This window comes from Stieleria mannarensis (genome assembly GCF_014154935.1).
Classification (GTDB): Bacteria; Planctomycetota; Planctomycetia; order Pirellulales; family Pirellulaceae; genus Stieleria; species Stieleria mannarensis.
Genome location: NZ_JACEHH010000043.1, coordinates 1 through 57671, shown reverse-complemented (window position 1 = coordinate 57671; position 57671 = coordinate 1). Strand labels below are relative to the sequence as shown.

Genomic DNA, 57671 nt, shown 5'->3' with positions numbered 1-57671 from the left:
TCCGCATGTCGGCGGCTGGGTCCAACGAGATTAGCGGTCCGTTCCCCTTTCCGCACCGATAGTCCAATCAGACAAGAACGGCTGGTGTAGATTGCCTTGCGAGAATTATCCAACTGTCGTACCGTCCGGGGTATGAGGCGTGGCGACAGTGAGAAACTCTCTAGCGGCGGAACGGTCGCGGCATACGGAGGCGCGTGTGTTGGCTTGGTGTTGGCGAGTGTCATCCGGTTGACGCCTCTTCATGGGCTCGAACCTGAAATCACCCTGATTCTTGTGGCAGTGGTAGCTGCTCTTCTCTGGCAGCTCTTGCGAAGGACGGGCCAGAGCGATTCGGCCGTGATGAACACGGCCCTTGCGCTGGCCCGTGATTCTGAGGTATTCGACGTTTACCAGGGCATCGGCAAACATCTTCAGAATGTCAGCTGGCGAAACGACCCAATCTTTCGGGAAGTGGCTCTTGGGCGGATCAGCAAGTTGTCCACTGAACTTGGTCAGATTTCCGAGGGTGTCATTTCGTTTCAAGGCACGGAGACGTGGCGACTCGTCTATGAAACCTTGCTGCGCAGCCGAGGACTGTTTCTCTACCGGTCGGTTTCGTGGATCAACACGGATCGATACTGGCAGGATGAACCGGGGCGGCAGAGCCTTCGGCTCAATCTGGAACTCCACGAGAGCGAACAGCTAAAGGTGGAGCGGATTGCCATCGTCGCGGACGAGTATTGGCCGGTTGATGAACCATTGCCGGCGTCCAGGATCCGACAATGGATTCATGAGCAACATGTTGCTGGAATCTGGATCAAGCTAGTTCGCCAGTCTCAGTTGGCTGGTGAAACTGACTTAGTTGCGGACATCGGCATATACGGGACCCGCGCGGTCGGTCATCAGACGCTTGACGATACGGGGCGCACGGTCAAGTTCAAGCTGAACTTCAACATGGACCAAATCTTGCAAGCTGAAGAGCGCTGGAAGCGTCTGGATGTTTATGCGACCGCTTACGGAGATCTACTGGATCAGTTCTCAATTGATGACTAAGATCCAGTTTGTACTTCCTGCCCACGAGTGGTCTTGCGTCAGCTCTACCTCGACACCGCTCGGCTGGGTCAAACTTCGCCGGGCGCACTACAAGCACAAATCGACTTCGCTCGCTTGACCGCGAGCCAACCATCGGGCCTGTACTTTGATCGATTCTTAACCGAAGGCATGAATGCGTGCCCGGGACGCTTGCGGCGAGAGTATCCGGGACTGGCATGTTGGGGTGGCGTTCCTGAATTGAAACAGACCATCAAAGGAGCGCTAGGCGCTCCGCCGGAACATCGCATTCTCATTGCAAACCGTTCGTCGGCACTGCTGCGATTTGCAGCTCGCAGAATGTTTCGGCTTTGCAATTACGTCCTGACAACTGATATGAGCTGGCCGGCTTATCAGCAGCAGGTCGAACGCGCAGCCCAACGCACCGGTGCCGCGATCACCAGCTTACCGATTCGTCGTGACATCTTCGGTGGCCGTTTCGCAGTCACTGAAGTTGTCGATCGCATCGTGAAGCGTTACATCGCGAATGACTGTGACGGACTATTCCTGCCGGCTGTGGACCACCTGGGAACGCGGATGCCAATTCGTGAAATCGTCCGGTCCATCCGATCCCGACGCGAGCTTCGATTCGTCGTGATCGATGGCGCACAGGCAGTCGGGCATCTCGATTGGCTTAGTTTTCACGATGACTATGACATGTTCATTGGCGGTGTCCACAAATGGTTGAGGGCATACATGCCAATGGGATTTGCGTTGTACGGGCGACGTCAGACCCGAGAGATGATTGATCGGGCCGCTGCAAAGCAAAGCGGCGTATCCGATCCGCTGTTGCGGTTTTCCCGCGAACTCGAGGGTCAACACTCTTCCGGGTTTCTGGAAACGACCAACATCTGTCCCATGTTTTCGGCTCGCGGTGCGTTAGTTGATGTTCCGGAATCCGACACGAAGCGTCGGGCAAGATTTCAACGACGGCTTTACAACGCCAGACAAACGCGAGCGATCGCTCAGTATGCAGGCTGGCGACCGGTTGGTCCCAAGGACTCGTCGCTGCAAACAGGGATTCTACTGCTCGAGCGTCCACGTGAAAAACGGCCGTCGAAACGGGACGCACTTCGATATCGGCTCGGCAAATGCGGTGTCACGGTGACCGCCTACGACGAATCGTTAATTCGCCTGTCGATGCCTCCCGAGCCCTTCGACGATCACAGCCGGCAAACGCTTCAGTTGGCCCTGACCCAAGTCAGGTGACCGTTTGCCTGGTATACCGACGAAGCTCGCTGGTGTTCCGTCATTGCCCGGTAAAGGTTGAGTGTTGCCCGCACGTCGGCAAGAGCATCATGTGCTTCCTCCGGACGCAACTGGATCCCGAAGTATTCACAGAGAGTGCCGAGCTTGTAGTCCGCCGGTGGAGTCAGCGCGCGATCCTCTTGGAACATCCACATTGCCCGCTGCTTGGTGCATAGGACCAGGTATCGGGCTGGACATCGGAAGCCGAGTTGTCGGTACCACTCATGGATGAATGGTCCGTCAAACAGCTCACCGTTATGGGCGACAAGCTGAGCAATTTGATAGGGATTGCCTTCACGCGAGACCATGTCATAAGTCGCATGCCGCTGAAGAAATTTCTTGAAGCCGTAGGCAGCCGTCTTCTTGTCGACCGCTTCGCCGTTCCAAACATCGGGGTCGTAGTGATTTCGATAAAGGGCGGCCGGATCGGCATCGTCTTCATTGAAGAGAATCTTCACTTCGTAAGATTCGAGCTCACATAGCGAGCTGTCAACGGCGATCGCTGCGATCTGCGTGATTGGCTGGGTCATGTCCCCACCGGCCGTTTCTAAATCAAAGAACACGATTTTTTCGAGAGCGTCGTTTTCCATTGCCCTGCCTCCAAATTGCTGCCATTTACATTTTCGTCCTCGGCGTAAACGGGCACGATGGTCCGTCTGAGGTTGAGTGCGGAATGAGGAATTGACTCATATCCGGTTCTAGACCGAGCCGCGTTCGCCGCCCGGAGGATGTTGAGAAGCTGACGTCTTATCGGCGCATACCGAGCGAAGTCGATCTTGCGAAACTCCTGGGCAAGCGATTCGGCTGAACGATGAGTGGCCAAACCGACGAGGTGGGCTCTCAGCTCGCTATAGGTCGTCGTATCGATCCTGACGTGAGCATGCCACTTCGGATCAGAACCTCCCTTGGGTGTCCGACCGCCACGGCGATAGCTGATTGAATATCCAGCAAACTTGATCGCTACACGGCGGCAATCCCGAATCGACTTTTTCTCTTCCTGCTTAAAAGCATGGTTGCCCTCGGTCGCCAGCAATATGAACCAGCGATCGTAACGAACGTAGTGCATGTTCGCGATGCCGCGTTCCTTTCTCCGCGCGCGTTCACGAGCCGTGAGTGCGATTTGGTACTTGTCAACTAGCTTTCTGTCGATTTCAGCGGGATCTTTCGAGCCTTTGATTCTTCCGGTCACATACCAGAAATAGCCGTGGCGCAAGTATGATGCCGCTAGCAATTGAACCAGTCCTTCCGGACTTGAAGCCACACATCGGTACTTCATGATGTCGACCGCACCCCGATTGATTCTTCCCAATGTTCGCTGGAGAACTCAGTCGCCCGAGCCATCTCTCAGCAAGTTACTGGGGATATGTCACGAACAAATTTGTTCGTTGCCCTCGTGTCCAAATGAGGATTCGCTCGTGATAGAACAAGAAAGTTGGTGGAGTTGATTGAGGCTCAACTCCACGAAAGCCGTAAGTCGCAAATCCTTTCTGACAACCGCTGGCGGGTGTCCGCTGTCATTCCAGACGAATGATCGTACGAGGACCACGCGTCGAAACAGCGGCTTGAATCGCCCACAGTGCAGTCACTCTCATTGCTTCGCAACACTGCATCCCTCAGTGTTGCTCACCAATTCATGGTGACTGCAATTTGAAAACCCCCGCCGTACATCCACATGTGCCAAGGCGCACGTGGAGCGTACGTCGACAATCCGCTGCCACAAGAAACGTGCCTTCCGGCACGCCACTTGTAGCCGCAGCGCTGGTAACCGACGGCGGCGAGCATTGCGACCAGGCGCAAAACTCGCCACCACATCTCTGATCAGGGTTTCTTCCGTTTCCGGAAACCCCTCAGCCCTTTCGTCGCCACTGACTCGGGTCATCACTCCCGGCTAAGTGGACGAGCCACGACGGCCAGCCGTGCACGCGTAAATCACAGAACAGCGATTGGCATGTGGGTACCTTCGCACCCAGCATCGCTCGGCCTTCCGGCCGACTTTCTACTCAGGCCACTCTCCCCCACTACGGCGTTTGAATCACCAGGCTGACTAGGCCTGGCACCGGGTTGCTAATCCGACAGCCGCAGCGGTTCCTGCGTTAGCGCCGGTCTTCGATTCTTCGGTCACGTCGGTAGAGTGTGTTACCACTCGACCGCCCTGGTATGTGCTGCCTTCCGGTCAGCCATACTTTCCTGACTCGCGCGCGAGCCAGATTTCCCCCTACGGATACAGAGGCTCGGGGTATCGCCCCAGGACGGTTGGTTCCAGTTTGGCACCGTCTCCGAAGAATCTTACTGGTAAGCCCTCCCATACCTATTCAGTTGGGCCTTTCGTGGTTGAGCTTTTCACCGGCCGGGTTTTTAGCCCGGTCCCCGACGGAGTCACCCGTCGGACGAATCCGTTGCCAGACCCGTGGCTCCCCACACCAGCCGCGTTAAAGGAACTCACAATGCATAAGTCCCACCGTGACCGCTGTCACGGTGATGGAGTCTCGCTCCATCAGTCCCGCGGACGGGATTTTCACCCGCTTTGTGCCTTCACAACAAAGTGTCGTGAGGACAGAAACGAGAGCAATTTGATCTCGTTTCACCGACGCGGCCTCGATTGTGCATTCACAAACGAGGTTTTTCCGCATCGCCCGAATCCACACACTGCGTGAATCGGATAGAACGCTGGGATTACTCTTCGGGCGTGCTTCTCGCTTACGAAGCGAGCGTGCACGCCGATGAAGGATTACTCCAACGAGCCTCCGTTGAACTGGGCGAGCACGTCTCCATGCACCCAGCTCGAAGGGAAGCGCGAGGGAAGTCAGCAAGACTTCCGACCCTTAGCCTGGTTGATGAGACCAGGTTTACCGGGTCCGCTTTCCCTGACCAGAGACGTCAGCTCACCGCTTTTCGCTCCCAGCAGGTATTCCGCTGAGTTTCAAGCGGTAACGTTGAACGTGAGTTGACGACAAGGTAACGGGCGGAGACCCGTCACCACGGGCCTATGTATGCGATCATTCCTCAGCGATGAAAAGTGATGGGAACCGTCGGATTCTCCCAATTCATGGTGTGATCGGTGGCGATGTGAATCGGTTATCGTGAATCGAAACAAGGTAAATCAAGTCTGTGGATAACTTGGACCGGGGAGAATCAGCAACGTGTCGATCGCGTCGCACTTTTTCCGTCGATCGCGTGTCGATCCCGTCGCACACTTGGACAGAACACGTGTCGAACCCGTCGCACTTTTCGGCAGTCGTGGTCGGAACGGCTGGATGCAAGCGGGTGGATTGACTCAGCATTTTTGGGTGGAAAGCGCGCCGGATCGCCCAGCCCCAAAGTACTGATCAAAGAAGTACGGAAGCAAAGGGCTGCTTTTTTAGTTGAGATCTTGAGATTGTTGACGAGTGCGTTGAAACCGCTTGGCATTCTTCTTTGCTATTTCGTCGGGTTGGCCGGCGGCTCGAAAATGGCGGAAGATGGAATCGTGAACATTGCCGATGCGCTCGAGACAGCTTTCTTCCGCGGAACTGCGTCTCTTACGTTTGCCTTCCTTGCGATTGGTGTGCTGGTCGGACGCCATCATTTCCGCATTGCGGATCTCGTGCCACCAGTCGGGAGGTGTCCGTCCACCTTTGGCTGCGTTCTTGAGATTATCGATCAAGTACGCGGCAGCATTCTTCGAAAAATGCCGTGAACCGAATCGCGATTTCGCTGCCAAGGTGATATCAACCCATTCGGCTACCATGCGATGGTCGTAGCGCCGCAGGATGCGATTCACGCCGGTGTTGTCTAATCCGATTTCCTGCAGCGGTTCGACAAGTGGAGATTCGAACTCAGGCAGCGCAGCACGAAGGGCAAATAACGAGCCGCGGTGGAGAACTGCGGCAAACTGTCCTTTGCCGAGTCTCGTGACGGTTCCGTCACGAACGATGCGATGCTCTCTCAGGATAGAAATGCATCGACGGAATTTCGCTACCTTGTCACGGAGGCTTACGGTTGATGCGACGCCGAGAACCTGCTCCGTGGTTTGCTGAACGTCTAGCCTTGGGGTGACGTCGCGCCGGTAGAAAAGCTTTGACAGGAACAGATAGAACCGGCGACTTGCAGCGTCCAGCTGAAGGTAGACGCCTAAATCGAATCGCATCGATCCGCCAGTGGCGCTCGCCAACTCGAAGAATACCGGATCCCAAGCGAACCTCCACGCCCGATTCGACTCCTCGTCCAAGGGGATGCTGTAGCTGAAAAACCCGAAGCTTACCTTGCGGTGCTCCGCTCGAATCGGATCGTAGAATCGGTCGCACTGGTACCGCACGCTAGACAGGCGTTCGATCGCACGCGAGAAATCCCGGTATTGCCGACCACCTCGTCGCGCCTGTGTATCGATCATGCCCAATCGCCGGAGCAGGTAGTGGCGTGTAGCGTGGAGCTGACCCTGCATCTGCGGATTCGACAGCGTGATCGATAGCAGCCCCCAGAGATAGAACTCGTCATTGGGCGATAGTCCGAGGGGGCAGAAGACTTGTGCGTGGCCAAGCTGGCGCCGGCGCTGCTTGTCGGAATAGGAGAAGGTTGCCTGGTGAACCAGGTTGCTGACTACCGACGCCCGGGCGTCGAGGGGGCAGAGCGCATGCTCGACCAAAGTCAATTGGCCGACACCACTGCGAATTTCCTTGCTGATTCGACGGTTCATGTGGTTTAAGTGCATTAAACGACTGAGACATATCACGTTGTGTGAATCAGCAACACAAGAAAACGGTGACATTGCTTGACCACCTGAATTCTCAGTCGCGACGATGGTTTAGCTGGAATTGCCACTGGCAATTCTCAATCGGAGCGTAAGATGACCAGAGTATTCTGCGTGATGAATCAGAAGGGCGGCGTTGGCAAAACGTCGTGCTGCTTCCATCTTGCCGGCGGTTTCGCTGCGATCGGTCTCAAGGTGCTCGCGATCGATGTTGACCCGCAGGGCTCGCTGAGCCAGGGATTTCTGGGGTCGTCGACGGTAGAGGGACTGTCGGCCGACGAGACGGTTGCCGCTCTCTTCGAGGAAACTTGGGGCTTCGCCGACTGGAAAAGGCTCATCCACCGTACTCCGTTCGAACGCATTGATCTTTGCCCGGCGAATCAAACACTTGCCATTTTCAACTCACCGCAACCCGAGGAATCTGGCCTCAGCCAGTATTCGCTACGGGAGTTCATTTCCGAGCAGGACGCCTACGACATTGTTTTGATCGACTGCCCTCCAAACCTATTTCGCTGTTCCTGGTCGGCGATGATTGCATCCCGATGGATCATTATTCCGGTGACACCCGAGGACTTTGGAACGCAGGGACTCAGAGCCGTTCATCAAGCGATCGATCACGCACGTTTGCTGAATACGGAACTGCAGCGACTCGGACATCTCGTGACCCGGTGTGATAGCCGGCTGATCGTACACAAGGTCTACGAGCAGAAACTGAGAAACTATTACGCGGGTGATGTGTTGATCAACCGCTTGCCGGAGCTGGTAGCCTTCAAGTTAGCGGTTGCCGAAAGAACGCCGGCGGCGCTCAATGGTCCCCAATCCCGCGCCGCAGATTTGACAGAAACTCTGTGTCGTGAGATTCTCGACCGTTCTGATGATAGAAACGCAGGACAACGAGTAGCTTAGGATGGCAACGACGCAGAGCAGGCTGAGTCAATTGAGTGGCAATCTCGATGAATCGATCGGTGTTCGCCGTCAGAACGGTGGACATCCTAAACTGAGTCCGGTTGCATCACTTAAGGACGCGGGGCGAAGGCCGCTACGCGGCGCTGCGTCCATCCGCATCGATCAAATCATTCCAGATCCGTCGCAACCACGTGAGGAGTTTTTGCCGGAGTCGATCGAACGACTTGCCGGAAGCATGCAAGAAAAGGGCCAACTTGCCCCCATCCGAGTCCGCTGGTCCGGGGGTGATAACAAGTGGATCATCATTTGTGGTGAGCGCCGATGGCGAGCAGCGCAACGCGCAAGACTGGAAACCGTCGAGTGCCTCTGCCACGAAGAGAAGCTTTCCGATGCGGAAGTACTCGAGCTTCAGATGATCGAGAATCTGCTCCGCGAGGAACTGAGCCCGATCGAACAAGCGCGGGGCTTCTCGTCGCTGATGGAGCTTCGCGGCTGGAATGGCAAGCAGCTTGCAGAGCAAATGCACGTGCCGGCATCCACAGTCAGTCGCGCGCTGGCGCTTCTTGATCTGCCACAAGAAATCCAACAACGTGTCGACAGTGGCCAGATTGCAGCCCGCTCGGCCTACGAGATCAGCAAGGTCAAGGACGACGACGCCAAGCATGCCATCGCCGAGAAGGTGGCCGCAGGGATGACACTCAAGCAAACCCAAGACGCGGTGCGCCAGCGAAAAAAGAAACCGCGTCCGTCCATCAGGAATAAGCGGCTCGAGTTTCAGACTGAGAGTGGCTGGAAGATCATCGCCGTTCCACCTTCCGATTCGACCCGTCGCACTTATGACTTGCTGATGGAAGCGATCGACCACATGACCGAAGATGTCCAGGCAAGGATTCAAAGCAACATCCGCATCGACTGAAGCTTTACTATGCGCTCGGAGTCATGGTACGAATGGACCATGCTTCAGTCATTCACAGGAACTTTCGACGCTGGCGGGCTGCGGTCACTTGAACCAGAATGTGACCACGGAAACCGGACGATTCCCGATGCATCGCTTCGCAAGTTTTGGGCGGTACTCGAGTCGCCGTCGCCGGTCGAACTGCGGATTCGAACGGCGTATCATGCCGGCGATCGAGCCCTCGCCCTGCGACTCATTTCCGATTACGCCATTTCCGCAGGCACGGTTCTGCCCCGCTAGGATCAATCAGTAGCCAATAAAATGAATCGATTGTCAGACTGTGCGTCACTTGTGATTCATGTCAGTCAATTTCAAGTTCTCGAAACGCCATCCATTCGGAAGCTCGATGGAACGAGAAATTCATCACCGGTGATTTCAGCCGCGATTCCATGGACAAACTGAGCAGGCGCGCATCCCAAGAACTCAGCGAGCAACCAGTTGTGTTGAAGTTCTAAGTGCCGTGCAAGTCGTTGAGGGTCATATCTACTCAGCTCGCTAAGCCGATGCATGCAAGCGAACATGATCGGTAGTGGAGAGTGGGAAACAACGTCAGCATTCTTAATGGCTTTCTTGAGGTACCACCGATTTTTTGTAGCATAGATCGGAAAAATTCGAGTACGCACCGCGCGATGATACCGGGCTAATGCCTCTAAGCTCGTCTTCAAATCTCTGCCGTTCCATTTGAATCGCTGTTTGCGTCGAAATACCCAGCGATCACTAATTCCATTGTCTACTTCAAAGCCTTTGGGAAGCGTCACTTCTGTTTTCCCCGTTATGTAACGCTTCGGAACGGATCCCCAGTACCAAGTTTCGGTCGAGTTCTTCTTCCGCGTAAATCCGTGTGATTCCACTGGCAGGAACAGCTCGGATGCAGATGAGTAGGTTTTTGTATACGCTCGATGGATAAACGGAAGATTCCAGAACAGCAGATTCATGTCGTAGGTTGACTCGGACTGGTAACCTTCGCCGAGCAGCCTACACAACGCCGGCAAGACGCCTCCCGTTTTGAATGTCACTCTCTCGTTAACAAGAGCGCAGTGTCCGCTTGAGACATCCCCAGCTACGCCATGATCTGGACTCGGAAGCTGCGAACGCGTCGACAAAAGCGCCTTTGTGGCGTTTAGAAAGCAGTAATAGGACGTCAACGGCGAAGCGGTATGCGGTAGCATGGTGCTCGCTCGATAGAATTGTCTCGCCTGATCCCAATAGAAGCGCGCGTCATCCTTGTGCTCGCGTTGAAGCCATAGGAGGACATAGTCCCAAGGATCCGGAGAAAGAACGGTTGAGGAAGAAAACTTTGGATTGAGAATCGCCGAGTGCAAAGTGACTGCTCTGCCACGGATTGAAATGCTCTCGCGTTTCATGTTTTCTACGCTCTCGGGTGGGTGATACCTTTCACCCAAGTGTTGCTTACTCTTATGTGGGCGCGGTGCACGAGTTGAAAGAGCATTCCCTACGACCATGATTATCGGATCAGGTCGCACGGTGATTGAAATCGCTGGACTTCGATTGCTCGAAGCGAATAAACGGCTGACGAGCGAGGGTTCATTCCGTGACCGCTATTAGGGGTCGAGAGCGTTGCCATCGAATTTGGTCAGGCCCCAAGCATCGGGATGAAACAAATGATTGCTATCTGTTGGTGCCACGACTAATTTTTGACTGCATTTTGAACTCAAACCGTCAGCAGCCCAATCGCCGACTTACGTGTCGTCGGAAGGAGGTGGCGATACCGGAGACGCATTTCCTCGGTTTGGTGGCCCATCCAGAGGTCGATGATTCGCTGATCGACGCCTTTCGAGGCGAGGTTGGAGGCGAAAGAGTGGCGGAGGACGTGGAAGCCTTTGACCTTCTGCCACTTGCTCTTCGCGAAGGTTCGGCGGAATTGGTCGCGTGCCTGGTCACAGGTTAATGCCTCGATTGATTCGTTGTCGAGTGAAGGCATGCAGAAAGCGTATTGGCCGCCGGGGTGATTCGCGAACCAGGGCTGGAGAACTTTGACGACTGGCTCCGCCATGTCGACTCGACGGAAGGTCGTGGCTTTGTCTTTACTGCGTTTCTTTTCACGTACCAGAACCATTCGCGATTCGAAGTCGAAGTCGTCGATTCTGGACCGCATCATCTCGCTACGACGCACGCCGGTGTAGGCGACTAATGTGAGCATAGGATGGACGAACGGGTAGCGTGCGTGCTCCTTGGCATGTTTGAGGAATTCCAGAATTTGTTCCATGGTTAGGTAGAGGCTCGCCCAATGATCGGCTTGTTCCTGTTCCGATAGACCGCCTCGAGCAATCCTGGTTTCGATCTCGTCCCAGGTCATGAAGGGCAGTTTCTCGTCTCGCTTACCAAAGGTGAGTCCGCTCGTTGGCGGAGGGCCTTCGACGTATTCACGCGTTGCCCAGTTCCAGATGCTACGAAAGGTGTCCATCTCTCGCTTGACGGTTTCGGGGCTGATGAACCTCTCGCCCCGCTTCTCCTTCAATCGCTTTTCGACGTAGTGCTGCAGGTCGGCCGAAGTGATCGAATTGGCGGATCGGCGTTTGGGGAGCAGCCGCAGCAGGTTGTTAATGTGCGTGGTCTCCATCTTGATGGTGGTCGGTTCCTTGGCACCGTTCGGCAAGCGTTTTTGGTAGGTCTCCAGCAGTTCCTTCAGCGCGATGTCCTTCTTGTGTTGCTTGTCGCCGTTGATCTTGCCGTCGCTGAGAATGAACTTGCCGGGTTCGGCTTTGGGTGGAATCTCTAGCCGACCTTGTTCGAGGAGCCTGAGTGTGTCTTCAACCCGACCGAGGATCGATTGGGCGACCTTCAGCTCAGTCGTCTTGAGGGAACGAAAGTAGCGACGACCGCCGTAACGGAAGCGGATGCGGAAGTTTTTCGACTGGGGATCTTGCTGGATGCTGGCCACGACTCGACTCTCTGGGAAGCTGGTCGAATCGTAGGTACGGGGGCATGGGCGAGCCAAGCGATACGAGTCCAATGCAAGTGCAACTTTGGACTAGATTTGGACTAGATTTCCCGATGAGGCCAAAAAAGAAACCGCGGTGAAATGCGTTTCACCGCGGTTTTTGCGAGTCGGGGCGACTAGATTCGAACTAGCGACCTCTACGTCCCGAACGTAGCGCTCTACCAGGCTGAGCCACGCCCCGATGTGGGTGGCGAGGGACGCTCATCCGCTGATGATCGCCTCTCGCGATGTCTTTCGATCGCGATCGCTCGGCATCCTTGTGCCGGCAATTTTTCGATCGAGGGCGTAATATAACCTCACCCCCGCCCGCTGCAAATACCTAACCGAAAACTCCGGCGATCCACGTTTTTCCTGGTTTCAGACCTTAAAAGCCGTCCCGACATTTTCTTGCCACCCATTTTCTTGTCTGCTTCCCCGGCCCTTCGATCCATTTTTCTGCCCCCCCATTTTTCTGTCGTTTGTCTCGGCGGTCGTGCTGCCCCTCGCTGACGCGTCGGGCTGGCATTGCTGGGTTGATTGTCACGCATTGAGTCAATCAACTGCTGAGTGCGAAACTCTTGGCGAGTTCCGCTACGGGGAGTCGGTGACTGGGGTGAGCAGGCCGGTTTGGGCGAAACGCTTGAGCTTTTGCTCGACGACCGCTCGGAGTTGCTCGTGCGACGGGGTGACCGATTGGACCTCTGCCCCGGGCGGGAATGCTTCGGAATCCGGCGATTCGGACTGCAGGGCGACGCCGTACTGGAGCAGGTCGGAGGTGATCTGGTCGATCGTCGCTTGGCCGTCCATCCGTTTGATGATCTCACGTTCGAAGTCGTCCAAATGAACCGATTCGTGCCGCAGGTTGGTCACCCGGCTGCCCGCCCTCGCTTGCCGGCGAACCAGCGCGGTTGTGCACGGCGTGGATTCGATTTCCAAGCTGCATCCGGCAGGGGTGGCGTGAAGCCCGACCAGGCTGGACGAGTAGAGTTCCAAAAACGTCTCATACAGTTCCTGCTTGCACTCCTGAACTCCCGGACGATGCTCGCCGGGGATGGCTTGGCGGGCGACTTCGGTCAACGCGTCGATTGAAATGTCGCTGGGCCAGACCGCGGCCAAGTGGCGCAGCGCTTCGGCCTGTACCGCGTTGCCGACGGTGAGCGTACGGCCCGATGCGTGTTCAAAGACACGGGCCGGCGGCTCGGTCGACGTGTCCTCCGGTTCCACCTCCGCCAACGGTGCGTTGACATACAAGCCCTCCAAACGCTCGGGCTGGATCGCCCGGTCGAGTTGGACTTCACGATGACACAACACCGATTGCCGAAACTTTCGGTTCCGCAGAAAGTCCAAGTACTGCTCCATCTGGACCAACCCCGGTGCGATCTTCGACAACGTCTGCCGAGTCTCTTCGGAGTATTCGCTGGGGATCATGCTGCCGAACTGAGCTTCGCACATGAATCGCAACTCACTCGCCTCGGCGCGGGACACGAATTGGTGAAAGAACAGCGGTTCGTTGTAGTCTTCCAAGTGCTCGTGGTAGATGTAGCTGTCTTCCGAACCGCGTACGACAGAAAGCTCTTCGTGCAACAGTTTTTCATAGGCGTCGTGATTCGGCTGGACGGCGGACACGAGAAAGTCGACCAACGCGCGAGACTGATTGATCTTGGTCTGTGTTTCGTCAAAGCCCGACGCGTGATAGCTCATCATCTCGCGGACCCCACGTCGCAGGTACCATCCCGGGTAAGTGTTGTAGCTGATGTAGGCCAGTCCATTTTCGCTGAGATGCTGGCGACAGACCGACAGGATCTTTGCTTGAACGGCTGGCGGCACCCAGGAATAAACGCCGTGGCAGAGGATGTAGTCGAACTCGCCTTCGGAGGCATCAAATTCCAAGATGTCCTGGTGGCGCAGGGTGATGTTGTCCAACGAAAGTGCATCGATGACGGGAATCCCCTCGTCGATTTGACGTTTCGATGCATCCAGCCCCAGGAATCGTGACTGGGGGTAGCGGGCGGCCATCGGGATCAAATTGCCGCCGGCGGCACAACCGATCTCCAGGACGCGACATCGCGAAACGTCCGCCGGTTTCATCCCGAACAGTTGTGCCAGAGCGGCCACGTTGCGTGGGTGACTGCTGGCGTAGGGATAGCTGGCGTAGGGGTATTCGTCGTAGCTGAAGGGTTGGGCGGATTCGGTTGACATTGAGGTGCTGACGAACGATTTGGGATGTTTCGGGGGATGGCAGAATGATACGGGGCAGAATGATGCGGGGCGACTAGGCTGGCTCCAGGACGCTGATGCTACCGTGAACGCGAGGAACGGAAACCGTCTACATCCTCGCCTGAACGACGGGATGAATGGACCGCGTCTGGGGGAGTGAGATTGGTGAGAAGATTTCGGGGCAAGAAAACGGTGAAATTCCTCCTCCATCCGGCATGTTCGTCAAGCTTTGACACGCTGCGGGGCGTCGCAAACCGATCTTTCGGCAAAAGCAAACTTGCTTGACGCGAGCGAGCGGACGACGTCCGGAATCGTCGAAAAGAAGATAGCGCAGTGCACCCGCGTCGCACCGGACGCACCGCGCGACGTGGCTTCATGCCACAACGGAAAACTCTTTGTTCCGCGGCACGATGCCTTTCGGAACGCCACTCATTGATTTGAGCAGAACGGATTAACATGCAACCAGATCAGCAACCGTCGTGGCGGACAGCCGCGAAGAAGCGGGGTCACGCACGACTCGCACGCGACCTACGCCGCGCGGCGATCGTGATCGGGCTGTTGGCCCTGACGGTCGTGCTGATTCTTCTGTTGTTCCCCCCGTTCTTTGCACCTCAAACGCACTTGGTGCTGATCGGATCACGCGGCAACGACGCGTTCAACACGCCCCCGATTCCCTTTGTCGCCGAAGACCTGGAGGCGATCGCGTCGATCCGCGAAGCCAAGGTTCGCGATCAGAGTGAAACGCTTCGTTCGGCGCAATCGGCCAAGAATCTGGCCGGCCGTTTGGCGGAGACAAAGGTCAATGCACGTGACAATTTGATCCTGTACATCAACGCGCATGGTGTCACGGACAACGCGACAGCCTACCTGTTGTGCGATAACTTCGACCTGCGCCAACCCGATCTCGGTCGCATCTCCGTCGAAACGCTGCTCGACCAGGTTCGCCAGTCCCCGGCGGCAACGAAATTGATTGTGATCAACGCGGGCACGATCGACTATGACCCGGGACTGGGGGTGGTCGGCAACGAGTTTCCGCGGCTGTTGGAAAACGCGGTTCGTCAAACCCGCGACCCCTCGCTTTGGGTCTATTGTTCTCATTCGTCGCTGCAGTACTCGCACGTTTCACGCGCCGCCCGCCGCAGTGTTTTCGGGATGTTCGTCGGCGAGGGGTTGAAAGGGGCCGCGGACCTGGACCACGATCGAACGATCAAACTGAGTGAATTGGTCGGATTCACGTCGGCCAACGTCGCAAAGTGGGTCGCCCAGAGCACCGACCGTGGCGCACAACAGTCTCCTCAGCTGATTTGGGGCGGCGGCCAACCGGGGAAACCCGATCCCGAATTGCTGACTTTGTTCGAGCGTGACCCGACGAAGCAACTGACCGCTGCGTCTCTGATCGTGCCGCTGGATGAAGACGACGGCGTCAGCGGATCGTCGTCGCGTTCGGGAAGGATTCGGGGTTTGTTGCGGCGGCAGCAGGTCACCTTGGCTTCCAATCGCATCCCGTCGGGCGGCACCACGATGGGGTCCGTCGGCGCCGCAGGCAACGATGCCGGTGAACCGTCGGACTCCGCCGGCCAAGCCGCCTCGGCTGGTGCTGACGACGAATCAGGAAACGCCGATGGCGGCGCAGACCCCGGCGACGCCACCGACACAGCCGGGCCCGACGCAGGTACCGACGGCCACGCCGACGGCTCGGGCAAAACCGGAGACGGAAACGAAAATCCGTCCGGGGAGGGTGTGTCCGTCAAAACCAAGCAGCTTCTTTCCAAGGCGTGGCAGCAGCGTGACACTGCGTCGTTGGCCTGGTCGGCGCTCGACCCCAGTTTGAGCCCGATCGAAAACAAGCCGCACCTGTGGCGTGAATTGCAAGCCGAACTGTTGGCATTCGAACAGCAACTTAGCGGCGGCAAAGGATACGATGACGAAATGATCGAAGCAACGCTGGAAGAATCATTTCCATCCAAGCCCGCGGCGAACACGACTGCGTCCCGGAGTCCCACGCCGCCGCTGAAGTCACTGTTTGGCGGAGCGTCCGAAGAAACCATCGCGCTGCTGACCACACTGAACCCCGACCGAGCCCACAGCGTGGCCTTGGCCCGACTGGCGGCAATGATTCAAGGGCGTGAGTTGGAGGTTGATCTAGGGTCGTTACAAGCGGCATTGGAGCAGGACCAACGCCAGGCGTTTGACGAGTGGCTGAAAACGCGATGGCGTTCGGAATTTTCTGGCTACATCGAAATGGCCTTCGTGAAACGACTGGCCGACGATCCGGATCTGGATTGGGGCTTGGTTCAAATCGCCGCGCTGACGACGTTGGCGGGCGAACGCATCGCAGCATTGGACCTGTTGTCGCCGGGTTGGGTGCGATCGGAAGTCGAACGGGCCGACCAATTGCGTTTCTTTGCCGAGCAACTGGTGGTTGATCGCGTCGGCCTGCAATGGCAAGAGCGGTGCGAAAGCCTGTTCCAAGACGCGGGAATGATCTACGCCGCAGCCGAGCACGATTTCGTCGAGGTCCGTCGGGCGGAGCGACAGCTGGAAGTTGTGTTGGCCCGATTGCCGTCGTATCTGCATTGGCATCGGATGTCACGGTTCATGCCCGAACAACGAAGCATGTTTTTTGAAGACGTCTCGGCCTTGTTGGATCTGGCGACTGAACTTTCCGACCTGCTGGATCAACCGGGACAATCCAGTGTGGCAACGCTCGTGACGGTGCGGCGACAATTGGAATCCGTTCAATCGAGTGTTGAAGCGGCGTGTGGGGATGCGTCGGCGGAACGATTGCTGGCGCGAACGCCGACGCCGGGCGATTCGCACCAGGCCCATTTGTTGCTGCGGACACCGCTGGTGAGTTCGTCGTTGCGGAGTCAATTGTTGGCCGCATCGGATCAACGCGATCGAGAATTGGCCGCCAATTATGACTTGGCCAACATCGGCATCGACGATGTCGCAGCGATGGATCAGGGCGGTGCGGATCTGAGCCCGGGGGCCGAAGACTGGCAGTTCCTGTTCGAACAAGCCAAGCTGGAATCACGCTATGTTCGTCTATCCCACATCCCCGGAGTCGAAGCGAACGAATTTGCCGCGGTCACGGTGGCGCGAGAGGTCGACGCGGCTTTTGAATCGCTGGAACAAGGGTATCGGTCCATGCAGGCGGCCCCATCGGGGGCGAAGGTGGCAGCGGTTTGGCAGAGTCATTCGAAGTTCGGAACGGCGTTGCAAGCGTTCTACCGCAGCGCGGCCGAGGTGGAGCGGGCGTTGTCGTCGTGTGCCGTGTCACCGGCGGCATCACGCATGGCCATCCGATTATTGCGGATGCTGGATCCACGCGATGCCTGGCAGCTCGACCGCGTGGACGTCAATGCGTTGTCGTTGGCATCGCAGCTTCGATCGACGCTGCGATGGCAGGCCAGTCGCTTGGTACAAGCGTCGACGTATCACACCCGAACGGTCTCGACCACTTTGGCGGATTGGTCGGACCAATACCGAACGCGAGCCGAATTGCTGTGCCGTTCGACCGATCCCTTGAGCGGCCTGCACCGAATCGATGTCACTGCTCCCGAACAAGTCGACTTGCAATACGGCGATCACGACGAAATCCTGGTCACGATGGAAAATCCGAGTGACCGTGAGCTGTCGGTCACGGTTTCACTGGAATATGAAGCCCGACTGATCGATGTCGATCTGCAGGCGGGTGTCGGAGCGAGGGAATCGGGGTCGGCAGCCGATACGATTCGACCACGTTTCTTTGACACTCCGTCCCAGTTCGGAACGCGGCGTTCGCAGCCGATCACGATCGCGGCGGAGAGTTCGATCGCGTTGCCATTGAAGATCACCCGGAGAGACGACGCGTCGGAAACGACGAAGTTGGTGGTCGACGTCTACCAACCGTCCAGCCTGACACGGTCCGATGCCCAGCCGCCGGTTCTGTTGACCCGTCGCTCGATCGACGTGATGCTGCCGGTTGCCGAGGTGCTGGTCCGACGAGGCGATGCGACGTTCGTGTCCGATGTCGGTGGCGTGGAATTGTTGCCGCACCCGAACCGGTTAGAAACGTTTCGATTCGGCGTTGTCAATCATGCCTCTCGGGCGAAGTCGATATCGATGCGTTGTTACGCACTGGACGTCTCGGTGTCGGGGCGGCTTCCCGCCGATCCGAGTGCGTTGTTGGTGGGGGCATTGCCGCTGGCAAGCTTTGACCTGAATGTCCCCGGAGACGGACACCCCGCGTTCCCGAGTGCTGGCGAAGCGGAACCGGGCGGCGAAAACGCAAAGGGCGCGAACGCAGCGGACGCTCCCAAAGAAGAGCCGGCGAAAAAGGATGACGCGGCGGCCGAACCGATCCAATCCGTCGACATGCCGCACGGGATGCTGGTCGAATTGAATGATCGCGAGACCGGACAATCCACGTTCCGATACGTGCGGTTTGCGATCCAGCGACCGCGACGATTCGTGGTGCCGAGGGTCGGATTTGATACAACCAAACAACAAATCACCATCGAAGTCTCTGCCGCCGATCCGGCGCGTTTGCCCGAAGGGGCGCCGGTCCGCGTCGAATGCCGATTGGCTGACGACCGATACGGCCGGACGAAGGGAAAGTTGCAGGGCATGATCAGCCGATCGAACCCGACGACGAAGCTGTTCATCGCCACGACGATTCCGCCGCCCCGTGTGGTGCGGGTCTACATCGACGTCGATGGCTACCCGCGATCGTTTATCTTTGACGTTCCTTGCGGCAAACACCTGACGAACGTCCCCGAAATCACGGATCGAGTTGATCTGCGGATGGCGACGTCGTCCAAGGGCGGTGTGCTGGGGGCGACGAAGTCGATTCCCGTGGCCGTCCAAATCGACGCGCCCGTCGGATCGTTCGAGAACGGACGCGACCATCTGGATTTGGGCATCGACCTGGATGCTTCGGGTGTTCCGAACCCTGAAGACCGTGTGACGTTGACGACCGACCGCGGGGTGATGATCGGGTTTGTCAAGTCCGCGCCCGACGGCACGATCGAACTGACCAATGCCGTTTCGGACCACCTGATCGATTTGCCGTCACAGCGGCTGGAAAACCTGTTGATCGATGTCGCGGCCAGCTTGACCATCAATGACAAGGTTCAATCGGTCCGCAGCATCGAGTTGTTGATCGATACCGCGCCACCGGTCGTCGGTCCCATCCACCGGACCGACGGCTTGGACTTCGTCGCCGTCAACGGCCAAGTTGATCTGGAGGTCTGGGCATGGGACGAGGGATCCGACGTCACCAAGGTCGAAGCGGCGTTTGATCTGGAAGGGACGGGCGAGTTTCCCGCCGCGGGAAACATTTTTACGGGCTCGCGGACGTCCGATCGCCAGTGGGTGCTGACCGTCGATTCGGGGCCCGACGCCGGGAAGAAGACGTTGCTGGTACGTGGCGTCGATCGCGTGGGCAACGAAAGCGATCCGTTGTCGATCGACATCGAAGTCGTTTCGGCGACCGAGAGTGCAAAGCGCGTCAAGCAGCAAACCGTTGATCTGGTCGGGACGATTCAGTTTCGGGAGCGGAATGTTCCGGAAGCGGAGGTGCGTTTGATCGCGGTTCCGGCAGAGGATTCGGGCGTTGGAGCGGGTTCGAGCGAGTCGGCGGACGAGGAAGCAGCTGGGTGGTCGGTTCGATCGACGGAGAACGGCGGCTATTTGATCCCGGGGGTTTCACCGGGCAGCTATCGCCTGGCCGCACGGGCAGTGATTCACAATCGCGTGCATCGCACGGAGTTGCCGGTGGAAGTCACGGTGGGGCCGCAGCGTACGATGCGGGTTGATGTGACGTTGCCGTAGGACGCTCGGGACGCTGCGGGGGAGGTCGATTGTCTAAGTGGCGGAATTGATCGTGGCGGAAGTCGCCAAGACTTTCGCAAGCCGCGCCCCCTCTCTAACGCTTGCTTGCTGCGCAAACGCCGTCTCTCCCAGAGGGAGAGGATCTCAATACAGCGAGGGGAATCGCCTAAAGGCTAGACACCAACGGGTGGGCCGCAAACTTTCTGCAGTTGGTTTAAACGTTATCAACGGAATGACCGATACAAGTGCGTATGCGTGGCTATCGATGCGCCTTTCGAACTTCGTTAAAGAGATCAATGACCAACAGTCGCAACCGCGTTTCGATCGGCATTTGCTTGATCGCAATGGCTTCTTGCGCCGGCTGTGCGTCGGTTCCCCCGGCGGCGCCGGCTCCGGCTGCACCGACGTCGGCCCAAGCCGGGGCGACCACGGTTGTCGCCGTCGCTGCCCCGGCGGCCCCGGGGATGACGCTGCCCCAGTTCTTGGGGCTGGACCTGGTCTTTGGCGGGATTCGGACGGTTGGCGGGCGCGTGCGCAATCGGCTGGGAACGCGTTTCCCGGGGTTGGAGGCACGACCGCCGATCAAGTCGATCACGGACCCGTCCAACTTGGGCCCCGATGCAAGCCCGGCGGAAAAGGCCGCCGCGGAAGCCAAGATGGAACAAGATAAAGCGCCTCAAAAGGCCAAAGCGATCAAGTTCCTGGCGAGAAATGGATGTGGAAAATGCAATGAGGCCACGGAGGACGCCCTCTTGGCCGCCTTGGACGATTGCGACGAGAACATTCGGCTGGCAACTGCGGAAGGTCTGCGTAAGGCAGTCAACGGCGCGACCGGATGCAACTGCGAGACCAGTTGTTGCACCCCGAAACTGCAGAAAAAATTGTTTGAGCTTGCCCATGGCAAAAATGACTGTGGCGGTCCAGCCGAACCCTCACATCACGTACGTCGCCAAGCCCGTCTGATTCTGATGGCGTGCTGCGGGACACCGATGATGGACGGAGAAGCCGCGCCGATGGAAGGCCCGACGTCCGCCGATGCCGTCCCCACACCGGCCGGCGAGGTCACTCCGGCGGTCGCGGCAAACGGGACGATGCCGAAATCCGAATCGAATGCCGTCGCCGATCAAGTGGTCGAGCCGAAAGACGATGCAGCGGCAGATCAAAAGATCGCGGTGGTCGGTCACACCGATGCAAACGCCGATGAAACTCCTGTGACGACGACTGCCGGATTCCTGTTGCCAGACAGTTTTGATCCGACGCTGGAATCCGATCACGATTCGGTTCGACGCGAGTAACGTTCCCCCACGAGCGACGAGCCCCACGGACGACGATTCCATGTCGACTTCCCCCCTCCAGCCGACCGGCAAGACCACCCAACCCGATCGCAAGATCTGGCAGGGCGATCGTGCAGGCGGCGCCGACATCTTCGCAATCCTGTGGCGGCGCTGGCGACAGGTGTTGTGGGGCGTGCTGTTGCTGGCCGCTTTGCTGTTGTTCGCCTGGTTGATTTGGCTGTTGTTGCTGTCCCCCAAGCGTACTCCGATGGTGGTGCTGTCGGCGGCGGAGTACACCTGGCCGTTGCCGCCGAACGCCTGGGCCAAAGAGGACTTTGAGCGTTTGTCGGTCATGGACGGCGAAACGATCACCGTGCGTGGCGATGGCGACCCGATCTTCAAAGCAGCCGACTTTTACCAACGCTTGGAGCGTGAGGTGGCGCGGGCACAGGGGCAAAGCCGGCGATTGCCGTTGATCGTTTGGGTCAGTCTGCATGGGATTGCCGATCGCGGTGACGAATCGATCCGGCTGATCCCCCCCAAGGCCTCGCCGACCGATCCCCAGTCCTGGATCGATGTGCACGAATTGCTGGATCGAATCGAACCGCTGGGTGCCGACCGCAAGGCGCTGCTGATCCTGGACTGCAACCGAATGCCGGTCAATTGGAATATCGGGCTGCGGGCAAATCAATTCGCCGAAAAGGTCCAAGCCGCGTTTACCCAGCGCGTTGCAGAGAACAAAACCACGGTCGATTTGGCGGTGATGTTGTCGGCCGGCCCCGACGAAACGTCCTATGTTTCCGCGGATCTTGCGGGATCGGTGTTTGGGCACTATCTGCAACTGGGACTCGCCGGTGCCGCCGACCAAGTGTCCCACCATGGCAACGGCGATGGGTGGGTCGACCTTGGCGAACTACATCGCTACGTTCAAACGCAGGTGAATTGGTGGGCACGGCAGAGCCGCGGTGATCGGCAAACGCCTGTCCTGATGAAGGTTCATGCCGATTCGAATTTTCACCTGGCGCGGAGTTTAAACCCGGAACGATTGAACCCGTTGATCCGCCGCCCAACCTTAAGTCGCCCTGGACCGTCGATTTCCGATGCCCAGCTCGACTCGCTTTGGCGATCCCTGGACGAGATCCGAGCGCAACAACTCTATCGCAGCGAACCGATCGCGTTCCGTGACGTTGAACACAGTCTGCTGTGGTTGGAGCAACTGGCGACCGCCGGCAAGGGCTATCAAACATTGGCCAAGCGGACGTTCAATCGCGTGGTCGGCGAAATCAAGGCGATGGAGACCCGAATCGCCCGATTGCCGCAATCACCAACCTATCCCAACGCCTACTCGCTGGTCTCGGGCAACCGTCCGCCGCTGCCCCGCGCATTGCGTGTCCACTCGCTGCCGCTGGCGGAGTTTTTCGGCACACAGGATGTGACTTCAAGCACCCAGTTACGCGATCGACTGCAAGAGTTTTCCACCCAGCCAAACGCCGAACTGCTTTCGAGCGTGCGAGCGGATCTTGAGAAGTTGGCGACGTCGGACTATCGCAGCACGCAATTCGCCCGAATGTTGAATCGCTACCAAACCCCAGGATTGTGGCAGCAAGCGGACGTGTTGGGCAAGCTACTAACGATTCAAGCCGAGATCGAAGACCGATCGGTTCCGCGTGATGAGGACGGAATCCCCGCAGATCTGCGTGTCCATCGCTGGACCCGCTGGTTGCTCGGACCGGCGGAATCCTGGCGTCGGACGGCAGAAGACCGTGTGATTCTGCGTCAGCAAGAGGGATTGGCCGAGAGCATCCAAGAAACACAATCTCGGTACTCCGCATCGATGGACGCGTTGGCGACGGCAATCACCGCATCGCGAATCAGTGATCGAGCGATGGCGGTCGCGCCGTATTATGCCCAGTGGATCGCCCACCCGGACCGCGCGTCGGATCCCGCGGAAACGAAAGCCGACATTGAAAACTTGATCGTGCCGTTGATCCGCGAAACCGAGCGACTTGCCGCCCAACTGGACGCAATTCCGGCCTCGACCGACGACCAGGCCTTGATCGAGACCCTGCGGGGCATCGCTGCGTTGGCGGAGGAACAAATCCGCCCCACGGTCGACGGCCTGCAGGAAAAACTGACCCTGCGGACACGTCAACTGATCCGCGAAAGTCTAACCAATCAGCTGAACACGGTCGGAGAGATCCAAGCCGTTTTGTCCGTCCCGTTGGTTGATTGGGAATCCCGGCGTGACCTGCGGACTGCGATGAACGAATTGACCGCGCGGGTTCACATCAACCTGGAACCGCCCAGCGAAGACGAACAAGTCGATTCGACCGGTCCCGCTGAACTCGCCTATTCCGCTCGCATCGAAAGTTGGCAACAACATCCGCTGAACTTGTTGCTCGGCGAGACGACGGACGACGGGGCTAATACCGCCGAGACGCCGATCGCATCGTTTCTGGATTCCGTCGCCCGACAGATGCAAGGAATGGGCGGCGAGACGACGTTGTCGGGGCAACGAAACCGATGTGCCACCGAGGCGCGTCGGACGCGTGCGGCCGCATCGATCTGGTTTCCTCGCCCAACGGACGATCCGATCGCGGTGCTTCGCGACATTGACATCAAGGCCCTGTTGATGTGGCATGCCGAGCGATCTCTAGCTGATTTCTGGGGACCGGCCGGTGGCGAGCGTCCGTTTTACGATCTTGCCGTGACAGACTATCTGGCATCGGTCGACGAGCTGGATCGCCAGGGGACGGATTCGGCGTCCGGCGACGAACGACTGGTTGAACTTGTCGAGGCACAATCGCAGCTAGAAGCAAGTCGTCGATTCCTGCCGGGCTGGCTGACGACGATGTCGGCCCGGACGATTCAATTGGATCCCCAGGACGACGTCAGGTCATCACTGGTGATCCGGTCTGAATCGGACCGCGAGTTCACGCCGCCGATGGGAACCGCGGTCGTGTCGGTTCGAAACGAATCGCGGCGGATTGATTTTGAGTCCATCCAACCCTCCGACGCGGTGACGCTGCCGACGTCCGGCGCCAGCTATGAAGTCGTCTTGCCGGCCGATGTTTCGAGTGTGGGATTGGCGTTGAAAGCGCATACCGTTTTTCGCGGTCACGAATACGGCGGCCCCTTGAACCTGGAACAACTCGGCGGCGTCCGAATCGACGTCCATCCGCATCGGTACCAGAAAAGCGAAGTGACGCTCAATGGTCCCTGGGACGAACTGTCGGTCGTATTTGTCCTGGATTGTTCGGCCAGCATGGCGGAGTCGCTCGAAGGGAATGCCGATGGGGTCGCGTCGCGGATGGAAATCGCCAAGGCGTCGTTGCAAGAAATGTTGTTCGATCTAGGGCTTCGACGAAACGTTCGCGTCGGTGTTCGCGCGTTCGGACATCGCCTGGGATGGAGTGTTGACGAGCCGGTCAGACCGCTCACCCGGCCGGATTTTGGCGGGGTGATCGATCCGACAGTGACACCCGAGCGGGATGTCGAATCGATGTTGAGGCTAAGCGACTTTGACCTCGCGGCGGCTCAATCGTTGGTTCCCGAAATCGGCCAACTGAAGCCTTGGGGACAATCGCCGTTGTACCTTTCGGTGATGCAAGCGATCCAAGAATTTTCCGCGGACGATGCGACGGCCGATCGGCACATCATCGCGATCACCGACGGAGCCAATTACCAGTTCATTCCTCCGTCGGCGATCGATTCGTCGCTGACGACCGACAACGATGTCCGCCAAGCCTGGATGCAGACGCAAGTCCCGGTGCACATCTTGGGGCTGGGCATGGATCGCTCGCGGCAACAGGATGCCCTGCAAGAATTCGATCGACTGAGCCGTGATACCGGTGGCCGTTTTCAAGCCTTGGCCAGTTCGACCGACTTGAAGCAAGCCTTGCGCAACCTGCTGGCGCCGGGGATGTACCGTTTGCGTTCGTACCATCACGACCAGCGTCCCGACGTGCCGATCACGCTCGGATCACCGTCACGCGTCTTGCCGGCTCCCGATACCCCCGAATTGTTCGCGCTGCAATACGAGGGCAGACAGTGGGTGGATACCGCGGCACAAGAAGCACCGACACAACCGCTGGCGATCGAACCGCTGGTCTTGGAGGGCGGCGAAGCGTACCAGTTGTATGTCAGCAAAGCAGGCACGGAGATCTATGACTATCCGTACGACGATAACGTCGAAGCGATGGCCGAGTTGATGACGCCCCATGGCGCAGCGACCGATCAAGTGATCCGGGTGCATCGCCCGAAACGTCAACCGCCCGATTACGTCGCATTTCCCGTTTCCTGGCAGCGACGCGAGCCCGTCGGATCGGATGACCGTCCGCGTTGGCGCGCCACACGCCGTCCGTCGGCCGTTTGGATTCACCTTCAACCGGTCACGGTCGATGGACAAGAAGCCGGTCCAGCCTACACGTTCTACGACACCACGTTCGAACCATCCGAACCCGTCCCGGTGATGAATCTGCTGGCGAGCGGTTGGCCGCACCGAGCGGTGAAGGCTCGATTGCGCGTTTGGTCGCGGCCCGCCGAGGAATCCGCCGCGATCGAATTGCTTCCACCGGGGATCGCCAGCGGAAACCGTGGAGCTGGCGATGCATCCGAATCGAATCGACTGAATCGAATGATTCCCGTCGATGAGTCATCGGACGAACCGATCGAGGTCACGCCGGGGATCCGCGTGCGAATCGATCCGCTGGGCACCACGTTTGCCGACGGTGTGGCGCGGCGCAGGTATGTCGTGAACTTTGACGATCCGGACGTTCCCGTGACGTCGATCAAAGTCAGCCTGGACGAATCGATCGATGAAAAACCGACTCGCATCGTCCGCCAATTCGACCCACAGCGGCGAATGTCGGTGCACACGTTCTATTACCCGACCAGAACCAACGCCCCGGTCCGGCAGATCCACGTCACGAACCAGGCTGATGAAATCGACGGCGCTTGGCAACTGGATCGGGATGGGGTGGAGGTTGTGATTCCGGATGCGGGTGGCTTGCTGCCGGTGGGACGTTAGTCGTCCACGACGGGGTGCAGACAGGCTGGAAGCCTATCCCACTTTTTTTGCGACGATCAGGTGGCTGTCGTAGGACACGACGCTTCGGTCGTGCATGCGAACGTGCCAGGGGCAGTTGTCTTCGGCGGTCAGCCGCAAGGTCTGAATCGCTTGTGGATGACCGGGGGTGAGGATCTGTCGCAAGATCGATTCACTGGCACCGGCGTCGGGGCCACGTTGGGAATGGCCGCCGATCCAGCCTTCGATGGATGTCGCCGACGACGACCAATCATAAGGCGACGCGATCACGGCCGAGCCGTCCGGTTGCAGAACCGCTCCGAGTGACGCGAGAAACTCCATCGGCGAGTGGACACAATCCAGCACGTTCAGACTGAGTGCGGCGCCGATCGATTCGTCGGCGAACGGCAGCGCGGTCGCGTCGCAGGCCCAAAAGTCGACTCGGTCGGCACAGCGAAACGCCACCGGAAACTCGCGTCGATCATAGACAATCCCCACGCGACGCCGCGGGTAGCGAACCACGCCCTCGCGCAGCGCCCGCGCCGCGACTCGCAACATCGGGAAGTTCAAGTCGATCCCCAAGACCGGGCGATCGAGAGTTTCGGCAAGCGCGAACGTGCTGCGGCCGACGGAACAGCCGATGTCCAGCATGCTCGCCGGCCGATCTGATTCCAGGAGCGACAATTCGATCCCACGGCGCAACACGCGGATCATCGATCCCGGGCGAGGATCCCCGGAAGATTCCTCGGGATCCAAATCGCCGTAGTGATCCCACGCGTAGGAACTGACGTGCTGACGGATCGCGTCATAGACCGAACCGTGTCCGCCACAGTCCCCCAAAACGCTCTCGATGGTTTCGCTCAGATCGGTTCGTTGGCAGACTTGGAACAGATTGTCCGACAGATAGCTGCGGATGTCTCGAATGATCAACGGCACCCCGTCAATGATGGGATACTCGCGTTGACAGTTCCGATCGCTGCAATGCAACAGGCCTTCGACGATGTGGTCGTCGACTTCTTGGATGACAGTTGCCAGATCAAGTAGATGGAATTGTCCGCGGGCGACGCGGCACACCGGACAGACCGGTTGAAAGGTTTCGAGATGCGCCCGTCGCACGAGACGTCAGCCTCCGATCATCACGGTCGGGCATCCCGGCGGCAGGACCTTGCCGACCGGGCTGGGGATCGGTGCGACGCAACTGGCATGGGCCGTCATGTCGTTGACTCTGGCGGCCGGCATCCCTCCGATCAGGACACTCGACGATCCTTTGGCGATCATGCCGGGTCCGGCTGGCACGCAACCGGGCAACATGCAGGGAAGCGTTGTGTCGGTCACGCGTGCGGCAGGCATGTTTCCGATCATCACGCTGGGCGCGCCTTTGACGATCATCAACGGAAGCGCGGGGTGCGCGACCGGAGTGGGGACCGGAGCTGGGGGGTGAATCGGTGCATGACAATGCGGTGCGTCTTGTTTGACAAGATCGGTCATGCGTGCAGCGGGAGGGGACATGAGGTCAGACTCGAAAGGATGTCCGCAAATAGGGAAGGGTACGGTGGTAGAGTCTAGCTTGATGATCGTCCGGTGGCCATCGCAGTGGTCGGTCGATCGTAGCCACCTTCGCCAGAAGGTGGATCCCCAGCGTCTTCCACGCTCGCATCGAGCGGTGCGACGTCGCAATGTCTTCCACGCTCTGGCGAGCGTAGCTACGTCGAATTGTCCTCACGTGCGATGACTTCGACCAAGTGGTATCCGTGTGCGGTGGCCACCGGGCCGTAGAGGCTTCCGATGTCGCCTTCGATGAAAACCGGCTCCAGTTCCGGCGCCATGTGTCCTGGTCCGAATGCCCCCAACGATCCGCCCTGGCGAGCGGTGGGACATTCTGAATAGGCACGAGCAAGTTCCTCGAAACTGGCCCCCTGCTGCCATTTCAGCATGACTTCGTTGGCCTGGTCGGGTGTCGAGACTTGGATGTGGCGGGCTTTGATGCGTAGCACGGTGGAAGTCTCCTGGTGGACGGGTGGAATCGTTCGCCGTGAAAAGACAGGCTGGAAGCCTATCCCACTTGGTTAGCGTCCGGCGACGCAAAAGATGTTGGGACAGGGGGCTGCGGACATCATGGGGGTTCCCATGGCGGCTTCGAAGGAGGCGGCCATCGTCGCGGCGACCGACAGATCGCCCATGCTGGGCAGCCCACCCGTTTCTATCGCGGCCAAGGCGGGCGCCGCGGGCATCGGTGCTTCGGCAGCGGCCGACATCGCAGCGGCGAGTTCGGCGCTGCCGGCGGCGCCGCCGGTCAGTTCGGCCGCCACCGCGGCGCTGGCCTCGGCGGCGGCTTCCATGTTGGCCGCCATCGCCGCCGCGCCGGATTCCATTGCCGGCAACGCCATTTCCATCGGCATCTCGCCCATCGCACCGCCGACGAGTCCGAAGTCGGAAAGCCCGGCGCTGACTTCCCCCATCTCGCCGGCAGACATCTCCAGCGGTGGCACTTCCAATCCGCCCGCCATTTCCAGCGCCGCGGCGAACTCGCCGGGTGCCGCCGGATTGAATCCCAGCGCGACGGCAGCGTTGAGTGCACGCGCAGCCAAAGCCAACTCCATCGCAAACGATCCTCCGCCCGCAGCCGATAGCCCGAGAGTGCCGGACATCGCCAGGGAGGCGTCCAACGCCGCGGCCAAGCTGGCTTCCAACGCGGCCGCCGCACCGGGGGTGGCCATGTCGATTCCCAACGAGGATTCGATCGCGGCATTGATGCCCAACGCCGTCGGCAGCCCGCCGAGCGGTTCCATCGCCGCGCCGAGCGCCCCGCCGAGTTCGCCCAGGGAGGGGGCGGCGATGTTGAGCGCCCCGGCGGCCAGCGACAGATCCATCGCCGCACCGGGGCTGGTCATTTCGATGCCCAGCGAAGCACCGACCTGGGCCATCGATTCCATCGCCAACACCGCCTCGAGCGAAAACGGCGGCAATTCGGCGGCCAGCATCGCGTCGAGCGCCCCCGAGGCGGCCAGATCGGCGGTCGCGTTGACCGCCGCCGCCACGCCCGCGGCAGCGGCCAAACCGGCGGCACCGGCGGGTAACGGCGGCACCTGGATCGCGGCCGGCGGGACCTGGATGCCGGCCGCCATCTCGGCAACCTTCGGCATGCAAATACAAAACATGGATCACATCCTTCACAAACTCACCTGTGACGTCCGGCCATCACGATCTTGCCGGGCCGATCTCGCGACAACACTTCGCAATGCTGGTAGATTATGGACCAGAAACCGTCGCGCCGGGCCATGATCTGAATGTCGGAGAGTTCTTTTGTCAGAAGAGAGTCAGCTTTTCCATGTCGTCGAAGAATCGGGAAAATTCGAGGTCCTGGATCCCTCCGGCCGCTCGCTGATGACCTGCCGCGATACAGCGAGCGCGGAACACTACGCGACATTGCTGAACCAAGCCTACAAACGCGGGTACAAAGACGGCTACCGTGAGGCAAAATCATTGAATCCGTAGCGGAAGTCGCCAACGGTTTACGGCGGTGTGCCGATGTAACCTTTGACGTCACTATGCTCGGTGCGAGCGTGGAAAACCCCGGGGATCCACCTTCTGGCGAAGGTAGCTACGTTTGACATTACCTCCCTGCCTGCCTCGTTTTTTTCGGAGTCCGAACCATTGTCCAATTCATTTGAATCCAGTTTTCAGTTCGGCAACGCCGGATCGGCTCGTCAGCTTGATCCCCAAGAACCGATGCGGATCGTGGTGATGGGAAATTTCTCCGGCTGCGGTGACGCCGACGGATCGGTGGCCGAACGAAAGTTTCGGCGCGTGGACATCGACAACTTCGAAGACGTTCTGCAAACGATCGCCCCCAAAGCATCGGTCCAAATCGGTGACAGCGCCGATGCGGTGATCGAAATCGGCATCGGCGAACTGGACGATTTTCATCCCGACGCACTTTACCGCAACGTCCCGATCTTTCACGAACTGCGGCAGCTGCGAAAACGATTGACCGATCCGAAGTCGTTCTCCGACGCCGCGGCGGAATTGAACCAGACACTTGCACTTCGAACCGAGAGCGGATCCGAAGACACCGCCCGAGTAACACCGGCGGCGTCGGATGCGTCTCCGGCCACTGCGGAGGAGAGTGCCGCAGACGAGAGCGATGCGGACACGTTGGATCGGGTGCTGGGGCAAACCGTCCAAAGCGTCGATACGTCGGCCGCCCGATCACCGCAGGTAGACATCCAAAGTTTGATCAACCAGATCGTCGCCCCCTACATCGAACCCAAACCCGATCCGAGGCAGGACGAGTATGTCGGCCACGCCGATGCCGCGATCGCCGGCCAGATGCGGGCGATTCTTCACGACGGATCGTTCCAGGCATTGGAATCCGCGTGGTTGGGATTGAATTTCCTGGTGTCCCAGGTGGCACAGTCCGAAGAGGTCCAGGTTTTTCTTTGGGACGTGACCAAAGCGGAATTGTTACAGGCCGGTGAGTCGGAGTCGGAACAACTGGAAGACTCGCTGCTGTTTCGCCGCTTGGTGACCGACCGAGAGCAAGTCCCGTTCACAATGCTGGTCAGCACGGAAACATTCAGCCATGAATTGAACGACCTAATCTTGCTGACGCGATTGGGTGCGATCGGTGCGAACTGCGGCGGCCCGGCGTTGGCTGCCGCGTCGCCGCAACTGGTCGGCAGTCAGGCCTGGACCGACGAAATCCCCAAACCGACCGCCGAAGCGAGTCGCGGGGAACAGGACTGGCAGAGCATTCGCACTAGCGCGGCGGCGCGTTGGATCGGCTTGGCCGGCCCACGGCTTTTGTTGCGGTTGCCCTACGGCGCCTCGACCAGCCCGGTCGACGCATTTGATTTTGAGGAAATCGACGATCCGATCGCCGATCACGAATCGTTGTTGTGGGGCGCGTCCTCCGTGTTCGTCGCGACCTTGCTGGCGACGTCGTACTTGCAATCCGGATGGCAAATGACGCCGGGGGATTTACAGGAGATCGCTGACTTGCCGGCGCTGACGTACAAGGATGAAGACGGCGAAGTGCATTTGAAGGCCTGTGCCGAAGTCTTTTTATCCGAGCGGGTCGCCGAGCAGATTCTCGATCATGGCGTGATGCCGTTGATGAGTTTTAAGAATCGCAACGCCGCGCGTGTGCTGCGGGTGCAATCGGTCTCGTCGCCCGCGTCGGCGCTTGCCGGCCCCTGGTCCTAGGATGATGCCTGCTGCAGAGTTGTCGATTACGAACCGATGGATTTACGCGAGATCGAGATTCCTGTTTGCTGGGACGCGCCCCCGCCGAAGATCCTGCGCACGATTGGAATCGCCGATCGATTGCGAGAGGCGTTGACGTCGGACGCGTGTGAGTCCGACATCCCAGCTTTGGTCAACAGCAACTTTTACATCGCCTACCATGCGCTCCGGCACGTGCGGGAGGCGGGGATGGGCGGCGACCTGTCGTTTTGTGAATGGGGCAGCGGACTGGGCGTGGTCACCTGCATCGCGTCGCAGCTGGGATTCAACGCAACAGGAATTGAAATCGAAGGCTCACTTTGTCGGTTTGCCACGACGCTGTCGAATGAATCAAACGCGAGAGCAACCTTCATCCGATCCAGCTATCGAGATGGCCCCGAAAGCTGTCAAGGACCGCCGTCGCAACAGCCATTTCCGATCGGGCAACGCATGTCCGATGTGATCTACGCCTACCCGTGGCCGGCCGAAGAGCGGTACATCGAGTCTTTATTCAGACGGATGGCCCGCCGGTCATCGGTTCTGATCACCTACCATGGCGGCACGAAGCTTCGCGCCCGAAAACTCAAGTCCTGAATTGTTTCAAGAGTGTCGTCAGCGAGATCGGGGCGTTGCGACGCGGTCTCGAACATGGCTCGACGCTCCGCCACGGTGCCAAGCCCGCCCCAATTGAAACTTCCGCAAAGGCCACCGCCGAGAGTCTTGAAAACAATGTTGGGCGGATGCATGACGCTGTTGGTGGCAGCGATGCTCGCATTTCGGACACGATTTTTCCGTGCGTTTCGGCGTTGCTGGGCGCGGTTGACACCGGGGGAATCGTCCGGCCGAAGCCACTTTTCTCAGACCTTCTCCATCGCTGCGGCGTAATTATTCATCTTCCGATCCATGTGCATCGTCATCGGCAATCGCCTCGGTTCAAAGAGTAGTTCCCAATGCTGCCGCGACCAAAACGGCTCGAAAAACAGACCTGGTCAAGACCGTCTCATGTTCGGTCAAATCTGAAATCGTGATCCGCTGTCGATTCGCGAAACGCGAGCAGAAACCATCATGTGATGGTAGCAAAAGTCGCCAACGGCTTGTTGATTAAATCGAAATGTACAATCGAATGATTAGCCGATGGGCGCTCGCGGGCCTCACATCGTCTTCTTGAACTCCTTTCGAATCTGGTCGCGAATCCAGTTCGGTTTGTGGTTCAAAACCTGCGCGATGCCTTTGGCGATCTTGGCCCCCGGCAGGATCTTCAGGCAACTGGGGTGGAAGTAGGTTTGCAGGCCCCCGCCCCCGTATTTCTTTTCCTTCCGCTTTGCCGCCAACCCGCCTTTGACCAATCCCGAGTCGGCGTATTTCCGCATGCTGACTTCGTGACCGTCGTTGCTACCCTTCCAGGCATAGGCCTGTTCCATGTCGAAGGACACCGGGTCGTGCCCCTTGACGACGAACATGGCCCCGAGTGAAGGCACGCCGTCGAAGGGCAAAATCAATTGTCGGCCGACGATGCGGTGATTGAAGTCCGACGCAAACCGGTAATCGCCCACGCGTGGCGGTGAAAACGGGATGCAGAACATGTTGGGAACAAGGTGCGGCACCTGATAGGAGAACCAATGGGTGAACAGGGCGGCATGTCCGGCCCCTTGACTGTGACCAGTGATCACGATGTTGCTGCCCGGAAACGCCCGTTCCGCTTTGGCAATCGCAGACATCACGCGGTCACGGTAGGAACCCAAGCTGCTTTTGTATCCGCCATGAATCAGGAACCCGGCGCCGCCATAATCGGCTTCTTCTTGAATATTGTCGAAGTTGGCGCGCCAATCGACGTTGACCTTCTGGGCGTTGCTAAGCCATCCCGCACCGCCTTCGTTCTTGCCGCCCACCGATCCGCGGAACACGACATAGATCGAATAGGGTGGCAGCTGGCCGGGATTTTCAAACACCACGACCATCGCCACCAGCGAACTGTCCGTCAGCCCACGCCAGCTTCGACCGAACACCGGATACTCTTGGATGATCTTTGCCGACCCGGAATCTTTCTCCAGTGCTTTGGTCGTCCGCTTGGAAAGTTCAATCCAAGAGAAACTCTTGGCATTGGCACGCTCGTAGATTTTGTATGCCAGCGCGATCGCGCGCATCGACGTGACACGGGGAAGCTCATACGGAATCTTGACCTCAAGGGTCGAACGCATTCGAATCTCAAACCCGGTCTTCGACGGCGGGCATCCATTGGAACACTGATAAAAGAACTTTTCGTGAGTTGGCACGCGGTCGAGCCATTCGGCATTCTCTTGATGTTTGCAGTGTTCACATTTTACGTACATTGACATTTTCCCCAATTAGAATCGAAACACAAAAATTGACCGCGACGCAGCGCCCCCTCCGATTACGATCGACGATCAATCGAACAGATAGTCGAATTCACCATCCTTGACGGAGACGTGCACCTTCTTGGCCGGATTGCCTTCCATCATCCGGGTCAGGAACTCGCCGCTGATTTGTGGCAAGACCGTGTTGGTCAAAATCGCGTCGATCATGCGGCCGCCGCTTTCCAATTCCGTGCAGCGACTGGCAATCAACTTGATCACGTCTTCATCATACGTGAACGGGATGTCGTGGTTGGCTTGCATGCGTTTGGCGATTCGGCCGAGCTGCAGTTTCGCGATCGCACCGACCATTTCATCGCTCAGCGGATAGTAGGGGATCGTCACGATCCGGCCCAACAACGCCGGCGGAAAGACCTTCAACAGCGGCCCACGCAACGCTTTGGCAAGCCCGTCGGGGTCCGGCATCAATTCCGGGTCCTTGCACATGTTCATCGTCAGATCGGTGCCGGCGTTGGTGGTCAGCAGGATCAGCGTGTTCTTGAAATCGATCACCCGCCCCTCGCCGTCTTCCATCCAGCCCTTGTCGAAGACCTGGAAGAAGATCTCGTGCACGTCGTGGTGAGCCTTTTCCACTTCGTCGAGCAACACGACGCTATAGGGGCGACGCCGCACCGCTTCGGTCAAGACGCCGCCTTCGCCATAGCCGACGTATCCGGGAGGTGCGCCTTTGAGCGTGCTGACGGTGTGGGCTTCTTGGAATTCGCTCATGTTGATCGTGATCACGTTCTGCTCGCCGCCGTACAGCGCTTCGGCCAGTGCGAGTGCGGTTTCGGTTTTCCCGACTCCGGAGGGGCCGGCCAACATGAACACGCCGATCGGCTTGCCGGGGTTATCCAAGCTGGCCCGCGACGTTTGAATCCGCTTGGCAATCATCTCCAACGCATGCCGCTGGCCGATGATGCGGTCGTTCAAGATGTCGGCGAGTTTCAAGACGGTCGCCAATTCGTCTTTGACCATCCGTCCGACGGGGATGCCGGTCCAATCCTGGACGACGGATCCGACGGCCTGTTCGTCGACGGTGGGCAGGATCAGCGGATGCTCGCCTTGCAGTTCATGTAGTTGCGTTTGCAATTCCTTGAGTTCATCGAGTAGCTTTTGACGGTCCGCATCGGACAACTTGGCCTCGGCCTTGTCTTCGGACGCCTCGGCGGTTTGCACCTTGACCGTTTGGGCCTCCGCATCGGCCGCCTTTTCCAGCGGGCTATCGGTGCCTTCGACCTTGCCGTGATGACCGCGAAGCTGGCTGCGGACATCCAGGATTTTTTCGACCAGGTCCTTTTCGTTGTTCCAACGTTCTTCCAGGCGGCTCAATCGCTCCTTTTCATACGTCAGTGCTTCGGTGGCTCGCTTGTGTCGTTCGGTCGTTTCGACACCGACCAGGTTTTCGTCGGCGATGATTCGCAATTCGGTATTGAGCGCATCGATCCGTTTTCGCGAATCGTCGACTTCCGCCGGGACGGCATGCTGGCTGATGGCGACGCGTGCCGCGGCGGTGTCGAGCAGACTGACCGATTTGTCGGGCAACTGCCGTGCGGGAATGTAGCGGTGGGACAGTTTGACGGCGGCTTCCAGGGCCTCGTCCAGGACCTTCACCTTGTGGTGTTTTTCCAGCGTCGACGTGATCCCGCGCATCATCAGGATCGCGCGTTCTTCGCTGGGCTCTTCGACCTGAACGACTTGGAACCGCCGCGTCAGCGCGGGGTCTTTTTCGATGTGCTTTTTGTACTCGGCCCAAGTCGTCGCGGCGACGGTCCGCAGCGTTCCGCGGGCGAGTGCGGGTTTGAGCAAGTTGGCGGCGTCGCCCGTGCCGGCGGCTCCGCCGGCGCCGACCAACGTGTGGGCTTCGTCGATGAACATGATGATCGGTTTTTCCGACGACTGAACCTCTTCGATCACCTGTTTGAGCCGGTTTTCGAATTCACCCTTCATGCTCGCGCCGGCTTGCAGCAGTCCCACGTCCAAGGCACGCAAGGTCACGTCCTTCAGCGGCGGCGGCACATCACCGGAAGCAATCTTGAGTGCGAACCCTTCGACGACGGCCGTTTTACCGACGCCGGCTTCACCGGTCAGAATCGGGTTGTTCTGCCGGCGTCGCATCAGGATGTCGATGATTTGTCGGATCTCTTCGTCGCGTCCGACGATCGGGTCGATCTTGCCCTGGCGAGCGTTCTCGGTCAGGTCGACGGTGAACTGTTTGAGCGCTTCCTGTTTGCCCATCGCCGCCGGCGGCATCGCGCCGCTGGCTTCGCCCGGAGCGGCGCCGCCGCCGACCTGGAATCCGTCGCTGGCGTGCATCGATTCTTCCGGCGAACCGCTGACGACTTCGTCAAAGCGATCGGTCAACGTGTCCAGTTTCACCTTTTCGAACTCGGGCGAGATGCCATACAGGGCGTGGGTCAAGCTGCGAGTCTTGAGCATGCCGACGACCAGGTGACCGGTGCGCACTTGTGATTCGCCGAACATCAGCGTGCCGTAGACCCATCCCCGTTCGACCGCTTCTTCGATGTGGGATGACAGGTCGGAAATCGACGTGGATCCACGCGGCAGCTTGTCCAACGACTCGGTCATGTCCTTGACCAACTTGGACGGATTCAGGTTGAACTGTTTGACGATGTGGTGAAGATCCGAGTCTTCCAGCTGCAGGATTTGATTGAACCAGTGCACGAGTTCGACGTAGGGATTGCCGCGCATCTTGCAAAACACGGTGGCACTCTCGATCGACTTGTAACCGACACTGTTGAGTTTTCCAAACAGTGCGGTGCGGCTGATATCGGACACGGTCATTCTCCTGGGTTGTGAATACGACAGGCCGGAAGCCTATCCCACGGGTGTATCGATGGTGCACTCAACAGTGCAAACGTAGGTCTTTCGGGTCTTCTCGGACGCCGTCGGCATCCATCCACATGGTTTGCCCGAGTTTTGCTTCGCCCAATCGCCACGAAGGCGTTTCGTCTTTCTTCAGGACCAGATTCAGATCCCACAACAGTTCTTCGCCGATGTAGTTCTTGACCATCGCGGTCAATCGCTGCAGGCTGGCGCCGCCGGGAAGCAGACGGGCAAAATCATCCCAACCGACCGGGCCGACGGTGATGGTGAAATTCTGTTGGCACTCCCAAACGTGCGAACCGAGTGTGCAGGCGACGCCGACGCTGGAACTGTCGGGATCGTCACCGAGATGGAAACGACAGTCTTCAGGAATCTCGGTCCAACGGCCGACAAACTCGTCGATCTGGCAAGGCACTTTGAAGAAATCCGAAATCATCGCCTCCAGTCCCTCGGGATTCTTGGCCTGGCAAGCGAATCGGCCGGCGTAAAACAACTTTGCCAAATCGGGCAACTCGTCACGATCCTCCAGCGACGGCATCCCGATCCCCATCAGCGAACCGACGTAGACCGAAAACCGATCCGATTCGGGGCGATCGAAATGGGCAGCCGGCTGGGCGTCCGCCCAGGCTCGATAGAACAACGACAGCATGCGGTGATGGAAGACATCCAAAAACGCGGCAAAGGTCGTGTCGTCGTGGTGCTGGATGCGATCGCGAATGTACTCGGTCAAATGCAGCGGCAGGGCGCCGTTGGGACCGCACAGGCCGAAAAAGCGGACGGCCATTTTGTGGTAGTCGTTGCCGCCGGCCCCACCGAGTTCAAATCCCGACAAGGACGAGGGCGCGAAACTGAGCGACGGCTGCTGGGTCAACCGGACGCGGTCATCGGACAGACGAACGGTATGCCCGAACCGCGGGGAATCGGGAAACATGCATTCGAGCAACCGCATCGCTTGATAAAAATCAAACTTGTACGGTTGATCGTTTAGCCGTTGCAGCGTCCCGTCTACAGGGCGTGCCGCCGTCCCATCTTCGCGGGCCATCGCGTTACCTCACCGCGCTCGGTCGTTCGAAAGACCGTCTCGGTAAATGAGTTGATTGATACGTACTTGGCAAAGAATTCATTCAGCACGGCCGCCATCAGAAACGCGCCGGTTCCTTCGAATCCGGTTTCGTCCAACGTGAGCGTCAGCTCCAGCCCGCGTCCGAAACTGAGCGGTCCCGACGAGGGCAAAGGCCGCGTCACCGGAGTGGAGTCGATCGACCGGACGGCGTCGATCTGCTTGCCGGTCATGACGTTGTTGGTGTCCGAGTAAAGCGCGAGCAGTTCTCGCAGTGCCGTCGCGCCCCCGGTCTTGTTGTTGACCAACGACAGGTAATTGAGAGAAAGGTGATTGATCAGCCGCCACGTCGTTTGGCCCTGCTCATAACTCCTGGAAGGCATCGGCTTGGTGGGGCCGGCCAAACAACGCACCGATTCGACCGGTGCACTGACCTCCAACGTAAAGTCGGTCTCGCTGATCCCGACCGGCATTTGCAGCGGCAAGTCGCGATTGGTGCACAGCGTTTCGATCGACAGTTGCCGTAATTCGTGCGAATAGGGCGACTCGTTTGCGTCGACCAAGTTTAAAAACGTCTCGCTGCCGACGTAGCTGGAGCGCGGGCCGTATTGCTTGTGCTTGGCCGACAACACCCGTTGGCGTCGCGTGACGGTGTAGTAGGCCCGAGCGCGATGGTCGGCGGTGAAATCGCTGAGCGAATAAAACGGTTTGAACTCTTGCTCGCGGTCGTTGCTGGTCCCATAGCCACGCACTTGACCGACTTCGTAGACTTCGAAATCCAGCGGGCGTGTTCGGTCGGGCATCACCTGGTACTCCGCCGTGCGGTCGCTCAGGTGAATCCGATCGGCGCGTTTTTCAAACAGATTGATCGCCGGACAACTGAACAGCGAAAAATGGCTGGCGTCGACACGGTTGGCCAGTTGCGGATCACCACGCCGGATCAGGATCGCGATTTCGATCGATTCGCTGTCACAGCGCTGGATCGCCGCTCCCAATTCGTTGACCTGGGCGAACATGTAGCGTTGCGGGAACGAAAAATACTCTTGTAGCAGTCGGTAACCTTGGAAAGATCTCGGGCCGTAGGGCAGCAAGGCTTGGTCGTCGTCAAAACCACGCGGTCGAACCTTGGATTTTCCAAACTGCACGTCCCAAGAGGACTGGGACCCGACCGGCCGCACGGCGATCCCGACCGCGCCGGTCATCAACTGCTCGTAAATCCGCATCGGGATGTCGGTGGCGCCGCGAATGAACAACGGCAGCTGATCGATCGGAATTTGATTGAATTTCAATCCCGCGGTGGACTCCAGCCGCAGCACCAACGCGGCTTTGACCGACCGATGGTCGGGCAATCCCAACGCCGCGACGTCTCGTAAAAAATAGTCCGCCTTGCTCAATTTGATCGGCCACAACGTGACCTCGTCCGCCGTGCGAAAGGTGCAACGGGTCTGTTCGCCCTTGCCCAGCAGACTGTGCAGCAGCGTGTGGCGTGGCAGACGAAATCCCTCGGCCAACGTTCCCTCGGTCAGGTCGGGACAAAATTCCACGACCGCCATCGCGGGCTGCGGCGCCAGATAATGAGGACACACCATCTCCAACAGATGCTGGGTCAGGCGCGGAAATTCGGCGTCCAGCTTGAGCTGAATGCGGGCGGCCAGCAGGGCGAATCCTTCAAACAACCGCTCCACGTAGGGGTCGGCGCATTCGAAGTCGTCGATCCCCAGTCGGCTGGCAATCTTGGGATACTCGGCGGCAAACTCGGCCCCCGATTCCCGAACGAATTGGAGTTCCTGGTTGTAATAATGCAGCAAACGCGGATCCATGCGACGCGGCCTCGTTATGCTTCGTGAATGTTGACGGTGCCCGTTTCCAGATCCAGTTCCGAACGAAGGTACAATCGCTCGGGGAACGGTCTGGACCAGAGTTCGCCTTCGATTTCGAATTGCAACGAATTGGAAAGCGGAGAATCGGGATCTTTTTCTCCGCGAACCTCCAGCGTCTCGGCCAGAATCCGGGGCTCGAAATCCAAGATGGCCTGGCGGAGTGCACGTTGGACGTCATAGATCTGCAATCCCGAAACCGTCTTCCCGGTCAGATCGGGGATGCCGTAATTGAGCACCGATTTTTCGACTTCCGGATAGTCGCTCAGGTCTTGGTTGGCGGCCAGGTGGCACGTATTCATCAACCAAGCCAAATCACGCAACACCGCGGCGCGCAACTTGTGGATGGAAAAGACGCGTTGCTCGCGTGATTCATTGTTAGTTCCCGCCTGGTCATCGGTCAGACGATCCAACAACGATGGAAACAGCCGTTCTTGTGAACTGAGGTCTGCCATGGCGGTTACCGATCACCACCGGGTTGATCGGTCGCTTCGGAATCCTCCGGCCCGGCCTCCGCTTCGACGTTCAAACGGATCTTCCGCACGTCAAGCAACGCGTACTCATCGACATCGGTCGCCAACATCCGCTGGCCGATCCCGACCGAAATCTCCGCGGCCGCATCACCGAGCGACTGCCAATCGGTCTTGCGTGAAAGTCGGATCTGGGAATCTTCCACGGTCTCGGAGCCGGGATAACGCGTCGGGATCATGCCGACGGCATCCCCGCCGTTGGCCCAGGTGAAATGCACCGGAGTCCAGACAAAATCACGCAGATCGGCGGGGGCTTCGAAATCGATTTGGGCGATTCGATGAAAGGGGATCCAGTAATACTGACCGTTCAACAGGGCTTCGAGCACCGGTCCCATTCTGGGATCGGCATCGGCGATCCATTCGAATTCGTGTTGGTGATCGCCGGTGATTTCCAGTGTGCCGGAGGTGGCGGGTGCCTCGTCAAAGGCTTCCGAGCGCAGGGCTTCGGCTTGTTGGTAGTTTTGCGCCGCCGACAGTTTCAACGCTTCGATCATCAGCGCAAGCCAGCGATCGGGCTGGCCAAAAATCAGCGGTGATGTTTCGCCGGCAAAGACACGTGCCCGCGTCGCTTCGCAGCGGATCGCTTCACGATAGGCCTGGACCATGGCCAGGTTTCCCGGGTCGAGGTCGCCGGCGATTTCCAGTTGCGTCTGGGCGCTCTGCCATTTGCCCAGCACGGTCAGCATTTGGAACAGAAAGACCCGCAACTTTGCGTCGGAGGGATCTTGTTGAATCGCCTTCTTCAACTCGGCGAAGGCCTCGTCCAGTTTTCCATCGCGGAGGTACTCTTCGGCGAGCATGATTATTGCGTCCAGGGAGAATCGAGCGGGTAGACCAGCTGAAACGGCGACGTCGATGGACGACGCGTTGGATGACTGCTGGCGGAGAATGGTCGGTCGAGCGATCACGATCGCGATCCATGGTGTTCGACGCGACGCGATCCGGTTCATCGGGCCAATGCCGCCGGGGTTGGCCCCCGAGCGGCATTGTCCGGTGAATCGGTTGGCGATCCGGCCGCAGCGATCAGCTGGAGCTGCCCTTGTTGACCGGGATGTTCCACTTGAACCCTTTGACGGGTCCACCGGAGCCATCGGCTTTCTGCTCTTTGTACTTCACTTCGACTTCGGCAAAGTTCAGCGAAATGTTTTCGGTCAGTCGATCTTCGCCGCCCGAACCGCCGGTGCTGACGGAAGTGACGAGCACCTTTTTCATTTCAACGATCATGTACTCCAACGGCTTTTTACCGGCCTTGCGAACGGTCAGCGTGGCTTTGTTGAAGTGATCTCCGTTTGCACAGTAGAGCATCAAGATGGGAGACGCGGCGTCGATCCATTTTGTGACACTGATATCCTGGAAGTTTGCTTTGCCGGCACCGCCGCCACCACCGACGTGGAACGAACCGGATTGGGACATCCCCCAGCTCCAGGCGAGAACATCAATCTCGTCCTTGTGTTTGTCGTCCTGAGATTCTCCTTTGATCTCACCTTCAATGTCCAAAAACATGTCAACAGCCATCGTAGTTTCCTTTTGCAGTCGAGTGCCAATGTATTTTCATAAGATCGCGAGGCCGCGTGCCTCGCGATCATGCATAACCTACCTATCGCGCGGTCCTCTATCAGCCCCCTCCTTTGCCTGATGGTAATTTCGAGACGAGCCGCAAGGATACCGACAGGCCTTCCAGTTGGTAATGCGGACGCAAGAAGAATTTGGAGGTGTAGTAACCGGGATTGCCTTCGACCTCTTCGACCACGACTTCGGCGGCCGCCAACGGCTTGCGAGCTTTGGTTTCCTCGTCCGATGTGCCCGGACTGCCATCGACGTATTGGTTGATCCAGTCTTGCAACCAGATCTGCATGTCCTTTCGTTCTTTAAAGCTGCCGACCTTGTCACGCACGATGCACTTCAGGTAGTGGGCGAAACGGCAGGTCGCGAACAGGTAGGGCAGACGTGCACCCAAGTTGGCGTTGGCGGTCGCATCGGGATCGTCATATTCAGCCGGCTGATGCAACGATTGGGCGCCGATGAAGGCGGCAAAGTCGGAGTTCTTTTTGTGGATCAATGGCATGAAACCATTCTTGGCCAGCTCCGCTTCACGACGGTCGCTGATCGCGATTTCCGTCGGGCATTTCATGTCCACGCCGCCGTCGTCGGTCGGGAAGGTGTGGCAGGGCAACCCTTCGACGGCACCGCCAGATTCGATGCCACGGATCCGCGAGCACCAGCCGTACATCTTGAACGACCGGGTGATGTTGGTCGCCATCGCGTAGGCGGCATTGGCCCAGCAATAGTTCTCGCTGTTGGCCGCATCGGTATCTTCTTCAAAGGCGAACTCGTCGACCGGATCCGACGCGGCGCCGTAGGGCAGTCGCGACAAGAAACGCGGCATCGCCAAACCGATGTACTTGGAGTCCTCTGATTCACGCAACGATCGCCACGCCGCATATTCGGGCGTTTGAAAGATCTTGGTCAAATCACGCGGGTTGGTCAGCTCTTGCCAGCTGTCCATTTGCATCACGGTCGGATCGACTCCGGCGATGAAGGGGGCGTGACAGGCGGCCGAGACCTGTGCGATTTCGCCGAGCAGTTCCACGTCCGGCGGGCTGTGGTCGAAGTGGTAATCGCCGACCAGGCAACCATAGGGCTCGCCGCCGAATTGACCGTACTCCTCTTCGTACATCTTTTTGAAGATCGGGCTTTGGTCCCAGGCGGTGCCTTTGAATTTCTTGAGCGTCTTGTGCAGCTCTTTTTTGGAAATGTTCATCACCCGGATCTTCAACAGCTCGTCGGTCTCGGTGTTGTTGACCAGGTGATGCAGCCCCCGCCACGCGCCTTCCAATTTTTGGAAGTCTTGGTTGTGCAGAATCAGATTGATCTGCTCGCTGAGTTTGGAGTCGATCTGGGCGATGATCGCTTCGACCGAGGCCAGCACGTCATCGGAGATCAGCGCGGTTTGCGAGAGGGCTTGTTCGGCGAGCGTTTTGACGGCGGTTTCCACCGCCTCTTTGGCTTGATCGGATTTGGGGCGGAATTCCTTCTGCAACAGCGAAGAGAACTCACTCATTTCGAGGGTCGCGCCCTCGGCCTGCTGTCCGGATGCGGCTTCGTCAGTACTCATTGTGATTTACTCCTCGTTTGCGGGTGTTTCTTCGTCGCCGCCGTCGGCTTTCGGGGCGGCCGAAAGCGATTGCAGCAGTGCGGGATCTTTGAGCGCTTTGGCCAGCAGGGCTTCGGCACCGTCCTTGCCGTCCATGTAGGTCAGCAGGTTGGAGAGTTGCTCGCGGGCCTGCAGCAACTTGCTCAGCGAGTCGACTTTGCGAGCGATCGCCGCGGGGGAAAAGTCGTCCATGCTTTCGAACGTCAGGTCGACGGCCATGTTGCCTTCACCGGTCAACGTGTTGGGCACCTGAAAGGCGACGCGCGGTTTCATCGACTTCATTCGCTCGTCGAAGTTATCCACATCGATCTCGAGTGCCTTGCGATCGGCCACCGGAGCGAGCGGCTCTTCGGGCTTCCCCGAAAGGTCGGCCAGCACGCCCATCACGAAGGGAAGCTGAACCTTCTTTTCGGCACCGTAGACTTCCACGTCGTATTCGATTTGCACGCGAGGAGCTCGATTCCTCGCGATAAATTTCTGAGCGCTAGCTTTAGCCATCTGTTACTCCTGTGTAAGAATTCGGGCGAGCACTTCCCGCCGCGGTAGGAATTGTGAGGTCACCAGGTTGATGAATCGTCGGCAGCCGACTCGTCGGAATCGCTGCTGGAAGAGGAGGAATCGGAACTGTCCGAGCTTCCCCCCAAGGCTTCGGCCTGCGAGACGGCGTCGGGCGCCAAATCGCGGAGGATGTCCAGGAAGCTTTTCGAGGCGAGTCGTTGGGCGCGGCGGATCAGCAGGGGCAAGGGGCTGGACGGTTCGTTTTCTTCATAGAAATCGCACACGTCGTCGAGCGCCTTGATCGCTTCTTTGCGTGATGTGATCTTGCCGTTGACACGATAGCCCTGCGCCGCTGGGGGGGGGGCCGCCGCGGCATCGCCCGATGAGTCGGTATCGCCGCCGCCGCTGTCATCCCAACTGGAATCGCCCCAACCGGATTCGTCTGCGGTTTCGGCTTCCGCTTGGTCGGCATAGACACCGCGCCGCTCGAGTTGCGAGACGACAAACTTGTCCATCTCTTCGAGCAACAACCGTGGCGGTGCCAGACTGACGGCAAAGGTGACGCCAACCTGTTGCGTGACAAACTTTTCGATCGCGTCGATATCCTCGGCCGCCGATCGCAGTGCCTCCTCGGTCGCCTGAATCGTTTCGATGTCGGTGTCGCTAAACGCGGCTTCGATCACGGCCAGCGTCGGCCCCTTGGAACCCGCCTCACCGGCCTCGTCCTCTTCGGTCGGGTTTTCGGCGGCTTCGCGAGCGTGTTCGACGTCGCGGAGTGAGAATCGTCCCACGGTGCGCGAGGCGACCAGAGGCGCGTCACGCAACTCCTTCATGATCCCCTGTTCGTCGCAGAACGTGATCAATGTGTTCATGCGATAGGTCGGATCGTCGTTGTCCTCGTGATCAAGTTCGGGGTGAACCGTGTCCCAAAACGTCTCCAGATAACTTCGCAGCAAATGCACTGCCTGCGAAAAACCGATCACACCGTCTTGATTCAGCGTGGCGCGGGCCAAGTAGGCGACCACGCGCATGTCTTTGGTGCGCGACAACAGCGCTTCGGCACGCTTCTTGACATCTTTCCAATCGGGCGGTTCCGCCTCGACGATCGTGTCACCGAACTGCTGCTCTTCGCTGCTCTGCGCAGCCCGCTCCATCTCTCCGAACTCCGCATCGTACTCCAAGTCCGGACCGCAGGGTTCGTCATCGGAAATCGGCGCCAGCAGTGTTTCGTGATCCGATAGATCCATCAGCGTATTAAGTTTCCGGAAAGCGAATGAGATGGAACGAAAACGCACCAGAGATGGTGCCGAACGACGCCGCCACGTCGCGAGAGAGGGTCAATCGCAAAAAGCGTTGAACGTTGGTCTTGGGAACCCTAGAACATCGATAGCGATGTCGTCGTCGACAAGGAATTTTGGCAGTCACGATTTGCCCCACCACGGTCGGATGGACGGAAAACACCGGTGATACCGTTCAAGATACAATTCCTACAGTCGTCAATGTGCGGCGGGTGGAAAAAATTTGTCGCGTGAGGGTTGTCCCGGCGCCACGCATCTCTTGAAGCTCTTAATTCGGCGAGCTGATGCCATCGGCTAGAACGTCCAACGCAGATCCAATCGCAACACACTGCGATACCAATGCCGCTCGGTCACGCTGGCCCCGCCGCTGATCCCCAACTCGAATAGCCGCCGCTTGTCACTCACAAATCGCACGCCTGGGTATAGGTTGATGATGTTCTCTCCGTCGATACTTTGAGGGTTGACCGCCCCGACCGATTTCTGTCCAGTCAGGATCGACCAGCCGACGATCTCGAAGGTCGGAAGAATGGCGAACGTGTCACTGTCATACAGAACGTTCGCAAACCCCATCCCGTATCTCAACACCGGGCCCGAGAATCCCGGCTGGCCGCCGATCGGAAACCAAAGCTTTAACTCGTTGTGGATCAGCGTTCGCTCACTCCACTTGTAGCGTGCAACGAACCCCGGCTCCATCGACACGTGGCCGTTGCCGAGTCCGCGTTTGGCCGATCCGGTGGGCAACTGATTCCGCAAGACCTGTGTCAGCTGCAACGAATCACCGTCGATCATCACCGTCTTGGTCGTGATCACCATGTCCCCCATTCCCCCTGTATTGCTCAGAATGGTGGGGTCGATGAATCGCAGCGGCAGCTCAGTCGTCGCCGAAAACTTCTTCCCGCCGACTTCGAACGACAAACGGATGTCCTGGTAGTCGACCGACGGCTCGAAGGTCAATGGATTGGCGAACTCGGGCCCCTTGCCACCGATCTTGGACCAGAAGTATTCCACGCGATCGGCGAATTCCCAGTCGCTTGCCGATTCGAATCGCAGACGAAAGTTGTTCGACGGCTGTGAGGCGTCGATCTCGAACAACGCGAACGGCAATCGCTCGACACCGACGCCGTAGTCCCGGCCCCGTTGGCTGCGGATCGCGCGAACGGCATTGTCAAACAGATTGGCCAGTGGCTTTCGACGACGATTGCGAAATGCTTCGAAGCGTTGACTTGCACCCTCGGGCACCCACACACGATCGGGCTGAAGGTCTTGGACAATCGGGATGCGGTCGCCTTCGGTAGGAATCGCCGCCGGAATCTGTTCTGAAAACGCGGGCGCCGGTGTCGGCAAAATCTCCGCCGCGGGATCATCCGCCAGATGCACGGTCGGTTTCAGAATCGTGCCCGCCGCCGGGTCCCAGGTCGGGACGGCCGGTTGAAACAGAATCCGTGGCCGCCCGGCATCGGGAACGTCACTCGGTTGCGATGCGGTCGCCGCATTCACATCGGCGTTACCGCGCGCCTGCACTTCAGCCACGGCAACGCCGCCGGGCAGCAACAGGCCTTCGACCGGTTTCGGATCGTCAATGGTCCACGAAAACGCGGCGTCGGCGGGCGTCATTGGTTGATTCATCGGCACCGGCGGATCCTGAGCCGACACCGCACCGAGCGCGCCGACGGCGCACCCGAACAGTATCCCAATCAGGGGACGCAATGTGACATGCCGAAGATTCGTCACTGAAATCGTTAAAGTCTCTGGGGGATACGAGAACCAGAATCAATGCACCCGAGCGGCCAGCCGGGCGGTGCAATCGGCCGACGTGATTGATCGCCCCTCGCGGGTCTCTGTCGATTTATCGGCCGATCAGATCCTTACGGTCATGAGAATTGGGTAAGATTTGTCGGTTATTCGCGTCCGACCGTTTCATTTCCTGCCGGATTGGCCGGTGGGAACGGATCTTCAGCAAGGCGGATGCCGATGACGGCCCGGTTGGAAGCCTGTAAACAGGCTCCGAGGGCGGGCCGCTTCAGTTTCACGCCCCATGCAATGAACGTCGGCTGCGGAATTCCGGGTGATTTTGCCGGATGGACATGACGATGACTGCTGTAGGAGATCCGCCGGCAGAGGCGCATAATGAGCGGGCCGCGAGAAAAAGACAGCAAAGAGTCGACTTGATGATTAACCGAGGCCTGACCGGCGTATGAAAAATCCACGCGTGCATTGGTACCAGGGGCTGTTCGTACGACCCCACCATCTCCAGGCAGCCGATCGACATTGGTTGGAACTGTCGCACACATCCGAAAGCTGGGATCATCCCTATGGATATGGTCTGCACGCATTCCAATACAATCAAGACGCCTTGGCGAGCGGGCATTTTCGCGTCGAAGAACTCGACGCCCGCCTGCGCGATGGCACACTGATTCGCCTGGATGCCGGCCAGGAACTTGAGGTCGATCTGAAGGCGGCATTCGATGCCCAGCCGGCCACCGAGTCGGAATCGTCACTGATGATTTACATCGGCGTGCCCAAATTGAACCTGGGTGGTGAAAACGTCACGGCTGATGCGACCAACGGTGTTGCCCGATTCACACGCACCCAATCGACCGTTCCCGACGAAAATGGGCAAGACAGCGGCCAACCGATCGAATTCCGCCGGCTGAACATGAAACTGATCGTGGGCAGCGACACGGCCGGTTACGAAGTGCTGCCGATCGCCCGCGTCCGCAGCGCCGGCGAACGCGAATCCCAACCGGTGATCGACGAAAACTACATCCCGCCGATCCTGTCGACCCACTCCTGGCATTACCTGCGTCGACATTACATCCAAGGGATCCGTGATGTGCTGAGCGGACACATGGACACGCTCAGCGAACCGGTGCGTCAGCTGAGTGTCGGTCGCCACAGTCTGGAACCGGCCGATTCCGGCCGCGTCTCGATGCTGGACCGTTTGAACGAAGCCTACAGCACCTTGGACGTGATGGGGCCCGCCCTGGGCGTGCACCCCTTCGACGCCTACATGGAATTGGCTCGCATCCTGGGCCGGTTGTCAATCTTCGGCCCCGAACGCCGTGCCATCGAAGTCGAACCGTACGACCACGACAACCTGGGATTCATCTTCGCCGACATCCGCGAAAAGATCTTGGGCATCCTGTACGCCACCCAGTTCGACGAATACTTGCGCGCCAACTTCGAAGGCCACGGCTCGATGATGCAGGCTCGGTTGGGTCCCGAATGGTTCGACCCGGACTGGGAATGGTACTTGGGCGTCGAACGTGGCGGGGCGAGCGAGTCGAATTTACGCGAGCTGTTGGAGCGATCACCGGAATGGTATTGGGTGTTCGCCAGCGCCGATCAGGTCGAGAACTTTTTCCACGTCCGCCAGAACGGGCTGGGCCGCGAGATCGTGTCGACGACGATCCCCGACCTGCCCTCGCGTCAGTACTGGACCTATTACAAGGTTTCGCAGGATGAGTACGAATCGCCGGCATGGCCCGAGATTCGCCGCACGCAAACCGTTGCGATGCGGGTGCGGAACTATGACGAACTGACCGGCGCCAGGCATTTGGATGTCGTGACCCCGGACGGCAATCGCGCCCGACTTCGATTCGCCCTTTTCGCCATCCGCACCTAAGTCATGACGCCCAGATTTGCCGACGCCATCGATCCGATTCTGATCCACGCGTTTTCTCTGATGGAGCGAATCGATGCGGGAGCGGAGATCGCTCCGGCGGAGGAGAAACGGACGCTCGAGGGGTTATTGCAACAGGCCGATAGCCGGCTTGCCGGACACACCGACGATTGGGACCTGGCAAAGTACGCGTTGGTCACGTGGATCGACGAGATGCTGGTCGATGCCCACATCTGGCCCGGCCAACACTGGTGGCGCGACAACGTGCTGGAGTGGACGCTGTTCAATTCCAGACGCTGCAACGACTTGTATTACGTCAACGCGACGACGGCACTGAATTCCGGGTCCGATGACGCACTGCAACTGATTTATGTTTGCGTGATGCTGGGCTTTCGAGGTCTGTATCGCGATCCCAAGTTGAACCGGATGCTGATCGACAAATACGGATTGGCGACCGACTTGCCGTCCTGGGCCGCCGAATACGGAAACGCGGTCTCCCAGGCGCGACAACGCTGGAACGACGCCACCGCAGGCCAAGAATGCGAACGCAACCTTGTCCCTGCGGTTCCCCACTGGACGCGGGCACGACTCGTCTGGCCGTGGCTGCTGACCATCCTGCTGGCCGGATTGCTCGCCCTTTCCTTCTTCCGCACCTGATGACGCTCGTCACAGTGACCGCCAACGATCGTGACCATGTCCAACGAACCGTCGCCCGAAAAAAAACTTCCGCTGCACCGTCGTTTTTTGCCCACGACGCTGGCCGGAAAATCGGCGGCGGTAACGGCACTGGTGCTGGTCGTCATCCTGGTCGTCGTCTGGATCTTTCGGCTGTTCGGATCCCAAAGCGTTCGTCTGATCCACGCGGTGTCGCCGCTTCACATCGCGATCGAATTCGCATTGGTGATCCTGATCCCGCTGGTGCTCTACTGGGGCATCCGGCGCTGGAACCAAGTGATCGAGGGCGAGTTCCCGGATATCGACCGGGCCTGGGAAGCCGGGATCAACGCACTTCGGGCCAAGGGCGTTTCGCCGTCGGACTATCCGATTTTCCTGATTCTCGGATCCGCCGGTAACGAAACCGAACAAGGGTTGATGGAAGCCTTGGACACCGAATTAACGATCCACGGCGTCCCCGACTCGTCCGGCGTCAGCCATGCGTTGCAGTGGTACATGAGCAGCGACGCGATCTATTTGTTCTGTCCAGGGGCCAGTTCGTTGAGCGCGCTGATGGGGCGTTGGTCGCCAGCGTCGATGAACGTGGCGCCCGGCCGCATCGCACGCCGCCGCACCGGCGGGGCGGCCGAAGGCGGCAGCGGCGCGACAGCAAGCCCTTCGACCGCGGCGCATGGTGCGGCGACCGGCTTGAACGGGATTCAAAAGATCGAGCGTGCCGCCCCGGGACCAACGGCTGCACCGGCCGGGGCATCAAAGCCGACGCCGCTGAAGAAAGAAACCGCGATGCGCCCGGCGCCGCAATCCCCCCCGCCGACTCCACCGTCATCGCAGCCGCAGCCCTACCTGGGCACCATCGGCCAGCACGCCATCGACTCCTCGCCACAATCAGGCTCGCCGCGTGAAACGGCCGCCACGCCGCCGCGATCCTCTGCGTTCGACGTGCCGGCAACCAAGCCGCAACCGCGTTCTGGAACACCAGCCGCCGATACGCCGCGACCACAATCGACGTCTCCCGCGTCCGGCGGCGGAGCGGCGGGCGAGGCGTTGCGACCGGCACCGCGGTACGAAGGTACCATTTCATTTGACCAATACCCGCCCAGCCAACCTTCTGCGCCTGCCCAACCAGCCGGCTCGCACACCCGCGCCGCCACTGCGGACACGACGCAAGCGACGGCGACACCGCCTCGTGCGCTGGGACGGCCGAGTGAGGCTTCCGATTCAACTCCGCATCGAATCGACGACGCCAAGGCATCCCCCGGATCGGCGCGCCCCACTCAGCCCCTGGCGACCTCCAACGCCCCGTTGGCCCTGCACGGAAGCGGCGGCCACAAGAAGGTCGCTCTTCCGGCATCACTGGACACCAGCGACCAAATCCCGCGTCTGCGCTATGTCTGTAAATTGCTTCAACGCGCACGGCGGCCGATGTGTGGCATCAATGGCGCGGTGACGTTGATCCCCTTCGAACTCTCTCGCGTCGGTCCGCTGCAACTCTCCGCGATCGCCCAATCCGCCCGCAACGATGTCGAAACGATCCAGCAAACTCTGGGCGTTCGCTGCCCGGTCACCGCCATGCTGGTCGGCCTGGAACAAGACAAAGGGTTCACCGAGCTGGTTCGTCGGCTGCAGTCGGGATTGTTATCGCGACGACTGGGAGGACGCTTTGATCTGCGCAGCCGACCGACGCCGGATGAATTGAACACCCACAGCGACCGCTTGTGCGATGCCTTCGAAGACTGGGTGTACCGACTGTTCAGCCGCGAAGACGGACTGGCACAACAACGCGGCAACCGCAAACTGTATGCGCTCGCCTGCAAGATCCGACACGAACTCAAACCGCGACTCCGCATCGTGCTCGGCCAAGCGTTCGGCTGCGAATCGAGTGAGCAAGACGTCGTCGGCGACAACGACGATTCATTCTTCTTCAGCGGTTGCTATTTCGCGGCCAGCGGAGCGACCACCGGACAACCCGCCTTCGTCCGCGGTGTGTTCAAAGACAAACTGGTCGACGAACAATCCAAGGTCCAGTGGACGCCCGAATCACGCCGCAAACAACACCTGCTGACCACCTTTACCATCCTCGGATGGATCATCGCACTGTTGCTGACCGCCCTGCTGGTCGTGCAGAACTTTGTCGTTGATTAGTGTCTGCACTTGTTTTCAGGCTCCGCCAGGGAACACCATGCGACGGAGCTCGGGACGTGAAATCTATCACTGTCCCACTAGCCGTGCGAGCAACAGAATGTTGGCAAACTCCTTTCGTTGCAAGACGATAGTTGTGATTCTGGCTCCCCTCTCCCCCGGAAAACCTGGCGAGCTTCAGCGAGTCAGGTTTTCCGGGGGAGAGGGGGACTCCCTAGGGTCGATAAAGCATTGAAGCGTGGAAGATCTGACGTAGGATTCTCCGCGCCGAAGTGAAGAGAGTCGGTGACAATTGCTTCACGAAATTCATGAGTATTTGGGGGGTCTATCGATGTGCAGCAGATCGATGCATTTCACGTTCCCCGCCTCCCATCGAACCACCACACGATCAGCAACCTCCTGATCAAAACGTTCATAAGATTCGACCATTCGAATCACCAGGTTCCGCCCAACGACCGATTGTCTCGCAGCAGGCAGTGAATCCAGGAATTCGGGCAGCACACGGATTGCTTCGTCGACGTTTCGACGCGCATCGACCTGACGCTGCGAAACAAGCGGAAGAGCTGCATGGATGGAGGCGTCGTCGTCTGGATCGAGAAAAAATACGACGCCATAGTGAATGAACCGGTGACCGTCCAAGAACTGCTGCGTCAGCACCTGCAGTGTTGCTCCGGCATTCGGTGTCTCGTCAGCGATCAAGGTCGCATCCAGGTCACTCGGTGGCGCATAAGGATTGACGGCTTGCATTGGCGATCCAGACGCACGGCCAACGTTGGTGTCGGCAACTTCACACGACACCGGATCAACCACTAAAAAGTTTCCGGGAGTTCGTTCCTCTCGATCACGATTCAAGCGTTCAAACAATGATGTCCACCGCCCGGTCAACCCGGAATACACGAACTGCACGCCAATCAGCCCAGCGACGATCGCGGTGACAAATTCAATCCAGCCCGCCGCCCCACCGAGCACACGGTAGAACGAGAAGGCAATGAAAAGCATGCCCAACAATCCCGCCGCGAGACGAAACGGAACCCGGGTTTTGGAAACGTGCGCTGCGATGTCAAACCCTCTCTTTTCCGATCTGCTTCACCGGGTACGGTTAATGAGCCTGCAGGTGTTTCTTGCAGTTGCGAACTCCCGCTGTCCTTTAATGCCTATTCGACGACGTCGGAAGTTCCCGCGTCGTCTTTCACGTGTTCGGGAAACAATGTCTGCAACTTCTTCAGCTTGGGAACGATGTACGCCTCACAATACTGTTTGTCGCGGTTACGATTGAAGTAATCCTGGTGATCCGCATCGGTGGGATAGAACGTGGTGGCGCGTTCGATCGTCGTGACGATGGGTGATTTGAACGCCTGCTGCCGATTCAATAATCGCTTGTACTCCGACGCGACCTCCTGCTGTTGCTCGGTGTGGGCGAACACGACGCTGCGATATTGCGGTCCGAAATCCGGCCCCTGCCGGTTCTTCGTCGTCGGATCGTGGGTCCGCCAAAACACCTGCAACAGCGTGTTGTAGGAAACGACGTCGGGGTCAAATTCCAATTGAATCACCTCGACATGACCGGTCCGTCCCGTGAGCACCTGTTGGTAGGTCGGATTCTTCATTCGCCCGCCCATGAATCCCGGGCGGACATTCGAAACACCTTCGATCCGTTGAAACACCGCCTCCACGCACCAGTAGCACCCGCCGCCGAACGTCGCCGTTTCGCGTTCCGGCTGATCGGCTAGGACCGCTTGCGGGATGATGTAGGATGCAATCCACACGGAGCACAAAACGGCATTGCGTCGACTGACATTCATCAATTGCGTCCCCTTCGATTCGGCGTCGGCTCTCCCAATTAAGGAACGTCGGAAGAATAAGTGGGACAGGCTTCCATCCTGTCATGGCGAAAACGACAGGCCGGAAGCCTATCCCACAATCGATCCCCGCCACATATTCTTCCGACGGTCCTAAACATCGTTGATAGTGTATCACAAACAAGTTAGCACCTATCGCGAATCCACGTGTGCTTCCAGCAACACGGGCGAACCCCGTGCCTTCAACTCCTCATTGACCATCAAGCGAAACTTCTGGTAATTCTTGCCGCCGTCGCAGACCACGGCGTACTCATCCCAGATCCACTCGATCGTCGATGCATCAACTGGTTTATCGAGTCGCTCCTTCAAGCGGGCTTCAAACTCGGAGATCTCTTCAAGCGTGGTTTGAAAGGGAATCAGACTGTTTCCGTGCAAATTACCTGTCCAGTCGACCATGCAACTCCACTGTGCAGCCGTCATGGACGGAGGACACCGACCGTGAAGGCCTTCCAGTTGTCGCTCGATCCGGCGAGCGTAGTAAACCTGCCCGCCAAGGTGACGCCAGTACGCCGAAACAGCCGCCACCGCAACCGCGATTACGAGTGTGACGATCATGAGCGTCCGTAAGCTAAACCGCATCAGCCGAATTCTCGCTTAGACTTTGGCATTTGCCCAAACACGGTCTTCTTAAACTCCGCAAGAGCCTCCGTCTGGCCGGGAAGGTCGATGTGTTCGTTCACCTTTCTTCCCGCAGACAGTCAATTTCTGCCTGAACACCAGCATTCTCCGCAGCCCCTTCGACTTTCAAAGCGGAAAATCCGGCGTCTCGGCGACGATCGTCACTTCATCGTCGTCGGCGCAAATCTCACGAATCGCCTCGTGCAGCCGATCCACGTCCGCGGTGGTGTCGACCAATCGGAATCGGCCCCAACTCCATTGCTTGCCACGAGGTGTCAGCACGGTGACGCACAGATCAAGCATATCCGAATCATCGATTCGCATCCCATAGATCCCGATGCCGCACGAGAACGGCAACCCCGCAACCGTCACCCACCATCCCCAATCTTCGCACGCGACTTGCGTTGCCTGGAAACCGTTTTGCACCAACGCATCTCGCAGATACAGCGCGAACGCCTTTCCATACGTCCCCTCGTTGACCAGCTCCTCTTCCTCACCGGGCATCACGCCCAGCTTCGGTGATCGAACCCGCAGAAACGCGCTGGAACTGTCGTTGTTGTTCTCGGAAGGCATGGACGTAGTTTACCTGAACAAAACCCCCAACGGTCGCCATCGTGATCCAACGCAAGATCGACATCGGATCGAGAAACATCCCAATCCAACCGTTGCCCAGCGACCACCCGCCGTTGACACTCGAAAAAAATGTCGCGACCAACAACGCGGCGACGGCACCCGCAAAAACGCTCTCATAGCAGTTGCACCGCCGCGCTATCAACACGTGAAATGTTCCGAAAACCACAACGACCACCAACGCTTGTGCGATCGAAGCTGGAAGCTGCAGTGTCGCAAACAGCAATGCCGCCACCGTTGTCGCGACGATCAGGTGCCAAATGTGGAATTGCCGGATCATTCGGGTTCTCGTGAGTTGAGAGTGCCTACTGGATCAAGCGGTGCGACGGGATCACCATCCCGAAGCAACTCAAACCGAGACAAGAAGTGCTCGACGACAGATTCATCATGATCGTGTGCCGGATAGGTGGCAACAGCGATCAAGGCAATTTCATTGACAATGTAGAAATGTCGACGGAAAACGACCGGACCGGTGTTGATGATCTGGTGTCGGCCTTCAACCCCAGCGCTCTCGATCGACTCACTCAGGACAACGAACCCGTCCCAGGCCTCGGCAAGTCCAATGGCAGAGCTTTCATACCGGTCCTCGGCCGATTCATTGCTTCCCAGATTGGTCGGGAGTGTCGCGATCGCAACCCGGGTGTCGCCGATCCATTGCCCCCATTCACTTACCTGTCCATCGATCTCCAGTTCATCAGCGTTGTATTCAAAATCGTCAGGCAACACACCTCGACACATTCCATCGGGCGTCGTAAAGACAACCCACGAGATGCCTTCGAATTTGCTGACCGGCGTGAAGTTTGGCATAACGGCCGCAAACAGCCCGCCAATCACAACAGCCGCAACACCGAGCCCGAGCTTCGAACGCGTCGAAAGATGCTTCATCATGATGGCCACCTTCCTCGAATCATCCAGACGCAGGGCATCGTATCCACGTTACCATTTGCAGGTCATGCGGATGCGTCTTCTCCAATCAGCATCAACTACAGGTCAATGATTGTAGCGGTTAACGATCCACCTCGTATCAATTCGCGGTGCGATTCGTTTCGCACGCGGAGCGTGGGAGGGCTGGCAGTCGAGTAAGTTCTGCTGGCAAAACCGTGCACGTAGCTCGGGCCCGCTGTTCCTGGCGTGATTCGCTCGACGATAAGCGTCACTCTCGAATCGGAATCTTGCTCGAGAACGCGGGGCAGACGTGGGTCATCCAAGATAAACCGCCCCTCTGGCTGCGACTGAGGAATTAAGAGATGCCCGATTAGCGTGACCTTTTGGTCGTCGAGCTTGTCGGATTCTTTGTGAACGCCATCAAACTGCTCACGTTTGGGAAGAATGTTTCGGGCGATCAGGGGGAGATTGCCGAACTGGCATGACACATGAACGTCTTTCCACACAACGCCAGCCGGCAACGAGTCGTGCTGTCAGATGGGGTCTGGGTAATCGGTTCCCTCCTGCGATTGCTAAATGGTGCTCGCATATTTGCGGTTCCACTCGTAGTCCAACATCGCATAGACATAGTCATCCGACCATCCATCCGATTCTAGATTTGCATCGATGAAATGCGCTTCTCTTCGCATCCCGACGCGTTCCAGAAGTCGCCATGAACGCTCGTTTCGGGTGTCCACACCCGCGCACACTCGATGCTCCCCGAGACAGTTGAAGGCATAGCCGAGCACTCCGACAACAGCCTCCGTCGCCAATCCCTTCCCAGTATAGGATCGGTTGAATGAGTAGCCGATTTCGGATTGACGATCGTCAGGGCTGACATTGGTCAGCTGGACACAACCAACCAACTCGTCGGAGTTTTGCAACAATGCCGCCAGCATCACCGCAATTCCGGGGGAATCAACATCGATCTGTGACTGCGCATCAATGTGCGATTCAACCTGCTCGATTGTCCATGGCCGATAGAAGTTGTAGCGCGCGTTCTCGGCGTCACCATAGATCGCAAACAGGGCATCGCGGTCGCTTTGAATCAGGCGACGGATCAACATTCGGTCCGTCTCGATCGGTAGTTGAAAAACGGACACGTTTAGATCCACATCGCAGTGGCGGCTTGCGTCGTTGCGACGAAGAAACTCGCCCCCGGAAACCGACCAACGTGGCGATTTAAATCTACAGCACTCATGTCGTTGATACCAAAAATGTTCGTCACAGCAAATCTCCGTGATCGGCTCTCGACATTCGGGTTGTGACAAGCAATCGATTCGCTTTAGTGCTTGCGCAAATCCGATCGTGCGTCAGCGAATTTCCAGCCTTAGTTGATCCAACCTCAGGGCGAGATTAGAACGCATCCATTTTGACCGTGCCAACGTTTTGGAGACGATTCCGATCGTGAAGGTGCCGAAGCACGATGGCGTTTGGAGTTGTGCCGTGAAATGGAAAATCTGGATCGCTCGCAACCCAGATCACGGTGGCAGAATCCGGCACCGTCAAAAGATCCGCCGGATCGAGGTTCCAATCGACGCCGACCCGTTCCTTGAGGTCATCGAAATCCCACGATTGACGCGTGCGTGCCATGCATGGTGCGAAGTCATCTCGGAGTTCCTGCCAGCCTTTCGGCCACGAATCACCGTTGAAACTCATGTGTCGAACACACATCTGTGCGACCAATCTCGCGGCGTAGGTACTCTGGGATGCGTCCGCGTTGTGCCGCGCGCGGGAAAGCCCGATCGAGATCGACCACACGCCGAAGACGGCGATCGTCAAGGCAAACATCAGCTGACGCAAACTAAATCGTGGAGTCATCGTTGCGACCAATCCGCGCATACGGAGAAACGGGGATCGAACGCCTCTCCGAATCCTGTGTGCTTTCTTTTGACCGCTCCCAGGACTGGATTAGAGCAGGTCCTGACGAACAGTGCCAACTTCTCAATCTCAGGCGAAGCTTGTGTGCAATTGATTCATTCTTCACCTGTGCTCGTCGGACAACTCGTCTCGTTCTTTCGTTACGTGGTATCGGTCCTCAAGAGCGTGCCACAGCATTGTTCCGATATACCAACCCAAGAGTGGTCCTCCTGGAAACACGAATAACGCATATGGCAATGCAATGAAAAAGAAGTCGCGGTCGATTTTGGGACGTTCGAGAAAGTAG

At 58.5% G+C, this 57671-nt stretch carries 45 protein-coding genes and 1 tRNA gene; 14 read left to right on the top strand and 32 right to left on the bottom strand.

Annotation, left to right across the window (positions count from 1 at the left end; all coding sequences use genetic code 11):
• The first annotated feature begins 339 nt into the window (after positions 1–339).
• Both H1B37_RS24525 and H1B37_RS24520 read left to right on the top strand, forming a co-directional pair.
• Positions 340–1032 (top strand): hypothetical protein, encoded by a 693-nt coding sequence (locus H1B37_RS24525; protein WP_182869914.1) that lies wholly within the window; start codon positions 340–342, stop codon positions 1030–1032.
• A gap of 168 nt (positions 1033–1200) precedes the next feature.
• Positions 1201–2277 (top strand): aminotransferase class V-fold PLP-dependent enzyme, encoded by a 1077-nt coding sequence (locus H1B37_RS24520; protein ID WP_286178134.1) that lies wholly within the window; start codon positions 1201–1203, stop codon positions 2275–2277.
• On the opposite strand, the gene H1B37_RS24515 is transcribed toward H1B37_RS24520, so the two are convergent.
• From H1B37_RS24515 to H1B37_RS24505, 3 genes are all read right to left on the bottom strand, one after another.
• Positions 2250–2906, bottom strand: a complete 657-nt coding sequence (locus H1B37_RS24515; protein ID WP_182869912.1) for a 3'-5' exonuclease — start codon at positions 2904–2906, stop codon at positions 2250–2252. The two genes, H1B37_RS24520 and H1B37_RS24515, sit on opposite strands and share 28 nt — an antisense overlap.
• The gene (locus tag H1B37_RS24510; protein WP_182869911.1) at positions 2864–3592 is read right to left on the bottom strand and encodes a hypothetical protein; all 729 of its coding nucleotides are present in this window, start codon (positions 3590–3592) and stop codon (positions 2864–2866) included. The genes H1B37_RS24515 and H1B37_RS24510 overlap by 43 nt, the downstream gene beginning before the upstream one ends.
• Positions 3593–5674: 2082 nt before the next feature.
• Positions 5675–6988, bottom strand: coding sequence for a hypothetical protein (locus H1B37_RS24505; protein WP_182869910.1), 1314 nt, complete (start codon positions 6986–6988; stop codon positions 5675–5677).
• A 150-nt stretch (positions 6989–7138) separates the two neighbouring features.
• On the opposite strand from H1B37_RS24505, the gene H1B37_RS24500 reads away from it, so the two are divergent.
• Genes H1B37_RS24500 through H1B37_RS24490 form a run of 3 tightly spaced genes read left to right on the top strand, consistent with a single transcriptional unit; the run spans position 7139 to position 9143 of the window.
• Positions 7139–7948 (top strand): ParA family protein, encoded by an 810-nt coding sequence (locus tag H1B37_RS24500; RefSeq protein WP_286178128.1) that lies wholly within the window; start codon positions 7139–7141, stop codon positions 7946–7948.
• 1 nt (position 7949) lies between these two features.
• The gene (locus tag H1B37_RS24495; protein WP_182869908.1) at positions 7950–8864 is read left to right on the top strand and encodes a ParB/RepB/Spo0J family partition protein; all 915 of its coding nucleotides are present in this window, start codon (positions 7950–7952) and stop codon (positions 8862–8864) included.
• A gap of 39 nt (positions 8865–8903) precedes the next feature.
• Entirely contained in the window at positions 8904–9143 is a 240-nt protein-coding gene (locus H1B37_RS24490) for a hypothetical protein (RefSeq protein WP_182869907.1), read from the top strand.
• A 71-nt stretch (positions 9144–9214) separates the two neighbouring features.
• Here the strand turns inward: H1B37_RS24490 and H1B37_RS24485 are convergent, their stop codons facing one another.
• The 4 genes from H1B37_RS24485 to H1B37_RS24470 form a co-directional block, all read right to left on the bottom strand.
• The gene (locus H1B37_RS24485; protein WP_182869905.1) at positions 9215–10267 is read right to left on the bottom strand and encodes a YaaC family protein; all 1053 of its coding nucleotides are present in this window, start codon (positions 10265–10267) and stop codon (positions 9215–9217) included.
• A gap of 308 nt (positions 10268–10575) precedes the next feature.
• On the bottom strand, positions 10576–11805 hold the full coding sequence (locus H1B37_RS24480; protein ID WP_182869903.1) for a tyrosine-type recombinase/integrase: 1230 nt from the start codon (positions 11803–11805) through the stop codon (positions 10576–10578).
• Between the two features lie 167 nt (positions 11806–11972).
• Positions 11973–12046 (bottom strand) — tRNA-Pro (locus H1B37_RS24475).
• A 389-nt stretch (positions 12047–12435) separates the two neighbouring features.
• A complete protein-coding gene (locus H1B37_RS24470) occupies positions 12436–14043 on the bottom strand; it encodes a methyltransferase regulatory domain-containing protein (protein WP_182869894.1) in 1608 nt (535 codons plus the stop codon).
• A 474-nt stretch (positions 14044–14517) separates the two neighbouring features.
• Between H1B37_RS24470 and H1B37_RS24465 the strand changes: the two genes are divergently transcribed.
• The 3 genes from H1B37_RS24465 (at position 14518) to H1B37_RS24455 (ending at position 26181) form a co-directional block, all read left to right on the top strand.
• Positions 14518–19878, top strand: coding sequence for a carboxypeptidase-like regulatory domain-containing protein (locus H1B37_RS24465; protein WP_182869892.1), 5361 nt, complete (start codon positions 14518–14520; stop codon positions 19876–19878).
• A 296-nt stretch (positions 19879–20174) separates the two neighbouring features.
• Complete coding sequence (locus tag H1B37_RS24460; protein WP_182869885.1) at positions 20175–21173, top strand: hypothetical protein; 999 nt, start codon at positions 20175–20177, stop codon at positions 21171–21173.
• A gap of 40 nt (positions 21174–21213) precedes the next feature.
• Positions 21214–26181 carry a vWA domain-containing protein gene (locus tag H1B37_RS24455; protein ID WP_182869883.1) on the top strand — a complete coding sequence of 1656 codons (4968 nt, stop codon included), beginning with the start codon at positions 21214–21216 and terminating at the stop codon, positions 26179–26181.
• 33 nt (positions 26182–26214) lie between these two features.
• Here H1B37_RS24455 and H1B37_RS34530 read toward each other — a convergent pair whose 3' ends face one another.
• From H1B37_RS34530 to H1B37_RS24435, 4 genes are all read right to left on the bottom strand, one after another.
• Positions 26215–27294, bottom strand: coding sequence for a methyltransferase domain-containing protein (locus H1B37_RS34530; RefSeq protein WP_182869880.1), 1080 nt, complete (start codon positions 27292–27294; stop codon positions 26215–26217).
• Positions 27295–27300: 6 nt separating this feature from the next.
• Positions 27301–27687 carry a PAAR domain-containing protein gene (locus H1B37_RS24445; RefSeq protein WP_182869878.1) on the bottom strand — a complete coding sequence of 129 codons (387 nt, stop codon included), beginning with the start codon at positions 27685–27687 and terminating at the stop codon, positions 27301–27303.
• Between the two features lie 194 nt (positions 27688–27881).
• On the bottom strand, positions 27882–28172 hold the full coding sequence (locus H1B37_RS24440; protein WP_182869874.1) for a peptidylprolyl isomerase: 291 nt from the start codon (positions 28170–28172) through the stop codon (positions 27882–27884).
• Positions 28173–28244: 72 nt separating this feature from the next.
• Positions 28245–29336, bottom strand: coding sequence for a hypothetical protein (locus H1B37_RS24435; RefSeq protein WP_182869873.1), 1092 nt, complete (start codon positions 29334–29336; stop codon positions 28245–28247).
• 145 nt (positions 29337–29481) lie between these two features.
• On the opposite strand from H1B37_RS24435, the gene H1B37_RS24430 reads away from it, so the two are divergent.
• The 3 genes from H1B37_RS24430 to H1B37_RS24420 all read left to right on the top strand — a co-directional run bounded on the left by H1B37_RS24430 (position 29482) and on the right by H1B37_RS24420 (position 31995).
• A complete protein-coding gene (locus H1B37_RS24430; protein WP_182869871.1) occupies positions 29482–29673 on the top strand; it encodes a hypothetical protein in 192 nt (63 codons plus the stop codon).
• A gap of 159 nt (positions 29674–29832) precedes the next feature.
• Positions 29833–31383 (top strand): type VI secretion system contractile sheath domain-containing protein, encoded by a 1551-nt coding sequence (locus tag H1B37_RS24425; RefSeq protein ID WP_182869869.1) that lies wholly within the window; start codon positions 29833–29835, stop codon positions 31381–31383.
• Between the two features lie 36 nt (positions 31384–31419).
• Positions 31420–31995 carry a hypothetical protein gene (locus tag H1B37_RS24420; protein WP_182869866.1) on the top strand — a complete coding sequence of 192 codons (576 nt, stop codon included), beginning with the start codon at positions 31420–31422 and terminating at the stop codon, positions 31993–31995.
• Between the two features lie 557 nt (positions 31996–32552).
• On the opposite strand, the gene H1B37_RS24415 is transcribed toward H1B37_RS24420, so the two are convergent.
• The 12 genes from H1B37_RS24415 to H1B37_RS24360 form a co-directional block, all read right to left on the bottom strand.
• On the bottom strand, positions 32553–33599 hold the full coding sequence (locus H1B37_RS24415; RefSeq protein ID WP_182869864.1) for a lipase family protein: 1047 nt from the start codon (positions 33597–33599) through the stop codon (positions 32553–32555).
• 207 nt (positions 33600–33806) lie between these two features.
• Positions 33807–36572 (bottom strand): type VI secretion system ATPase TssH, encoded by a 2766-nt coding sequence (gene tssH, locus H1B37_RS24410; protein WP_182869862.1) that lies wholly within the window; start codon positions 36570–36572, stop codon positions 33807–33809.
• 67 nt (positions 36573–36639) lie between these two features.
• Positions 36640–37662, bottom strand: coding sequence for a type VI secretion system baseplate subunit TssG (gene tssG, locus H1B37_RS24405; protein ID WP_182869851.1), 1023 nt, complete (start codon positions 37660–37662; stop codon positions 36640–36642).
• Positions 37626–39500 (bottom strand): type VI secretion system baseplate subunit TssF, encoded by a 1875-nt coding sequence (tssF, locus tag H1B37_RS24400; protein WP_182869841.1) that lies wholly within the window; start codon positions 39498–39500, stop codon positions 37626–37628. The genes tssG and tssF overlap by 37 nt, the downstream gene beginning before the upstream one ends.
• 14 nt (positions 39501–39514) lie before the next feature.
• Complete coding sequence (tssE, locus tag H1B37_RS24395) at positions 39515–40012, bottom strand: type VI secretion system baseplate subunit TssE (RefSeq protein ID WP_182869830.1); 498 nt, start codon at positions 40010–40012, stop codon at positions 39515–39517.
• 5 nt (positions 40013–40017) lie between these two features.
• Positions 40018–40995 (bottom strand): type VI secretion system accessory protein TagJ, encoded by a 978-nt coding sequence (locus tag H1B37_RS24390; protein WP_220498355.1) that lies wholly within the window; start codon positions 40993–40995, stop codon positions 40018–40020.
• Between the two features lie 115 nt (positions 40996–41110).
• Entirely contained in the window at positions 41111–41602 is a 492-nt protein-coding gene (locus H1B37_RS24385; protein WP_147870533.1) for an Hcp family type VI secretion system effector, read from the bottom strand.
• Positions 41603–41702: 100 nt separating this feature from the next.
• Positions 41703–43202 carry a type VI secretion system contractile sheath large subunit gene (gene tssC / locus H1B37_RS24380; protein ID WP_182869821.1) on the bottom strand — a complete coding sequence of 500 codons (1500 nt, stop codon included), beginning with the start codon at positions 43200–43202 and terminating at the stop codon, positions 41703–41705.
• A gap of 6 nt (positions 43203–43208) precedes the next feature.
• On the bottom strand, positions 43209–43739 hold the full coding sequence (tssB, locus tag H1B37_RS24375) for a type VI secretion system contractile sheath small subunit (protein WP_182869812.1): 531 nt from the start codon (positions 43737–43739) through the stop codon (positions 43209–43211).
• A gap of 59 nt (positions 43740–43798) precedes the next feature.
• On the bottom strand, positions 43799–44986 hold the full coding sequence (gene tssA, locus H1B37_RS24370; RefSeq protein ID WP_182869799.1) for a type VI secretion system protein TssA: 1188 nt from the start codon (positions 44984–44986) through the stop codon (positions 43799–43801).
• Between the two features lie 345 nt (positions 44987–45331).
• Positions 45332–46663, bottom strand: coding sequence for a hypothetical protein (locus H1B37_RS24365; protein ID WP_182869788.1), 1332 nt, complete (start codon positions 46661–46663; stop codon positions 45332–45334).
• 272 nt (positions 46664–46935) lie between these two features.
• Positions 46936–47244, bottom strand: coding sequence for a hypothetical protein (locus tag H1B37_RS24360; RefSeq protein WP_182869784.1), 309 nt, complete (start codon positions 47242–47244; stop codon positions 46936–46938).
• On the opposite strand from H1B37_RS24360, the gene tssK reads away from it, so the two are divergent.
• Genes tssK through H1B37_RS24345 form a run of 3 tightly spaced genes read left to right on the top strand, consistent with a single transcriptional unit; the run spans position 47232 to position 51476 of the window.
• Complete coding sequence (gene tssK / locus H1B37_RS24355; protein ID WP_182869781.1) at positions 47232–48662, top strand: type VI secretion system baseplate subunit TssK; 1431 nt, start codon at positions 47232–47234, stop codon at positions 48660–48662. The genes H1B37_RS24360 and tssK overlap by 13 nt on opposite strands.
• Positions 48663–48665: 3 nt before the next feature.
• Positions 48666–49316: a DotU family type IV/VI secretion system protein gene (locus tag H1B37_RS24350; protein WP_182869775.1), complete on the top strand. Its 651-nt coding sequence runs from the start codon at positions 48666–48668 to the stop codon at positions 49314–49316.
• A gap of 36 nt (positions 49317–49352) precedes the next feature.
• On the top strand, positions 49353–51476 hold the full coding sequence (locus tag H1B37_RS24345; protein WP_182869773.1) for a type VI secretion protein IcmF/TssM N-terminal domain-containing protein: 2124 nt from the start codon (positions 49353–49355) through the stop codon (positions 51474–51476).
• A 303-nt stretch (positions 51477–51779) separates the two neighbouring features.
• Here H1B37_RS24345 and H1B37_RS24340 read toward each other — a convergent pair whose 3' ends face one another.
• From H1B37_RS24340 to H1B37_RS33435, 9 genes are all read right to left on the bottom strand, one after another.
• A complete protein-coding gene (locus H1B37_RS24340; protein WP_182869770.1) occupies positions 51780–52472 on the bottom strand; it encodes a hypothetical protein in 693 nt (230 codons plus the stop codon).
• Positions 52473–52627: 155 nt separating this feature from the next.
• On the bottom strand, positions 52628–53275 hold the full coding sequence (gene msrA, locus H1B37_RS24335; protein ID WP_182869768.1) for a peptide-methionine (S)-S-oxide reductase MsrA: 648 nt from the start codon (positions 53273–53275) through the stop codon (positions 52628–52630).
• 189 nt (positions 53276–53464) lie between these two features.
• Complete coding sequence (locus H1B37_RS24330) at positions 53465–53887, bottom strand: hypothetical protein (protein WP_182869766.1); 423 nt, start codon at positions 53885–53887, stop codon at positions 53465–53467.
• 189 nt (positions 53888–54076) lie between these two features.
• Positions 54077–54523, bottom strand: a complete 447-nt coding sequence (locus H1B37_RS24325; protein WP_220498354.1) for a hypothetical protein — start codon at positions 54521–54523, stop codon at positions 54077–54079.
• A complete protein-coding gene (locus H1B37_RS24320) occupies positions 54444–54860 on the bottom strand; it encodes a hypothetical protein (RefSeq protein ID WP_182869760.1) in 417 nt (138 codons plus the stop codon). Before H1B37_RS24320 ends, H1B37_RS24325 begins: the two co-directional genes overlap by 80 nt.
• Positions 54857–55468: a hypothetical protein gene (locus H1B37_RS24315; RefSeq protein ID WP_182869756.1), complete on the bottom strand. Its 612-nt coding sequence runs from the start codon at positions 55466–55468 to the stop codon at positions 54857–54859. Before H1B37_RS24315 ends, H1B37_RS24320 begins: the two co-directional genes overlap by 4 nt.
• Before the next feature lie 569 nt (positions 55469–56037).
• Entirely contained in the window at positions 56038–56571 is a 534-nt protein-coding gene (locus H1B37_RS24310; protein WP_182869753.1) for a GNAT family N-acetyltransferase, read from the bottom strand.
• Between the two features lie 289 nt (positions 56572–56860).
• Positions 56861–57325: a hypothetical protein gene (locus H1B37_RS24305; protein WP_182869751.1), complete on the bottom strand. Its 465-nt coding sequence runs from the start codon at positions 57323–57325 to the stop codon at positions 56861–56863.
• 162 nt (positions 57326–57487) lie between these two features.
• The coding region (locus tag H1B37_RS33435) for a hypothetical protein (protein ID WP_220498353.1) at positions 57488–57671 on the bottom strand (184 nt) is incomplete at its 5' end.

Coding starts and splice junctions, on each gene's coding strand:
- H1B37_RS24325 (WP_220498354.1), bottom strand. CDS start 54,523: ATGCCTTCCGAGAACAACAACGACAGTTCCAGCGCGTTTCTGCGGGTT.
- H1B37_RS24470 (WP_182869894.1), bottom strand. CDS start 14,043: ATGTCAACCGAATCCGCCCAACCCTTCAGCTACGACGAATACCCCTAC.
- H1B37_RS24465 (WP_182869892.1), top strand. CDS start 14,518: ATGCAACCAGATCAGCAACCGTCGTGGCGGACAGCCGCGAAGAAGCGG.
- tssC (WP_182869821.1), bottom strand. CDS start 43,202: ATGAGTACTGACGAAGCCGCATCCGGACAGCAGGCCGAGGGCGCGACC.
- H1B37_RS24310 (WP_182869753.1), bottom strand. CDS start 56,571: ATGTTGATCCGTCGCCTGATTCAAAGCGACCGCGATGCCCTGTTTGCG.
- H1B37_RS24420 (WP_182869866.1), top strand. CDS start 31,420: ATGGATTTACGCGAGATCGAGATTCCTGTTTGCTGGGACGCGCCCCCG.
- H1B37_RS24345 (WP_182869773.1), top strand. CDS start 49,353: ATGTCCAACGAACCGTCGCCCGAAAAAAAACTTCCGCTGCACCGTCGT.
- H1B37_RS24485 (WP_182869905.1), bottom strand. CDS start 10,267: ATGAAACGCGAGAGCATTTCAATCCGTGGCAGAGCAGTCACTTTGCAC.
- H1B37_RS24495 (WP_182869908.1), top strand. CDS start 7,950: ATGGCAACGACGCAGAGCAGGCTGAGTCAATTGAGTGGCAATCTCGAT.
- H1B37_RS24500 (WP_286178128.1), top strand. CDS start 7,139: ATGACCAGAGTATTCTGCGTGATGAATCAGAAGGGCGGCGTTGGCAAA.
- H1B37_RS24320 (WP_182869760.1), bottom strand. CDS start 54,860: ATGATCCGGCAATTCCACATTTGGCACCTGATCGTCGCGACAACGGTG.
- tssE (WP_182869830.1), bottom strand. CDS start 40,012: ATGGCAGACCTCAGTTCACAAGAACGGCTGTTTCCATCGTTGTTGGAT.
- msrA (WP_182869768.1), bottom strand. CDS start 53,275: ATGAATGTCAGTCGACGCAATGCCGTTTTGTGCTCCGTGTGGATTGCA.
- H1B37_RS24385 (WP_147870533.1), bottom strand. CDS start 41,602: ATGGCTGTTGACATGTTTTTGGACATTGAAGGTGAGATCAAAGGAGAA.
- H1B37_RS24460 (WP_182869885.1), top strand. CDS start 20,175: ATGACCAACAGTCGCAACCGCGTTTCGATCGGCATTTGCTTGATCGCA.
- H1B37_RS24490 (WP_182869907.1), top strand. CDS start 8,904: ATGCTTCAGTCATTCACAGGAACTTTCGACGCTGGCGGGCTGCGGTCA.
- H1B37_RS24365 (WP_182869788.1), bottom strand. CDS start 46,663: ATGAATCAACCAATGACGCCCGCCGACGCCGCGTTTTCGTGGACCATT.
- tssB (WP_182869812.1), bottom strand. CDS start 43,739: ATGGCTAAAGCTAGCGCTCAGAAATTTATCGCGAGGAATCGAGCTCCT.
- H1B37_RS24520 (WP_286178134.1), top strand. CDS start 1,201: ATGAATGCGTGCCCGGGACGCTTGCGGCGAGAGTATCCGGGACTGGCA.
- tssG (WP_182869851.1), bottom strand. CDS start 37,662: ATGGCCCGCGAAGATGGGACGGCGGCACGCCCTGTAGACGGGACGCTG.
- tssA (WP_182869799.1), bottom strand. CDS start 44,986: ATGGATCTATCGGATCACGAAACACTGCTGGCGCCGATTTCCGATGAC.
- H1B37_RS24330 (WP_182869766.1), bottom strand. CDS start 53,887: ATGATCGTCACACTCGTAATCGCGGTTGCGGTGGCGGCTGTTTCGGCG.
- H1B37_RS24455 (WP_182869883.1), top strand. CDS start 21,214: ATGTCGACTTCCCCCCTCCAGCCGACCGGCAAGACCACCCAACCCGAT.
- tssK (WP_182869781.1), top strand. CDS start 47,232: ATGAAAAATCCACGCGTGCATTGGTACCAGGGGCTGTTCGTACGACCC.
- H1B37_RS24435 (WP_182869873.1), bottom strand. CDS start 29,336: ATGTTTTGTATTTGCATGCCGAAGGTTGCCGAGATGGCGGCCGGCATC.
- H1B37_RS24505 (WP_182869910.1), bottom strand. CDS start 6,988: ATGAACCGTCGAATCAGCAAGGAAATTCGCAGTGGTGTCGGCCAATTG.
- tssF (WP_182869841.1), bottom strand. CDS start 39,500: ATGGATCCGCGTTTGCTGCATTATTACAACCAGGAACTCCAATTCGTT.
- H1B37_RS24510 (WP_182869911.1), bottom strand. CDS start 3,592: ATGAAGTACCGATGTGTGGCTTCAAGTCCGGAAGGACTGGTTCAATTG.
- H1B37_RS24305 (WP_182869751.1), bottom strand. CDS start 57,325: ATGACTCCACGATTTAGTTTGCGTCAGCTGATGTTTGCCTTGACGATC.
- H1B37_RS24315 (WP_182869756.1), bottom strand. CDS start 55,468: ATGATGAAGCATCTTTCGACGCGTTCGAAGCTCGGGCTCGGTGTTGCG.
- H1B37_RS24340 (WP_182869770.1), bottom strand. CDS start 52,472: ATGCTTTTCATTGCCTTCTCGTTCTACCGTGTGCTCGGTGGGGCGGCG.
- H1B37_RS24445 (WP_182869878.1), bottom strand. CDS start 27,687: ATGTCCCCTCCCGCTGCACGCATGACCGATCTTGTCAAACAAGACGCA.
- H1B37_RS24515 (WP_182869912.1), bottom strand. CDS start 2,906: ATGGAAAACGACGCTCTCGAAAAAATCGTGTTCTTTGATTTAGAAACG.
- H1B37_RS24415 (WP_182869864.1), bottom strand. CDS start 33,599: ATGCGTTCGACCCTTGAGGTCAAGATTCCGTATGAGCTTCCCCGTGTC.
- H1B37_RS24350 (WP_182869775.1), top strand. CDS start 48,666: ATGACGCCCAGATTTGCCGACGCCATCGATCCGATTCTGATCCACGCG.
- H1B37_RS24525 (WP_182869914.1), top strand. CDS start 340: ATGAACACGGCCCTTGCGCTGGCCCGTGATTCTGAGGTATTCGACGTT.